The sequence below is a fragment of the Actinobacillus indolicus genome (assembly GCF_004519515.1).
Classification (GTDB): Bacteria; Pseudomonadota; Gammaproteobacteria; order Enterobacterales; family Pasteurellaceae; genus Glaesserella; species Glaesserella indolica_A.
The window spans coordinates 1,351,479-1,409,149 of record NZ_CP038145.1 but is presented as its reverse complement, the minus strand read 5'-3'; the positions used below and the strand labels follow the sequence as shown (position 1 = coordinate 1,409,149).

Annotated in this window: 61 protein-coding genes (2 of these 61 cut by a window edge); 10 read left to right on the top strand and 51 right to left on the bottom strand. The window is 40.0% G+C overall.

From position 1 onward, the window contains the following. Positions 1–555, bottom strand: partial view of a succinate dehydrogenase/fumarate reductase iron-sulfur subunit gene (locus EXH44_RS07000; protein WP_162856827.1) — the 5' portion only. The gene continues 216 nt to the left of window position 1, outside the view; only the first 555 of its 771 coding nucleotides appear in the window; the start codon lies at positions 553–555; its stop codon lies beyond the left edge, outside the window. Between the two features lie 6 nt (positions 556–561). Beyond that, entirely contained in the window at positions 562–2,346 is a 1,785-nt protein-coding gene (gene frdA, locus EXH44_RS06995; protein ID WP_162856826.1) for a fumarate reductase (quinol) flavoprotein subunit, read from the bottom strand. Between the two features lie 322 nt (positions 2,347–2,668). On the opposite strand from frdA, the gene EXH44_RS06990 reads away from it, so the two are divergent. The 5 genes from EXH44_RS06990 (at position 2,669) to EXH44_RS11175 (ending at position 4,992) form a co-directional block, all read left to right on the top strand. Continuing rightward, positions 2,669–3,238: a DUF5358 domain-containing protein gene (locus tag EXH44_RS06990; protein ID WP_162856824.1), complete on the top strand. Its 570-nt coding sequence runs from the start codon at positions 2,669–2,671 to the stop codon at positions 3,236–3,238. Further along, positions 3,238–3,990 (top strand): phosphodiester glycosidase family protein, encoded by a 753-nt coding sequence (locus EXH44_RS06985; protein ID WP_162856823.1) that lies wholly within the window; start codon positions 3,238–3,240, stop codon positions 3,988–3,990. The genes EXH44_RS06990 and EXH44_RS06985 overlap by 1 nt, the downstream gene beginning before the upstream one ends. Positions 3,991–4,064: 74 nt before the next feature. Then, positions 4,065–4,460 (top strand): IS1/IS1595 family N-terminal zinc-binding domain-containing protein, encoded by a 396-nt coding sequence (locus tag EXH44_RS11185; RefSeq protein WP_244238732.1) that lies wholly within the window; start codon positions 4,065–4,067, stop codon positions 4,458–4,460. 20 nt (positions 4,461–4,480) lie between these two features. After that, on the top strand, positions 4,481–4,711 hold the full coding sequence (locus EXH44_RS11180) for a hypothetical protein (RefSeq protein ID WP_425266836.1): 231 nt from the start codon (positions 4,481–4,483) through the stop codon (positions 4,709–4,711). Then, positions 4,702–4,992 carry a hypothetical protein gene (locus EXH44_RS11175; RefSeq protein ID WP_167470219.1) on the top strand — a complete coding sequence of 97 codons (291 nt, stop codon included), beginning with the start codon at positions 4,702–4,704 and terminating at the stop codon, positions 4,990–4,992. Before EXH44_RS11180 ends, EXH44_RS11175 begins: the two co-directional genes overlap by 10 nt. A gap of 170 nt (positions 4,993–5,162) precedes the next feature. Here the strand turns inward: EXH44_RS11175 and EXH44_RS06975 are convergent, their stop codons facing one another. The 16 genes from EXH44_RS06975 to EXH44_RS06900 form a co-directional block, all read right to left on the bottom strand. Then, positions 5,163–6,209, bottom strand: coding sequence for an extracellular solute-binding protein (locus tag EXH44_RS06975; protein WP_162856822.1), 1,047 nt, complete (start codon positions 6,207–6,209; stop codon positions 5,163–5,165). A 196-nt stretch (positions 6,210–6,405) separates the two neighbouring features. After that, entirely contained in the window at positions 6,406–7,029 is a 624-nt protein-coding gene (locus tag EXH44_RS06970; RefSeq protein WP_162856820.1) for an HI_0552 family protein, read from the bottom strand. Between the two features lie 101 nt (positions 7,030–7,130). Continuing rightward, entirely contained in the window at positions 7,131–11,027 is a 3,897-nt protein-coding gene (purL, locus tag EXH44_RS06965) for a phosphoribosylformylglycinamidine synthase (RefSeq protein ID WP_162856818.1), read from the bottom strand. 153 nt (positions 11,028–11,180) lie between these two features. Beyond that, on the bottom strand, positions 11,181–13,247 hold the full coding sequence (locus EXH44_RS06960; protein WP_162856816.1) for a TonB-dependent receptor domain-containing protein: 2,067 nt from the start codon (positions 13,245–13,247) through the stop codon (positions 11,181–11,183). Positions 13,248–14,031: 784 nt separating this feature from the next. Then, positions 14,032–14,868 carry a PTS mannose transporter subunit IID gene (locus EXH44_RS06955; RefSeq protein ID WP_162856815.1) on the bottom strand — a complete coding sequence of 279 codons (837 nt, stop codon included), beginning with the start codon at positions 14,866–14,868 and terminating at the stop codon, positions 14,032–14,034. A gap of 12 nt (positions 14,869–14,880) precedes the next feature. Further along, complete coding sequence (locus EXH44_RS06950; RefSeq protein WP_005821257.1) at positions 14,881–15,681, bottom strand: PTS mannose/fructose/sorbose transporter subunit IIC; 801 nt, start codon at positions 15,679–15,681, stop codon at positions 14,881–14,883. Between the two features lie 10 nt (positions 15,682–15,691). Continuing rightward, a complete protein-coding gene (gene manX, locus EXH44_RS06945) occupies positions 15,692–16,672 on the bottom strand; it encodes a PTS mannose transporter subunit IIAB (protein WP_162856813.1) in 981 nt (326 codons plus the stop codon). Positions 16,673–16,892: 220 nt separating this feature from the next. Further along, positions 16,893–18,170: a phosphate regulon sensor histidine kinase PhoR gene (gene phoR, locus EXH44_RS06940; RefSeq protein ID WP_162856811.1), complete on the bottom strand. Its 1,278-nt coding sequence runs from the start codon at positions 18,168–18,170 to the stop codon at positions 16,893–16,895. Positions 18,171–18,172: 2 nt separating this feature from the next. After that, positions 18,173–18,811, bottom strand: a complete 639-nt coding sequence (gene phoB / locus EXH44_RS06935) for a phosphate regulon transcriptional regulator PhoB (RefSeq protein ID WP_425266862.1) — start codon at positions 18,809–18,811, stop codon at positions 18,173–18,175. 361 nt (positions 18,812–19,172) lie between these two features. After that, entirely contained in the window at positions 19,173–20,309 is a 1,137-nt protein-coding gene (locus EXH44_RS06930) for an IS1595 family transposase (protein WP_162856809.1), read from the bottom strand. A gap of 402 nt (positions 20,310–20,711) precedes the next feature. Continuing rightward, complete coding sequence (locus tag EXH44_RS06925) at positions 20,712–21,878, bottom strand: YadA-like family protein (RefSeq protein ID WP_162856808.1); 1,167 nt, start codon at positions 21,876–21,878, stop codon at positions 20,712–20,714. Between the two features lie 530 nt (positions 21,879–22,408). Then, the gene (locus tag EXH44_RS06920; protein ID WP_078255065.1) at positions 22,409–23,284 is read right to left on the bottom strand and encodes an SDR family oxidoreductase; all 876 of its coding nucleotides are present in this window, start codon (positions 23,282–23,284) and stop codon (positions 22,409–22,411) included. 70 nt (positions 23,285–23,354) lie between these two features. Beyond that, complete coding sequence (locus tag EXH44_RS06915) at positions 23,355–24,056, bottom strand: IS3 family transposase (protein WP_244238759.1); 702 nt, start codon at positions 24,054–24,056, stop codon at positions 23,355–23,357. 121 nt (positions 24,057–24,177) lie between these two features. Beyond that, on the bottom strand, positions 24,178–24,501 hold the full coding sequence (locus EXH44_RS06910; RefSeq protein ID WP_078254176.1) for a transposase: 324 nt from the start codon (positions 24,499–24,501) through the stop codon (positions 24,178–24,180). 50 nt (positions 24,502–24,551) lie between these two features. Continuing rightward, entirely contained in the window at positions 24,552–25,076 is a 525-nt protein-coding gene (locus EXH44_RS06905) for a tetratricopeptide repeat protein (protein WP_162856807.1), read from the bottom strand. A gap of 2 nt (positions 25,077–25,078) precedes the next feature. Then, positions 25,079–25,375: a helix-turn-helix domain-containing protein gene (locus EXH44_RS06900; RefSeq protein ID WP_244238715.1), complete on the bottom strand. Its 297-nt coding sequence runs from the start codon at positions 25,373–25,375 to the stop codon at positions 25,079–25,081. A gap of 129 nt (positions 25,376–25,504) precedes the next feature. Here EXH44_RS06900 and EXH44_RS06895 point away from each other — a divergent pair, with 129 nt between their 5' ends. After that, positions 25,505–26,545: an IS1595 family transposase gene (locus tag EXH44_RS06895; RefSeq protein WP_162856806.1), complete on the top strand. Its 1,041-nt coding sequence runs from the start codon at positions 25,505–25,507 to the stop codon at positions 26,543–26,545. Continuing rightward, complete coding sequence (locus tag EXH44_RS06890) at positions 26,545–26,988, top strand: hypothetical protein (RefSeq protein ID WP_015939981.1); 444 nt, start codon at positions 26,545–26,547, stop codon at positions 26,986–26,988. The genes EXH44_RS06895 and EXH44_RS06890 overlap by 1 nt, the downstream gene beginning before the upstream one ends. Here EXH44_RS06890 and EXH44_RS06885 read toward each other — a convergent pair. From EXH44_RS06885 to EXH44_RS06735, 31 genes are all read right to left on the bottom strand, one after another. Continuing rightward, on the bottom strand, positions 26,972–27,517 hold the full coding sequence (locus EXH44_RS06885) for a hypothetical protein (RefSeq protein WP_162856804.1): 546 nt from the start codon (positions 27,515–27,517) through the stop codon (positions 26,972–26,974). The genes EXH44_RS06890 and EXH44_RS06885 overlap by 17 nt on opposite strands. A gap of 125 nt (positions 27,518–27,642) precedes the next feature. After that, positions 27,643–28,422, bottom strand: coding sequence for a phosphate ABC transporter ATP-binding protein PstB (pstB, locus tag EXH44_RS06880; protein WP_162856803.1), 780 nt, complete (start codon positions 28,420–28,422; stop codon positions 27,643–27,645). Between the two features lie 10 nt (positions 28,423–28,432). Continuing rightward, complete coding sequence (gene pstA / locus EXH44_RS06875) at positions 28,433–29,287, bottom strand: phosphate ABC transporter permease PstA (protein WP_244238714.1); 855 nt, start codon at positions 29,285–29,287, stop codon at positions 28,433–28,435. 1 nt (position 29,288) lies between these two features. Beyond that, positions 29,289–30,239: a phosphate ABC transporter permease subunit PstC gene (pstC, locus tag EXH44_RS06870; RefSeq protein WP_162856802.1), complete on the bottom strand. Its 951-nt coding sequence runs from the start codon at positions 30,237–30,239 to the stop codon at positions 29,289–29,291. Positions 30,240–30,333: 94 nt separating this feature from the next. Beyond that, a complete protein-coding gene (pstS, locus tag EXH44_RS06865; protein WP_244238758.1) occupies positions 30,334–31,350 on the bottom strand; it encodes a phosphate ABC transporter substrate-binding protein PstS in 1,017 nt (338 codons plus the stop codon). Between the two features lie 180 nt (positions 31,351–31,530). Continuing rightward, complete coding sequence (gene mutM, locus EXH44_RS06860) at positions 31,531–32,355, bottom strand: bifunctional DNA-formamidopyrimidine glycosylase/DNA-(apurinic or apyrimidinic site) lyase (RefSeq protein ID WP_162856800.1); 825 nt, start codon at positions 32,353–32,355, stop codon at positions 31,531–31,533. A gap of 68 nt (positions 32,356–32,423) precedes the next feature. Then, complete coding sequence (brnQ, locus tag EXH44_RS06855; protein ID WP_162856799.1) at positions 32,424–33,710, bottom strand: branched-chain amino acid transport system II carrier protein; 1,287 nt, start codon at positions 33,708–33,710, stop codon at positions 32,424–32,426. Positions 33,711–33,824: 114 nt separating this feature from the next. Next, a complete protein-coding gene (gene fabG, locus EXH44_RS06850; protein ID WP_162856798.1) occupies positions 33,825–34,550 on the bottom strand; it encodes a 3-oxoacyl-ACP reductase FabG in 726 nt (241 codons plus the stop codon). A gap of 82 nt (positions 34,551–34,632) precedes the next feature. Continuing rightward, the gene (gene fabD, locus EXH44_RS06845; protein WP_162856797.1) at positions 34,633–35,562 is read right to left on the bottom strand and encodes an ACP S-malonyltransferase; all 930 of its coding nucleotides are present in this window, start codon (positions 35,560–35,562) and stop codon (positions 34,633–34,635) included. 23 nt (positions 35,563–35,585) lie between these two features. Further along, a complete protein-coding gene (locus EXH44_RS06840; RefSeq protein WP_162856796.1) occupies positions 35,586–36,206 on the bottom strand; it encodes a GNAT family N-acetyltransferase in 621 nt (206 codons plus the stop codon). 41 nt (positions 36,207–36,247) lie between these two features. Continuing rightward, positions 36,248–36,994, bottom strand: a complete 747-nt coding sequence (locus EXH44_RS06835) for an epoxyqueuosine reductase QueH (protein WP_162856795.1) — start codon at positions 36,992–36,994, stop codon at positions 36,248–36,250. 208 nt (positions 36,995–37,202) lie between these two features. Next, positions 37,203–38,186, bottom strand: a complete 984-nt coding sequence (gene ispB / locus EXH44_RS06830) for an octaprenyl diphosphate synthase (protein WP_162856794.1) — start codon at positions 38,184–38,186, stop codon at positions 37,203–37,205. A gap of 151 nt (positions 38,187–38,337) precedes the next feature. Next, positions 38,338–39,612 carry an HlyC/CorC family transporter gene (locus EXH44_RS06825; RefSeq protein WP_162856793.1) on the bottom strand — a complete coding sequence of 425 codons (1,275 nt, stop codon included), beginning with the start codon at positions 39,610–39,612 and terminating at the stop codon, positions 38,338–38,340. Positions 39,613–39,705: 93 nt separating this feature from the next. After that, the gene (locus EXH44_RS06820; protein ID WP_162856792.1) at positions 39,706–40,485 is read right to left on the bottom strand and encodes a cytochrome C assembly family protein; all 780 of its coding nucleotides are present in this window, start codon (positions 40,483–40,485) and stop codon (positions 39,706–39,708) included. Between the two features lie 202 nt (positions 40,486–40,687). Continuing rightward, complete coding sequence (gene yggU, locus EXH44_RS06815; RefSeq protein WP_162857541.1) at positions 40,688–40,981, bottom strand: DUF167 family protein YggU; 294 nt, start codon at positions 40,979–40,981, stop codon at positions 40,688–40,690. Next, positions 40,981–41,514 (bottom strand): YggT family protein, encoded by a 534-nt coding sequence (locus tag EXH44_RS06810; protein WP_162856791.1) that lies wholly within the window; start codon positions 41,512–41,514, stop codon positions 40,981–40,983. Before EXH44_RS06810 ends, yggU begins: the two co-directional genes overlap by 1 nt. A gap of 54 nt (positions 41,515–41,568) precedes the next feature. Next, positions 41,569–41,913 carry a YggL family protein gene (locus tag EXH44_RS06805; protein ID WP_135676010.1) on the bottom strand — a complete coding sequence of 115 codons (345 nt, stop codon included), beginning with the start codon at positions 41,911–41,913 and terminating at the stop codon, positions 41,569–41,571. 24 nt (positions 41,914–41,937) lie between these two features. After that, positions 41,938–42,687 (bottom strand): tRNA (guanosine(46)-N7)-methyltransferase TrmB, encoded by a 750-nt coding sequence (gene trmB / locus EXH44_RS06800; protein ID WP_162856790.1) that lies wholly within the window; start codon positions 42,685–42,687, stop codon positions 41,938–41,940. Between the two features lie 15 nt (positions 42,688–42,702). Continuing rightward, on the bottom strand, positions 42,703–43,653 hold the full coding sequence (locus EXH44_RS06795; protein ID WP_162856789.1) for a beta-ketoacyl-ACP synthase III: 951 nt from the start codon (positions 43,651–43,653) through the stop codon (positions 42,703–42,705). 141 nt (positions 43,654–43,794) lie between these two features. Then, complete coding sequence (gene plsX, locus EXH44_RS06790; RefSeq protein ID WP_162856788.1) at positions 43,795–44,817, bottom strand: phosphate acyltransferase PlsX; 1,023 nt, start codon at positions 44,815–44,817, stop codon at positions 43,795–43,797. A 26-nt stretch (positions 44,818–44,843) separates the two neighbouring features. Continuing rightward, positions 44,844–45,005 (bottom strand): 50S ribosomal protein L32, encoded by a 162-nt coding sequence (rpmF, locus tag EXH44_RS06785; RefSeq protein WP_005711065.1) that lies wholly within the window; start codon positions 45,003–45,005, stop codon positions 44,844–44,846. A 20-nt stretch (positions 45,006–45,025) separates the two neighbouring features. Beyond that, positions 45,026–45,550: a 23S rRNA accumulation protein YceD gene (yceD, locus tag EXH44_RS06780; RefSeq protein WP_162856787.1), complete on the bottom strand. Its 525-nt coding sequence runs from the start codon at positions 45,548–45,550 to the stop codon at positions 45,026–45,028. Positions 45,551–45,603: 53 nt separating this feature from the next. Next, positions 45,604–46,845, bottom strand: coding sequence for an NAD(P)/FAD-dependent oxidoreductase (locus EXH44_RS06775; protein ID WP_244238713.1), 1,242 nt, complete (start codon positions 46,843–46,845; stop codon positions 45,604–45,606). A 13-nt stretch (positions 46,846–46,858) separates the two neighbouring features. Further along, positions 46,859–49,144: an MMPL family transporter gene (locus EXH44_RS06770; protein ID WP_162856786.1), complete on the bottom strand. Its 2,286-nt coding sequence runs from the start codon at positions 49,142–49,144 to the stop codon at positions 46,859–46,861. 12 nt (positions 49,145–49,156) lie between these two features. Continuing rightward, positions 49,157–49,741, bottom strand: coding sequence for a LolA family protein (locus EXH44_RS06765; RefSeq protein ID WP_162856785.1), 585 nt, complete (start codon positions 49,739–49,741; stop codon positions 49,157–49,159). Between the two features lie 15 nt (positions 49,742–49,756). Beyond that, entirely contained in the window at positions 49,757–50,197 is a 441-nt protein-coding gene (locus tag EXH44_RS06760) for an acyl-CoA thioesterase (RefSeq protein ID WP_208717198.1), read from the bottom strand. A 46-nt stretch (positions 50,198–50,243) separates the two neighbouring features. Beyond that, a complete protein-coding gene (locus tag EXH44_RS06755; protein WP_162856783.1) occupies positions 50,244–50,669 on the bottom strand; it encodes an excinuclease ABC subunit A in 426 nt (141 codons plus the stop codon). Between the two features lie 34 nt (positions 50,670–50,703). Continuing rightward, positions 50,704–51,624, bottom strand: coding sequence for an LpxL/LpxP family acyltransferase (locus tag EXH44_RS06750; protein ID WP_162856782.1), 921 nt, complete (start codon positions 51,622–51,624; stop codon positions 50,704–50,706). Next, the gene (locus tag EXH44_RS06745; protein ID WP_162856781.1) at positions 51,621–52,352 is read right to left on the bottom strand and encodes a glycosyltransferase family 2 protein; all 732 of its coding nucleotides are present in this window, start codon (positions 52,350–52,352) and stop codon (positions 51,621–51,623) included. The genes EXH44_RS06750 and EXH44_RS06745 overlap by 4 nt, the downstream gene beginning before the upstream one ends. Continuing rightward, a complete protein-coding gene (locus EXH44_RS06740) occupies positions 52,352–53,626 on the bottom strand; it encodes an AMP-binding protein (RefSeq protein WP_162856780.1) in 1,275 nt (424 codons plus the stop codon). The genes EXH44_RS06745 and EXH44_RS06740 overlap by 1 nt, the downstream gene beginning before the upstream one ends. 19 nt (positions 53,627–53,645) lie before the next feature. Next, positions 53,646–54,032: a helix-turn-helix domain-containing protein gene (locus tag EXH44_RS06735; protein ID WP_162856779.1), complete on the bottom strand. Its 387-nt coding sequence runs from the start codon at positions 54,030–54,032 to the stop codon at positions 53,646–53,648. 154 nt (positions 54,033–54,186) lie between these two features. Here EXH44_RS06735 and EXH44_RS06730 point away from each other — a divergent pair, with 154 nt between their 5' ends. Genes EXH44_RS06730 through EXH44_RS06720 form a run of 3 tightly spaced genes read left to right on the top strand, consistent with a single transcriptional unit; the run spans position 54,187 to position 55,790 of the window. Then, positions 54,187–54,804, top strand: coding sequence for a porin family protein (locus tag EXH44_RS06730; RefSeq protein WP_162856778.1), 618 nt, complete (start codon positions 54,187–54,189; stop codon positions 54,802–54,804). 14 nt (positions 54,805–54,818) lie between these two features. Beyond that, positions 54,819–55,331, top strand: a complete 513-nt coding sequence (locus EXH44_RS06725; RefSeq protein WP_162856777.1) for a peptidase associated/transthyretin-like domain-containing protein — start codon at positions 54,819–54,821, stop codon at positions 55,329–55,331. A gap of 9 nt (positions 55,332–55,340) precedes the next feature. Further along, on the top strand, positions 55,341–55,790 hold the full coding sequence (locus tag EXH44_RS06720; protein WP_162856776.1) for a DUF2846 domain-containing protein: 450 nt from the start codon (positions 55,341–55,343) through the stop codon (positions 55,788–55,790). Between the two features lie 27 nt (positions 55,791–55,817). Here the strand turns inward: EXH44_RS06720 and EXH44_RS06715 are convergent, their stop codons facing one another. Next, the gene (locus EXH44_RS06715; RefSeq protein WP_162856775.1) at positions 55,818–56,369 is read right to left on the bottom strand and encodes a COG4648 family protein; all 552 of its coding nucleotides are present in this window, start codon (positions 56,367–56,369) and stop codon (positions 55,818–55,820) included. Beyond that, positions 56,362–57,671, bottom strand: the 3' portion of a protein-coding gene (locus tag EXH44_RS06710) for an ApeI family dehydratase (RefSeq protein ID WP_162856774.1). Its footprint extends 355 nt past the window's final position; only the last 1,310 of its 1,665 coding nucleotides appear in the window; its start codon lies beyond the right edge, outside the window; its stop codon occupies positions 56,362–56,364. Before EXH44_RS06710 ends, EXH44_RS06715 begins: the two co-directional genes overlap by 8 nt.

Here is a 57,671-nt window from a genome sequence, read left to right as displayed (position 1 = left end):
TAATGCAGCAGGGCCAACGAACTCAGGGTTTAAACCAAATTGTGGGCAAGCAGCATAGCATAAGCCACAGTTGATACACATTGAGAAGGTACGATATTTCTCAAGCTGTGCTGGCGTTTGTTTAGTACGGCTTTTCGCAAGCTCTGCTGATGGATGCGGGTTGCCATCAAGCTCAGGCGCTTTATTATCAATAATATATGGTTTGATACTTTCTAAACTTTCGATGAAGTGGCTTAAATCTACGACTAAGTCACGTTCAATCGGGAAGTTTGCAAGCGGTTCAATACGCATATGTCCGCTGTAATCACGTAAGAATGTTTTGCACGCAAGTTTAGGTTTGCCATTTACCATCATGCCACAAGAGCCACAGATCGCCATACGGCAAGACCAACGGTATGAAAGTTCAGGCTCTAGTTCATCTTTAATGTAGCCAAGTGCATCAAGTAACGAAGTTTGGCTATCATAAGGTACTTCATATTTTGTTAAGTACGGTTCGTTATCTTTTTCAGGGTTATAACGAAGCACTTCGACCGTCATTTTGCTTTGGTTAGTCATCTTCTGTTACTCCTTTTTAGCTGCTTTTTCTTGAGCTTCTGCTTCTGCACCATAAACACGTTTAGCTGGTTGTGATTTGGTGATTTTCACATCGCTGTATTTGATAGTTGGTGCACCGTCTGCATTATAGAATGCAAGCGTATGTTTTAAGTAGTTCACATCATCGCGCTCTACATAGTCTAAACGTTGGTGAGCACCACGTGACTCTTTACGTTCTAGTGCAGAAGATGAGATAGATTGTGCAACATCAAGGATATAACCAAGCTCAATTTTGTAGAGCAAGTCTGTATTAAATACGCTTGAGGTATCTTTGACTTTGATACGTTTATAACGTTCTTTTAATTCCGCAATTTTTGCTACGGTTTTTTCCATGCTTTCTTGAGTACGGTAGATACCGCAACCTTCTTCCATGGAATCGCCCATTTCATTACGGATTTGTGACCAAGATTCTTCACCTTCTTGGCGAGCTAATGCATAAACTCGTTCTAAAACGTCTTGTGCTTGAGCATCAATTACCGCTTGATTACGTGGTGTAGCTTCTACTGCACGTTGAGCAGCCATTTCACCAGCCACTTTACCGAATACGACTAACTCAGCAAGAGAGTTAGAACCTAAACGGTTTGCACCATGTAAGCCAGAAGATGCACACTCACCCACAGCAAATAAGCCTTTGATGCAAGTTTCTGCTTTCTGATCCACTTCAATACCACCCATGGTATAGTGAACTACTGGACGAACCGGAATTGGTGCTTTTGCAGGATCAACACCTTCATAAGCTTTTGCTAATTCACAGATAAATGGTAAACGTTCATGTAAGTATTTTTCACCTAAGTGACGAAGATCAAGATGAACAACATCCACACCTTTTGCTGTTTTTAAGGTATTACCTTTACGCCATTCTTGCCAGAATGCTTGAGAAACTTTATCACGCGGACCAAGTTCCATATATTTATTTTCTGGTTTGCCGATTGGTGTTTCTGGTCCTAAACCATAGTCTTGTAAGTAACGATAGCCGTCTTTATTGACTAAGATACCACCTTCACCACGACAGCCTTCAGTCATTAAGATACCTGTATTTGGCAAGCCTGTTGGGTGATATTGAACGAATTCCATATCACGAAGTGGAACTCCATGACGATAAGCCATAGATAAACCGTCACCTGTTACGATACCGCCATTGGTATTGAAACGATAAGCACGGCAACCGCCACCAGTTGCGATAACGACTGCATTTGCATTGATTTGAACGAATGTTCCTTCCATCATGTTCATCGCAACACAGCCACGAGCTTGACCGTCATCTACAAGAATATCGACGACAAAGTGTTCATCAAAACGAATGATTTGCGGATATTTAATTGAGGTTTGGAATAGTGTGTGTAATAAGTGGAAACCCGTTTTATCGGCAGCGAACCAAGTACGCTCGATTTTCATACCACCGAAACGACGTACGTTAACATCGCCATCTTCTTTACGACTCCAAGGACAGCCCCAACGCTCTAATTGCGTCATCTCAACTGGCGAGTGCTCTACGAAATATTCAACGACATCTTGCTCACAAAGCCAGTCACCACCACCTACGGTATCGTGGAAGTGCTTGTCATAAGAGTCGGTTTCTTTAATAACCGCTGCAGCCCCACCTTCTGCGGCAACCGTATGGCTACGCATTGGATAAACTTTGGAAATTAAGGCAATTTTAAGATTCGGATTAGCTTCAGCTGCTGCGATAGCCGCACGTAAACCGCCGCCACCTGCACCCACAATTGCAACATCTACATTGACAGTTTGCACGATTTCCTCCTTGGGAAAGTAAAATATATCAACTTAAAGTAAAGATATTTTGCCACTATTTTTGGTATTTTATAATCCGTTTTTACAATTTATTAACATAAAAAAGGCAGTTTTGTGATCTACCTCAAAAAACAATTTTATCATTTGGAGTGTATTGAGAATCGCTATTATCTATTTCTTTTTTAGCCTACAAAACAATCGAAAAATATCCTTTTTGCTGAATTTACCATATGATTTAACTCATAGAAAAAGGAAATCAATAGCACTTTTATGTGCTTATTGATAAACTTTATTACTATTTTTATAACAAATAAGGTGTGATATGCGTAGCAAATTATTTCTCTCAAGCATGATTCTATCAATTCTTGGCTGTAGTACTTCTGCGCCTCAACAAGATACCTCTTTCCCAGGAGAATTTATTGGTGCCGATTATCTCCTATCAGAGCAAGATGCTGAATATTGGGCTATAGCAAGTCGCCAAGCAGAACAATGCATTTACCCTAATTTAACCAAAATTCAGCAACAACATTTTGGTAAAGAAGAGGCCTATATCCATGCACAATATGTCTTTTTCTATCCACTAGAAAAAATTATTGGTGAAGAGTATGTTAAAATGATCCAAGAAGATGAAAAGTCCATGGGGTATGCACAACTTCAATTTAAAAAATTTAAGCATCTTGAAATAAAACCCTTAAAGGCTACCGAGTGTGAAATTTTACGTACTCAAGCCAAAAATGATCTTGCGGTAGTAAAAGGTCAATATAGCAGTGGAATGGTTGAGGAAAAAAATACCAAAGATGAGAATGTCACCAAAAATGGTGATAAGGTCGCAACAGGAGATAATAAATTCTTCTTTGATATTATAAAATGGGGAGCTGCATTGCTACTATAATGAAGAAATTATTACTTTTTTTAATATTCATACCTACCGTGCAGGCTGAAACACACTCAGCCTGTTTAAAAATTTATACAGAAAGTTCATACATTCATATCGCACAAATTAATCTATCGTGTCCAACGTTAAAAATAATAGGTTCATCTCCTCTAGATAAAGGTACTACCGTTTCTGAATTCGCGCAAAGATACCAAACAGATGTTGCTATCAATGCTAATTTTTTTAAAAAAGATCTTACACCTTTAGGATTAACCATTACAAATGGGATCCATTGGAAAAACACGAAAGACACGCGAACAAGAACATTGTTTGCCTGTGATACAAAAAACCATTGCATCATCGAAAATAAAAATCAGATGAGTAAAATTAATACGAAATGGCAAACTGTAATCTCTGGCTGGCAATATTTTGAACCAAAGTCAGGTCAATTTGAATGTGCAACTAATGATCGAATTGGTTGCTCTCAAGATATTTTCAGTGCCAAACACCCAAGAACCATGATAGGTCTAAATGAAAAGCAAAACTTACTTTATCTAGTGGTGGTAGAAGGCAGGCAACTTGGTTTTCGGGGTATGACATTAACCGAACTGGCTCAACTTGCTCAAAGCCTCGATTTAACCAAAGCCATCAATTTAGACGGAGGGGGAAGCTCAACAATAGTCGTTAAAAATAAACGGCTATCAGCCCTTCCCTTTTTACAAAGTAGTGAACGTGAAGTAGGAAGCCATTTCGGAATAAAAGTGGAGTAATAAAAGGCATAGTAGACAAAATGGTTGCTAAAAAGTGGCTTAAAGCCTTATATTACGGGCTTTAAGCCACTTTTTTGAATTATGAACCCAAAAAATGTCATTTTTGCCACAGTAGCGACATTCGCAAACATGGTATAAGAAATAATATTCAACGCTATAAATGCAATGCCTGTAATAAAACATTTACCCTTAAAAAGAAATTAAATCCAATAAATATTTGGAATGATTATTCAATAGGAAAACAAACCTATAAACAACTTGCCGAAAAATATCATTGTTCAATTAGAACAATTCAAAGATATCTCGAAAAAGCCCCTAAAACAGCATTAAATCCACCACTATCACGTTATTTGAATATTATTGCGGATACCACCTTCTTTGGTCGTGAATTTGGTATTTTAGTCTTGATAGATTCGCTTTCTAAAAAAGTGGTTTACCATCGTGTCATCAAAACGGAAAAAGATGTTTAATAGCATTCAATTCACTTCGTATGAAAGGCTATAAAATTCAATCAATTACCTGTGATGGCAGACGGGGTATATTGAAAGATTTATTGAATACACCGACGCAAATGTGCCATTTTCATATGGTAGCCATTGTGATGAGGGCATTACGAAAAAAGCATCAGTCTATGGCAGGAAAAGAATTAAAAATCATTGCATTGACACTTAAACAGAGTTCTAAAAAAGACTTCTATTTACGATTACATCATTGGTATTAAAACATAAAGCGTTTTTAGAAGAACGGTCAGATAAACCGAATGAAAAAGGCTATTATCCTTATAAACATAGAAATGTAAGAAGTGCTTATCATAGTTTTAAACGTTATATGGATTATTTATTTACCTATGAAAAGTATGGCGATTTAAATATCGAAAAAACGACAAATAGACTTGAAAACTTATTTGGACAACTAAAGGAAAAATTATCGCATCATGCAGGATTAACGAAAAGGCATAAGATTATGTTTATAAAGGATTTTTTAAATAAAAAGAGTTGCTAAGAATAATTAAAAATATTCATTAGCAACCACTTTGTCATATAGGCATAGTTTTTACGAAATTAGCAACCATTTTGTCTACTATGCCTAATAAAAATTTGCAAAAAAATTAAAAAATCTTACCGCTTGTAAAATAAAAATGGCATAAATCTTCATTTATGCCATGGTTTAACTTATTTCGCTGTTTTTAATTCTTGGTAATACTTTTCATAAAGTTCAACGGCATCACCAACATCGAGTTGCCAAGGGCTTTTTTCGATCACCTCAGAGCGAATAAAGACCGCAGGATCATCGACTAAATCTTTTGGTAATTGTGCCAATGCCACTTTATTTGCTGTTGGATAACTAATCACTTCAGTCAATTTTGCCGCCACAGGTGCAGAAAGCATATAGTTAATCAGCTTGTAAGCCCCTTCCGGATTTTGTGATGTGACTGGAATTGCTAAGTTATCAATCCAAAGCGGTGTACCTTCTTTCGGATATACCATATTGATTTTCGCCCCTTCATTTTTCGCAATGCGAACAGAGCCGTTCCAAAGTGTTCCCACTTCGACTTCGCCTGAAATAAACGAACTTGACGGATTATCGGAATTAAACGCCAACACATTCGGGCGTAACTTCAATAACTCTTCATAAGCCGCTTTCAAAATCGCAGGATCTTGCGTGTTCGGATCTTGCCCCATTTTTAACAATGCAATGTTAAAGGCTTCACGTGGATCATCTAACAACTGCAATTTATCTTTAAACTCAGGCTTCCATAAATCTGCCCACGACTGAAAATTCGCAGGATCTTGGGTTTCAGTATTATATGCAATCCCCGTTGCACCAAAGAGCTGTGGTACAGAGTACTTGTTACCTTTATCAAAAGGACGATCGAGCATTTGTGGATCTAACTCACTTAATACAGGCAGTTTGCTGTGGTCTAACTCTTTTAACATCCCTTCACGCGCCATTTTTGAGACAAAATAGCTTGTTGGCGCAATCACATCATAACTTTGGTTCTTACCCATTGTTTTTAGCTTGGCATACATTGTTTCGTTCGATTCAAGGCTGGAAACAATTACCTTAATCCCCGTTTGCTTGGTAAAATCATCGAGCAAACCTTCAGGTACATATTCAGACCAAGTATAGAGGTAAACTGTATCGCCTTCTTTTGCCATTACTGAATGACTTGCAAAAGCCAGAGTTGCTGCAGATAAAACCACCGCCCATTTTTTCATATTTTTGTTCTCCAAATGTAAAGAGAAATCGTCCTTTTATATCGACCAATGTCGTATAAAAACTTACCCATTCAGGCGATGCGGATTGTAGGCTAATTGGGGGGGAATGCAAGAAAATTTAGTGGTAATAAGGACAAATTACAAGCGGTAGGATCTGTTGGATAATTTACAAATATGACCGCTTGATTGTTAAATCTTAATTTGTAGAATGACAAGCCTCATAAAGTGGTAATAATTCTCGAATAGTCTGGCAAATAAATTCAACTACGTCTATGTTATCTAATTTTTCTTTCTCTATATTTTTCCCAATACAGAAAAAGTCCTCTTCATTTTCTAAAATAAGTGAATCTAAAGAAATCGCTTTTACTTTAGGAAAATCAGCATATTCACTTTCCGTTCCTCGCCAAATATTAAAATCGCTATATTTTTCTTTATCTAAAAGCGATAGCCATTGATTATATTGGTTAACATTAATTTGTGAGCGATCTGCTCTGTAACAATGCCAATCTAAGCTAACGGATAAACGTCGACGATTTAAGATCACAGATAAAATGGCAGCCGAATTTTGATGAAATTCATATTTATAATAAGCAAAGAAATGCGCCCGAACTTGCCAACCATTACACCATTTTTCAATATGTGGTTCAGCAAATGGAAAACCTAATTTCTGATAAACATCAAGGTTTAGTTTTTTCCATATTTCCCAATGTTTTTTATACTCAGATTTAATCTGAGGAATATCTTCAGGACAATATTTCTTCATCTGAGAAAATTGAAAGAAAGGAATATCAAAGAGTGAGCAGGATTCTGATGTGAGCATATAAAGCGTGTATCTAGATAAATCAATAGATAATAATTATAGCGAGGTGATATTAAAATGGCATAGTTTTTACCTATGCCATTTTATTTTTTTATTTAGTATTACTTCAACGCCACCCTTGCATTCCTAAAAATCCGCATCCACGCCCCGTCTTCCGTCCAGTCTTCCGGATACCAAGAGTTGCTCACTGTTCGGTAAACACGTTCAGGGTGTGGCATCATAATGGCAACACGCCCGTCCACGTTAGAAATGGCGGTAATACCGTTTACCGAGCCGTTCGGGTTGGCCGGGTAAACCTCGGTCGGGTTGCCATTGTAGTCGATATATTGAGCGATAACCAAGTTCTGTTTTTGTAAATTTTCAAGCTGATCTGACCGCTTAAATTCCACCTGCCCTTCGCCGTGGGAAACGGCAATCGGCATATGCGAGCCAGCCATTCCGCTGAACCAGAGTGAGTTGGTGTCGTTGATTTTTACCAGTCCCACACGGGCTTCAAAGCGTTCGGATTTGTTACGCACGAAGCGTGGCCAGTTCTCTGTACCTGGAATGATTTCCGCCAAGTTTGAAACCATTTGACAACCGTTACATACACCTAATACAAGGGTGTTCGGGTTGGCGAAGAATTGGCTGAATTGATCACGCAACATTGGATTGAATAGGATCGATTTCGCCCAGCCGCCGCCTGCACCAAGTACATCGCCGTAAGAGAAGCCTCCGCACGCCACTAGAGCATTGAAGTCGGCGAGATTACGTCTGCCAGCCATTAAGTCGCTCATATGCACATCAATCGCATTGAAGCCTGCACGGTCGAAGGCGGCTGCCATTTCGTAATGGCTGTTTACGCCTTGTTCACGCAAGATTGCTACGGTCGGTTTGACACCACGGTTGATAAACGGTGCGGCAATATCTTCATTGACATCATAGGTTAAGAATGCAGATAAGCCTTTGTTATTTGGGTCTTTTTTGGTTTCAAATTCTTGATCAGCACATTCAGTGTTGTCACGCAAACGTTGCATTTGGTGCGTAAGTTCCGCCCAAATTCCACGCAATTCAGAGCGTTTTTCGCTGAGTAATTTGCGTGTGCCACTGGTGATTTCAAACAGATCGCCTTCCGTTGCCGAGCCGATGTCTTTGGTGATGTGTAACAAGTTGTGGGCTTTCAATACATCACGCACCGCATTTAAGTCGCTCTCTTTGATTTGAATAACGGCACCGAGTTCTTCGTTGAATAACACGGCTAAATCGTTGTCGCCTAATGCGGTAATGTGAGCCGATACACCACAGTTTCCAGCAAACGCCATTTCCGCAAGGGTAGTGATTAAACCACCGTCTGAACGGTCGTGGTAAGCGAGTAATTTATCATCAGCCACTAAGACTTGCATTGCGTTGAAGAAGTTTTTCAAGGTTTCCACATTTACTACGTCAGCTGGTTTGTCGCCAAGTTGTTTGTAAACCTGTGCTAACGCCGTTGCACCTAAGCGGTTTTTGCCTTCGCCTAAATCGAGTAACAATAAGCGTGTTGCACCTTTATCGGTACGAAGTTGTGGGGTAACGGTTTTACGCACATCTTCCACACGTGCGAAAGCCGAAATGACGAGAGAAAGTGGAGCGGTAACCGCTTTTTGCTCGCCGTTCTCTTCCCAAGTGGTACGCATTGACATTGAGTCCTTGCCTACTGGAATGGTAATGCCGAGTGCAGGGCAAAGCTCTTCGCCCACCGCTTTCACCGCTTCATATAATCCTGCGTCCTCGCCTGCGTGACCTGCTGCTGACATCCAGTTTGCCGAGAGTTTAATGCGTTTAATATCGCCAATATTGGTTGCCGCAATGTTGGTAATGCTTTCCGCCACCGCCAAGCGAGCAGATGCTCCGAAGTCAAGCAAGGCAACCGGCGCACGTTCGCCCATTGCCATTGCTTCGCCGTGATAGCTGTCTAAACTTGCGGTGGTTACGGCACAATCGGCAACAGGAATTTGCCACGGGCCGACCATCTGATCACGAGCCACCATCGCCGTGACCGAGCGGTCGCCGATGGTAATTAAGAAGGTTTTTTCCGCCACCACAGGCAAGCGTAACACTCGGTGGAAGGCTTCTTTAAGCTGAATGTCTTCCTGTGCAAGCGGTGGGTTTTGAACAGTTTTTGACGAAACCTGACGGTGCATTTTCGGGGTTTTGCCGAGTAGCACGTTCATCGGTAAATCAATCGGATTGTTGTCAAAATGATCATCGTGCAGGGTTAAATGTTTCTCTTCCGTCGCTTCGCCGATCACTGCATAAGGCGCACGCTCACGTTGGCAAAGTGCTTCAAATAATGGTAATTTGTCGGCTGCAACCGCTAATACATAACGCTCTTGCGACTCGTTACACCAAATTTCAAGCGGTGACATTCCTTTTTCATCACACAAAATTTTGCGTAAATCGAACTTACCACCACGATCGCCGTCGTGAACTAACTCCGGCATTGCGTTCGATAAACCGCCTGCGCCCACATCGTGAATAAATAAAATCGGGTTTTCATCACCTAACTGCCAGCAACGGTCGATCACTTCTTGGCAACGGCGTTCCATTTCTGGATTTTCACGCTGAACGGAAGCAAAATCTAAATCTTCTTTAGATTTTCCTGACGCCATTGAAGACGCCGCACCGCCGCCTAAACCGATATTCATCGCAGGGCCGCCAAGCACAATTAACTTCGCCCCAACAGGAATTTCGCCTTTTTGAACATGTTCGGCACGAATATTACCGATACCGCCGGCGAGCATAATCGGTTTGTGATAACCACGCACTTCTTCACCGCCAAAGCTGTTTACTTTTTCTTCATAAGTACGGAAATAGCCAAGCAACGCAGGACGACCAAATTCGTTGTTAAACGCCGCCCCACCAAGCGGGCCTTCGATCATAATATCTAACGCAGAAGCAATACGGTTTGGCTTAGAAAGCGGATTTTCCCACGGCTGTTCAAAGTTTGGGATCACTAAGTTAGACACCGAGAAGCCTGTCAAACCTGCTTTGGGTTTTGCACCACGCCCTGTCGCCCCTTCATCACGGATTTCACCGCCTGAGCCTGTCGCTGCCCCTGGGAATGGCGAAATAGCTGTTGGGTGGTTGTGGGTTTCTACTTTCATTAAAATATGGGCATCTTCTTGATGATAGCGATATTGCCCGTCCTGGTCTGGGAAGAAGCGACCTACGGTTGAACCTTCCATTACCGCCGCATTATCTTTATAGGCTGAAAGCACATAATCCGGGGTTTTCTCGAAGGTGTTTTTAATCATTTTGAACAGCGATTTGTCTTGTTTTTCGCCATCAATCGTCCAGTCTGCGTTGAAAATTTTGTGGCGGCAATGCTCTGAGTTCGCCTGTGCGAACATATAAAGCTCAATGTCGTGCGGATTGCGGTTTAACGCCGTAAAATTTTCCACCAAATAATCAATTTCATCTTCTGCTAACGCCAAACCTAACTCCACGTTTGCCACTTCTAAGGCTTTGCGACCACCGCTTAAAATATCTACGGTCGTAAACGGCTTTGGCTCGTGTTGGGCGAACAGTTGGCTCGCTTGGTTTTCATCGGTTAAAACAGTTTCTAACATACGGTCGTGCAACAAGCCTTTTAGGGTTGCTAACTCTGTTTCATTCAACGCTTGTTCAAATTCAAAATAGTACGCCAAACCACGCTCAATACGGTTTACCGCTTCTAGTCCACAGTTATGGGCAATATCTGTCGCTTTTGACGACCACGAAGAGATCGTGCCAACTCGAGGAGTTACAATCAAACAAAAGCCCGTTGGCTCGTGTTCCGCAAGGGTTGGACCATAGTGCAACAGCTCTTGGATTTTTTGTGTTTCATCCGCTACAAGCGGTCGGTTTAGCTCAACAAAATGCAAATACTCGGCATAGACCGATTTAACAGGCAGTTGATGTTGCTCGAATTTTTGTTGAAGTTGGTTTAAACGAAAGTCAGATAAGGCAGGTGAGCCACGAAAGGTTTGTACAGTCATTGGGCGGTTCCGTTAATGATAGAAAACAAAATTAAGGGCATTATAACGGATTGCGCAAACGTTTGCTATAAGTAAAAAGACGATCAAAAAGGATAAAAATAACGCCCGATAAATCGAGCGTTATTGATAAGGGTGAACATTAAATTGAAAAAATTAGAAGGTGTAGTTAACTGCTACACGGTATTCACGACCAACACCAGGAAGAGTACTACGTTGCCAATGTGGAATATAGCTCTTGTTACCAATGTTATTAATCGCAAAGTTTAGGTTCATTTTATCTGTACCTAGTGGTTTCCAGTTTACTGTTAAGTCAGTAATACCGTAGCCAGCTTTACCTGTTGTGCTTGGGGTAACCACCGCATTAGCTAAAATGAAAGTATCTTTGGCATCTAAGCCTTCAACTTGACGATGATGAACTGCAACTTCAACATTTGGTTGCTCGAAACGATAGCCTAAAGTTCCTGTCCAAGTACGGCCTGTACGAACAGCGTATTCAGGATTTGCGCTTAAGTTATCGCCATAGAATCTAGGTTTGCTATACGCCACGCCTAAACGGCCAAAGAAGCCGTTATAATTTACAAATGTCGCTAGCTCGTAACCGCTATTTTTGATTTTTCCGGCATTAATAATGTCAGAGGCACATTGAAGATTAGTTCCATCACATAAATGATTGTTACGCCCTGTTGATGTGCCTAATGCATCTTTAATATTTTGCCAGAAGTAGCTACCTTCTACACCCCAAACGCCATTATCATAGTTGAAGCCAATCTCTGTATTACGTGCTTTTTCGGCTTTGGTACCGTTTGCAATAGATACGACACCACGAGCGCCGTGAGCCATTAATGCATCATGCATACGAGGGCTACGGGTTGCATAGTTATGGCTTGCGCTCAAGGTCAGGTTATCAATTGGTTGATAAATCAAACCAACACTTGGATTTACTGCACCATCACTGACTTTTTTGCCGTCCATTGCTTTAAATTGGAAGTGATCGTAACGAACACCCGTTGTTAAAACGACATCTTTAATGAAGGTAATCGCTTCTGCATAAACACCGACATCACGTTTTTCTTGATTTACCACACCCGCACGCAAAATTTTGTTTGGTTTGACTTCTTGTTCACGATAATTTACACCGTATTTTAATAGCACATTTTCGTGTAATTCAGAGTCGAAGTTAATATTTGCGCCAACGGTTTCTACTTTAGTTTTGGTTGAACCTTGATTGCGAGTACCGCCCGCATAACCATTTTTCGAATCGTCAGCAGACCAACGACCGTGTTCTAAAAGATAGACATTAGCTGTTACTTCTTTCACAAATCCTAAATCTTTACCTGTCCACTCCAAGTTGGTATTGGTTACGGTCATTTTACGTTCTGAAGGTGCTTGGCGAGCATCTGTTAAACGGCTACCTGCGGAATTATCTACAGAAAACTCTTCACGAACTGTACGATCACCTTTGTATTGATCTTTTAAATGGCTTAATACAAAACGATGATTTCCTACGTTAGCCCCAACTTTGAATAAATAGCTGAGTTTGTCTAAAGCACTGTATGGCACACGACTTGAGCCATCTTTACCATTTTTATAATTTTTACCGCCTTTGTAGTCATCTTCATTTACGCCGTTTACCGCAGCAACAAAGTCAAAGGTATCATTTTTACCAAAGGTAGATAAACCATAGTTATAACCATCATTACTGTTATAACCCGCATTGACTTTTGCGCCAAAATTTTTGTTACTACTGTTTTTGAGTAAATCTTCAGCATCAATCGTTTTAGCCACAATCGCACCGTTTGTTTGGCCGATACCGGCAGAAGCACTCCCCGCCCCTTTTTGTACCGAAACAATTTTTACCAATGCAGGATCAAGCATATGACGGCCTTGGTGATAGTGAATTTGGCTGTCTGAATAGGCATTATCCACTTTCACATCAACCGAATTTTGCCCCATACCACGAACATATAAGTATTGAGAAGTTCCGTTACCACCACCTAAACCAATCGCAGGCTCATTTTTGAGTAATCCACGCAAATCTGTTTCAACACTTTCGTCTTTTTTCTGTGTCGTCACAACATTACTTTTTACCTTTAAGCCTTGATGCTCAGTAACATTAATGGTATCAAGAGCCATAGTTTCGTTATTTTCTGCGAATGCTGAACCTGCATACAATGCACCCAACACCATAGCGGATACAGGGAGTAGTTTGAATTTTTTCATATGTTTTTCTTCCTTAGATAAATACTTCTCATACATGTTTATTTTGAAAACAATTCTCAATAACAAACATGTAAAATATTTACATACCAAAAGGAAATTGTCAATTATTCTCATTATTATTTTTTCATTGTAAGATTCTTGTAAAATCTTACCGCTTGTTATTCAATCAGTTTGATCTACATCAATTGATAAAGCATTTTTTATTCAAAGATGATAAAGTTTTTGTAGAATTGACTTTTTTGATAATTATTTCAAGTATTAAAATAAATTGCTTTTTATTCGGAGAGCAATTATGAGTCTATTTCAACAAACAACCAGATCCTGAGATTCCATTGAATCAACCATTTCGTTAATTAGAAACCATTATCTAAATAATCTGCACACTAAGGAGTGGGGCTTGCTCTCAACTGATTTGTGTGCAGATTTTTTTTATAGCTATATACTCCATCTATCAAGCAACAAGTCATTAATACTATACGGAATATCAACAAAACCATTCTTTAGTTATTCGCTTTCTTTATGATTTCCTACTAATGAATAGAGCAATAAGAAACTAACTTACTATCAATACTTAAAGGGGATTATTTTAAAAGGTGGGTTTTAACAAGATTTGCTATTAGTATATCTACTGAATATAGTCCTATTAACAATCTCGTTTTCTAAAAAGTTATATCTTGTTTTTTATCTATTAATCCAAGCTATTATCACTCTGGAACTTTCTTATAAGTATAAAAAAGCCCTAAATCATGATGATTTAAGGCCTTTCTCTACTTAACAAACTAGACTATGTCAAAATACCCGTCCACGCACCGAAGATACCGATAACGAAGAAGCCGATGATAATCCAAAGTGCATTCACACGGTTACGTAATAACCACATACATGCAAAGGTTAAGAGTAACGGTAATAAACCTGGCATTAAGCTATCTAAGATAGATTGAACGGTGGTAATTTCCGTTGTGCCGTCTTGTTTTTGAATGGTAGAAACCACAAGCGGTACATTAATGCTTGTCCATTTCTGAACCAACGCTCCCATAATAAACAAGCCGAGAATTGACGCACCTTCGGTTAATTTTTGTAATAAACCGCCACTCATATCTTGTACAACGTTTAAGCCTTTTTTGTAGCCGTAAACCACGCCGTAGTAACGGGTTGCTAAACGCACAAGGTTAAATAATACGAAGAACAGTAATGGACCTAATAAGCTACCTGTTAAGGCAACGCCTGCACCTAATGCTGCGAATACTGGGCGTGCTGTTCCCCAATAAATCGGGTCACCCACACCAGCAAGAGGCCCCATCAAACCAACTTTGATCCCGTTGATTGCCGCATCATCAATAGGTTTGCCATTCGCACGTTCTTCTTCCATTGCGATGGTTACCCCTAATACAGGAGCCGCTACGAATGGTTGAGTATTGAAGAACTCAAGGTGACGTTTGATCGCATCTTTACGCTCTTGTGAGTTTGGATCCGGATATAAACGTTTGATGACCGGTACCATTGAGTAGGCAAAACCTAACGCCTGCATACGCTCGAAGTTCCAAGAACCTTGGAAGAGATTAGAACGGCGTACCACCGCATTCAAATCGCTCTGTGTTACTTTTTTGATTTCAGTTGTCATAGTCTTACTTCCTTAGTCTAATCTGTTATCAAGGTCGTTATTTGTTGCTTGCACTTGCACCACTTGTTTACTTTGGTTGTATTTCGGGTGAAGTTGGATATAAATAATCGCTGTGATAGTACCTAAAACCCCTAATGCTACAAGGTTGAAATCGGTAAATGCTGCAATCACAAAACCCGCATAGAAAAATGGCATTAAGTGACCTGCACGCATCATATTGATAACCATCGCATAACCTACAACCGCAATAAAGCCACCGGCAATTTTAAGACCTGTTGTTACAACTGGTGGAATGGCTGCTAACATAGATTGAACAGTATCCGTACCAGCTGTCATCGCAACGATTAACGCTGGGATTGCAATACGCATTGCTTGAAGTAATAACGCTGAACGGTGAATCCAATCCAGTTTATTTAAATCGCCAGTTTCAACGGCTTTGTCTGCTGCGTGTTGGAAACCAACTGTAATCGCACGTACAACGTAAGTTAAAACTTGACCTGCCGCAGCAAGTGGAATAGCTAGCGCAATCGCAGTTGGAATATCTTGTCCACCCACGATAACTAAGATGGTTGAAACTACTGACGCTAATGCCGCATCTGGTGCTAATGCCGCACCGATATTCATCCAACCTAACGCCAATAATTCTAATGAACCACCAACAATGATCCCCGTTTTCATATCGCCTAATACGATACCGATTAAGGTACAAGCAATTAACGGACGGTGAGTTTGCCACTCATCAAGGATTGATCCCATACCTGAAATACAGGCAACAAGGAATACTAAGATAATTTGTAATGTAGAAATTTCCATAATAATTTCCTTAGATTAAGTTATTTTTCTTGAGTAAATCCATCATATATTGACGGCTATCGTTCGATACTTTACGCACATCAAGCTCAATGCCCTTCGCATCTAACGCCTTGAATGCCTCAATATCTTTATCATCAACAGCAACGGCGCTGGTAATCATTTTCTTACCATCACGATACGCCATACCACCGATATTGATCGATTTGAACTCAACGCCTGCTTCCATTAAACGAACCACATCTGTCGGGTTAGTGAAAAGTAACATCATGCGTTCGTTCGCATATTCAGGGTTGTTGTAAACACGGATCATTTTATCCACAGGCACAACGTGAGCCGTTACTCCTGGTGGTGCAACACTTTTCAGCATCGTTGAACGCACGCTGTCTTTTGCCACATCATCGTTTACCACCACAATACGGCTAACACGGCTCTCTTTCGTCCAACGAGTCGCCACTTGACCGTGAATTAAACGGTCGTCAATACGCGCCAGACCAATCACTAAGTTACCTTCTTGATTGACTTGAGCTACTTGTGATTGTGCGGGTGCTTGAGCAGCAGGTGCTGGTTGTGCCGCTGGTGTTTCTTCTTTTTCTTGATAGCGTAACGCACGTACGCCTAAACGTCCTGTTTCAAGAGCGACTTCCACTAATTCTGATAAAGATGGACCATCATCACGAGCCATAAAGGTTTCAACAAGCATCGGCACGTTTACACCTGTGACGATGTCCATATTGTCTTTACCTTCAGATACACGGTTTGCCGCATTAAACGGACTACCGCCCCAAGTATCAACAAGGAATAGCACCTGATCGCAATGTGCGAGTTCATTCGCTAATTTCTCTTGATATTTACCCATAATAGTTTCGGCATTTTCACCTGGCACAAAGTCGATAGTGGCTACATCGCTTTGTTCCCCGATTAACATCTCTGTGGTTTTGAGAAGCTGTTCTGCGGCGACACCGTGGGTTGCTATGATAATAGCAATACTCATTGGTTGCTCCTTATGTGAGGAATTTATAGAAACGGATGAATTTATTATCAATAAATTAAATTTTTCGGAGTGAATTCTAAAGAAAGGGGATGTTTGAGCAACCTAATTTAATCAAAAACGTGATCTACATCTCATTTTATTCAAATTCTTGTTCTATTTTTAAACTTATTTTTTTCTTTAAATAAAATAATTAACCAAAATATAACAAAAGTCTCCTATTTTAGGAGACAAGACGGTCCTGTTTAATCACAAAACGGAAGCAGCTTCCTTTCCCTACTTCACTTTGAATTTCGAGAAAACTACCATGTTGCTCAAGAGCGTGTTTTACGATCGCAAGACCTAGACCGCTTCCCCCTGTTTGATTACTACGAGACTCATCAACACGATAAAAACGCTCAGTTAAATGTGGAATATGTTGAGGAGCAATACCCTTTCCATTATCGCAGACAATAAATTCCGCACCTTGCTCGCAATATTGCCAACGAACGGTAATCAAAGCATCTTGCCCAGCATGTTTTATCGCATTGTAAATTAAGTTCGACACAGCACTTTGTAGTTGGTTTTCATCACCAAATACCTTGATATTTGGGGTAATTTCAAATTGAATTTGTTGCTCGTTCGTTAAGACCATCGTACTTCGCTGAATAGACTCAAGCATCTCTGACATGTCGACATCGATGTGATCTTCACCCGTCGATCCTTCAATTTTGGCCAATAGGTTAAGTTGTTGCAACAAATTCGCCATTCGCTGACTCTGTTCCGACATCGATTTAATGGCTTTTTCCTGAAAAGGATCTAAATCTGAGCCGCTTTGTAACAACTCAAGATACCCTTGCAATACTGTCAACGGTGTTCTCAACTCATGATTCATATTGCTTAAAAAGGTTTGACGAGAATGAAGCAAACGAATCATTTGTGTCACATCACGTACAATCAACAAATTTAGCTCCTCATCATAAGGCGTAATATTAATTTCTAAATAACGTTGATTATGCGTTAATTGTACTAAAGGACGCTTATGATGAGATTGACGCATATAATTTTTAAACTCATCATAAAAAATGACGTTATAGATATTTTTATGGAGTTTTTTATCCCAATAAAAATCTAAGATTTGTTGTGCCATGTTATTACACCAATAAATATCCCCATTATGTTGCAAAATAAGGATACCATCGGGTAAATACTGCACGTCTTTGTTTAATTTTGATAGTAAACGCAAAGTTTTAATCTTCTCTTTTCGATCTCGTTTTTTATAGTAAGCGACGGTTTGGGAAACATACTCCCAAGCACTACGTGCTTTTTTTGTTCCATCTCGTTCAGGTTCAAGAAGTTTTAGTAAGCTATTTTCGTTGTAGTGATGCCAAATCAATAAAACGACCAAACTACAGATGAACCAAAATCCAAAATCTTTAGCAAATAAACTAAAAAAGAATGAGACAGAAACCGCAATGACAATTTCCACAATAAAGTGGGTCAGCGAGAGATTTAGCTTCATTATCACTCCTGAAAATGGTTTGAAAATCGATAACCAGACCCACGTACTGTTTGAACATAACGATCAAATTGATAAGGCTCCAAGTTTTTGCGTAAACGACGAATATAGGAATCCACGGTTCTATCTTCTACATAAATGTCATTACCCCAGATAAAATCGAGCAACTGCTCACGGGTATAAACCTTTTCAGGATGTGTCATAAAAAAGTGAAGAAGTTTATATTCTGTCGCACTTAGATTAATTTCAGTTTGTTGGAAATAGACTCGTTGAGCTTGTTGATCAAGCTGTAAATCGTCAATGTTGATAATATGATTAGATTCATAACTGCGACGCCAAACGGCCTCAATACGAGCAAGCAGTACTTTGGGCGAAAACGGCTTTGAAATATAATCATCTGCGCCTTCATTTAAACAGGTAATGCAATCTTCTTCGGCACTACGTGCCGTGAGCATAATAATGGGAATCTTCGCTGTCTCTTCTTGTTTTTTTAGATATTGAATAAATTGAATCCCAGATCGCCCTGGTAGCATCCAATCCAGTAAAATTAACTTTGGTTTTTCTGCCAGCTTATTTACCGCACTTTGATAGTCCTCTGCTTCGAGAACATGATAATTATGTTGCATTAAAAAAAGGGCAATCATCTCTCGAATTGCCCGTTCATCTTCAACCACTAAAACCGTTTCGCCCATACAGTCTCCTTATTTTCTTTATGACAAGGAAGGACGTTTCAAGCGGTAAGATTATCTTTATTTTTTGCAAAAAACCGGTATTATGTAGCAGTTGCACAAAACCCAAAACGCAATCTTAACCGCAATAAAATTTACGATGCTCTTAACTCCAGAAACAGGGTTAAGGGCATTTCTTTTACCTAATTCTAGCTGATTTTCTCACTGATTACACAACATTTCCTTATTATAGACGTAACTCACCCGCTCAACCTTGTTTTAGGTAAGCTTTTCAAACGTATTTTATGCTGTTTAATGAAAAAATGCCCGTGATGAACTACGCTGCAAGTAAACGTTCTTCGTAAGCCATACGTTCGTTTAATGCTTTAAAATAGCTTTGAGAAATTTCTTCAGGGCTAAATGCGGTCATACCAATAAGCTCTTGCGTGCGATGATTCCCTTGCCAATAACCCACCCATTCCCTTAATGGTAACACCCATAAGCAACGTTTCAGAACATCATTAAACAGCTCACCGTTAGACTTCTGACGATTGTCTGACATATATCCCACTTGATTTGCATAATGTAGGACATACTTGTTATCGCACTTGTGATGTACGCCACGATGTAAATCTCGAAAGCGGGCATTAAAGGATTCAGCGAGATTGTTGTTGATACCTTTCGCACTGTAACATTCTTTATGATTAACACTCCAACGTGAGTAATGAAAATCTAAGTCATAATACGCCCCATTTTCATCACACATAATGTCGCTACCTTGTTTCACGAATCGGTGATTTAATGCCAAAATTGTTTTGGCATTTTCAGTATAGTCCATAGCGACAATCGTTCTATTTGAACCCCATAATGTTTCATCATTAGATGCCCGTTGATTTAAGCTGATGATACAACGTTTAGTCGGTCTGAATTTTGGAAATTTTCGTCCTTGTTTGTCGGCTTTTTGTTGCTGTTTATAGCGATTTTTAGCGAAGTTAGTGTTGCGTAATGTAAAATTAACCCAAGCACCATCTTCGTGGATTTCACCTTGCAAGGGGCTTAAATCACGGGTTTTAAATAGCACTTCACGCAATTTATGACAAAGGACAAAAGCGGTCTTATAGTTCACATTCAAATGACGACTCATTGTTATTGCCGAAATTCCTTTGACTTCATTCACAAAGAGCGAAATAGCTAACAAAATATCGACTAAGGGCAATTTATGAAAAGCAAATGCCGTGTTCGTCGTAATATAGAAGTTTCGTTTGCAATGTTTACACGTCCAACGTTTACGAGATTGAAGAAAATAAGCATGGTGGCGTATGCCACAAAACGGGCAACAAACATCATTGATATCATCGGGATTGCCCCAACGATGGGCTTTTAACATCTGAAAGGCTTGTTCGTCGGTTAAACGACAAATTTGTTTAATTGAAAGCTGTTTGGATTGGGATGAAAGTAAGTAATGTTGAGCCATAAAGTGTTCCTTGTTATCACAAGGACTTCAAAGCGAGTAATCATCTTGTTTCAGGCACGCTAAATCGCCCATTTAGATAACCTAAATCGGCTCAAAGCGTGATAAATGTGCTTTGAATTCCTGTAGTACAAGAGACTCACGTCAATCTCTTTAAGCTCATTGGCTTACTTATCTGATGGCTCATGAGAGCAATCAAATACGCATTATCCGCATATTATAGAAATAATACATTTTCTCATTTGAGTGCATTACTCAAATGGGACAGTGCGATAATAAAAAAATTATGGGAATATCGTCAATAGGGGATAGGTATTTTTGATAAAAAAAGACGGCTTATTGCTAAGCCGTCAAAAATGATGAACCAAATATTATTTTTATTATGAACCAAATTTTTCTACAGAATTACCATTGATATCCAATGCCTGTTCCAATAGTAAAGTCGCCTCTTGTATTTGCACTTGAATTAAGTTTAAAGACTAACTTCCCATTATCACTTGCTCTTGAATAACCAACAGCAATCGCATTTTCATTTTTATAGTGTCCTGTTGCAGCAGACACCATTGATTTCCCATGAATATAAACCTGTGGTAATGATGCAGTCGCAACTGCTCCCGCAATACCCGCACGTGCGTCTTTATTCACACGATCGATTTTACCATCAAGGTTATCAACACGACGATTTAGGCTTTGTACGTTATCACCAAGTTGTGCAATGTTATTCGCATTGTTAATCACTTGTTGATTCGTTGCATACAATTGCGAACCATTCACCGCATCGGTTGATGTTGGGCTGATTTCCGCAGGGGCAACGTTCGTCACTTTCTTACCGCCCGCATTTACGCCTGCGGTAGAGATTGATACATTGCCAGTAGTGACAGAATTTACTTTCACATCATCTGCCAATTTCACTTGTGTTGCACCTGTTGAGGTTGTCACCGTACTGATGTTTTTGTTGTCGCCAGTTACAGTAAGTGTGTCGCCAAGTTTATGCTCTACCACTTTGCCATCGTCTGTTGCGACTTTGATACCGCCCTTAACCGCTAGGTCATAATTAACTGCACCTGTCGTTGCATTTACAACCGATTTCACCACTGAAATTGTGCCATCAGTTGAGGTGACGGTTGAGTGACTGTTATCCACGTAGTCTTTATTTACAGCGTCACCCGCTTCAACTGGACTTGCCACGTTGGTAATGCGATTACCTTCCATATTCACAATGCCGTCACCAAGCGAAACTTTGGTATCACCATTTGCAATAGATGTAATGTTGGTTAAATCACCTGTCGCAGACACCGTGTAGATAGATTGACCGTTAGCACCTTTTTCTTCCGACACTTTTGTGACGATCCACTCACAGCACACCTTTACATCTTTCCGATTCATGCAATAAACTTCACTCAATCTTTCGTCCATGCGGGAAAGTGTATCTCCGTCTTTTTCGCATAAATCATAGTTCAGATGTGTACGCTCTGTATCAATATTTTTGTTGGAATGGTTTTCTGTTTTTCGGTCTAAGTGAATTGACAAGCCTTGCATATTTCCTTTAGTGAATTTCTGAACGTGCGCCATCTCGTACACCTCCATTTGAGAAGAGAATAACACATCAGGCGAGAGGAGCCAAAACCATTTGGTATAACACGGTATACCAGAATTCTTCTGGACGTGCTCTGCGAGGCGAAAAGCAAGGGAGCAAAAACCGCTCCCCCAAATTCAAAAGCAAAAGAAAAGATCATGGGCTTTGCCCAAACCCACGAGGGAAAAGTTTCCCCTCGACCCCCTCCAAAAAGCTCCCCCAACCCCCTCACTTTTTGAGGGGGCTCCCTCGCCGGTTGGCAGGTCAAAAGGTGTTGCCTTTTGACGAGCCAAGAGGGTTCGGGTGTAGCAAAATTGTCAACTCCTTAAATTCCTTTCGCTGTCGCTTCAGTCAGACATTTACCGTTGACAATTGCCACGTATTTTCTTCTGCAGAAAGTTTCACTTTTAGCCGAAGAAAATAAAAAGAGGTGGCAAATTTGCCACCTCTTAAAAATTTTCTGATCTTCAACAATCGCGCCCATTTGCGGAATACTTAAAAATAATCTCAATACTTTTTTGTTCTTCTATTCCTCGATTATTCCATATCCTTCTGGTGCAGGAATCCCATGTTCCGCAGAACGACTAACTGATTCCCACTCTTTCCATGTAAATATACGTTTTTCTGTATTTTCAACAGCTAAATCATAAACAAGGCTTCCCAGAATCAATCGGAGAGGCGGATTCTCACTATTAACCAGTTTCATTATAGCTTCGGCAGCCAACTTAGGATCACTATCAACCGATTCGGTTGAATTTTGTTGAGCCAACTTCTCACGTAATGAATCATACTCTTTTTTCTGTAGGGTAAAACTCATTTTTAAGTATAAATTCGTCCAGTAACCTCCGGGTTCTACAATAGATACCTTTACACCAAAATGTGCGGCCTCTTGTGCTAAAGCCTCGCTAAATCCTTCTAAAGCAAATTTACTAGCACTATAGATTCCAGACATTGGACCAGTAATCAGTCCTCCAATACTAGATATCTGTATAATATGACCTGATCCTTGCGTCCGCAAGTACGGCATAACTGCTTGACTAACCCATACTGCACCGAAGAAATTAGGTTCCATTTGACTTCTAACTTCATCTTCACTAAATTCTTCAATCATTCCCATTACCATGTTTCCTGCATTGTTAATGACAATATCGAGCCTTCCAAAATGTTTAATGGCAGTTTCCACTGTAGCCGAAACAGCACTTCTATCAGTAACATCAAGACTTAAAGGAAGTAACATTCCTTCAAACTGGTATTTTAACTCATTCAGTTTTTCAATATTTCTAGCAACACCAACAACCTTATCACCTGATTCTAATGCTTTTTTAGTGAATTCGTATCCTAGCCCACTGCTCGCCCCAGTAATAAACCATACTCGTGTATTTTGTACGTTACTAAATGTCATAAATAATTTCCTCCATTAATCATGTAATATTTAGGTAGCATTTTATACCTAATATATTTGTAGTGGTCAACTAATTCAACAGTCCCTGATAAGTTGATTTTGCTGTAACTGGTGCCAGACCTTGATTGTATTGATGTGGACGAATGTGGTTATAATACATCACATAGTCTTTGACATCCTTCATTGCACTTTCAACATCACGATAACCGCCTTTTGGCATCCACTCATGTTTAAAACTACGAAACCATCGCTCCATTGGGGCATTATCCCAACAATTACCTCGGCGACTCATGCTTTGGACTAGCTTGTGTCTGTTTACACAAGCTGTAAACTTGTCACTGCCATAAATACTGCCTTGATCGGAGTGAAAGATCATGTTTGGTGTGTGTTTGATGTTTAGCATGGCATGGTTTAATGCATCAATCACTAAATTTGCATCATGATGATTACTAAGCTTCCAACCCACCACTTGACGATTGGATAAATTAATAACCACTGCCAAATAATGCCACACGCCTTTAACCTTCAGATAGGTTGTATCACCACAAAGCACCGTTATATGAGGCTTAGGACTAAACTGTCGCGCCAGAATATTATCAAATATTTGGCCATTGTCTTTGTCTTGATAACGCCATTTTTGCGGTTGTTTGCTAAATAAGCCTTGCTGCTTCATAAGCTTACGCACTAAATACAAGCCAACTGTGATACCTTTTGCTTGCAATCGTGCTTTGATACTGCGTTTACCTGCCGAGCCTCTGCTTTCGTCAAAAATGGCTTTTATGTGAGTGGCGATACCAACATGCTTAGCTGGTTTATTAGCCTGTTGAACTGGGCATAGTAAGCACTTTCACTGACGCCAAATAACTTACATAAACGCTTGATGCCATGCGATTTTAATGTCTTGATTGCTTGGTATTTTTGCTCTCGAGAGATATTAAAATCGCTGTAGCCTTTTTTAGAATCAGCTTGTCCTCTTCTAGTACTCTGATTCTATCTTCTAGCTCACGAATACGTTGTTGATCAGGACTGATTGGTTTTGAGCCTGCAAGTACATAGCCTTGATGTTCTGCTTTGACTTGGCTTAACCAGCGTCTAAATGATGTTTCACCAACATCCAATTCCTGACAAGCCTGGGATATGCTGTAGCCTTTGTCTGTGACTAATTTTACCGCTTCTAATTTAAACTCTGCACTAAAGCTTCGTCTTGGTCGTCTCATGGTTTATCCTCATTTTTATGATATTGTACCACTTATTGAGGACTGCGGGATTAGTGTACCACTACAAGATTCCAACCTGTTGCATAATCTCCGATAAGCAATAAAAGCATCGCTTTATTTATCGTAGCAATAGCATATTCTTGAGGAAAAGGCTCAAGATATTTCATAGCATCATTGCAATCTCTTAAAGCAAGATTAAATAACCCGAGTAATGTTGCATTACCACTTCTTAAAGCAAAATTAATAGGATCTAACCTTTCTTTTAAGAATGTCTTATCATTTATTAGAATATCAAAGAAAATCTTATAATAATGAGTATGCTTTTCGCCTTGATATTTCTCTTCAAATTCGGTTTGAGTTAATAATGGAACATAATCTTGATTATAATATTCAAGTTCTTTTTTCTCTAAATAAGCAGAAATGCGATTATCATACTTAGCTAAGGCATTACAACCTAATTCTTGAAATAGTAAAGCTCTTTGGCGATAAATTTGAGGATCTTGTGAATTAAAGGATAAAGAGCGATCAATTTCTACTAAGCTTTTTAGTTTATCTAAAAGTAATATATTTTTCATAACTATGGTTGGAGCTCATCTAAAATAACATTGCAAGTTGATTGAATGATTCTCTTACCTGATTGAGTTGTTGCTCGATATTTCTCTAATAAGCTTAATTCATCAGCATTGATAGTTGATTTACCTATAAGACTCATAAACATCTCGCCTTGACCTAGTATGAGCCAATTTAAACTAACTCCCAATGTATTAGCTATTTTTATAGCTGCATCAATACTTAATTCTCTTTCTGCTCTTAAATAACTTTGTACAGAGCGGTAAGGGATTTCTGTTTGGTCTGAGAAGGCTTTAATTGTCATATTTGACACTTCGAGCAGATGATTTAAACGTTTTATTATGCACATTATAACATACTCTATTGACTTTTGTTGCACTTTATGACATAATCCAAATATAATATATGCACAGTATAACATAAGAGTAAATAAATGGCATCTCACTTCCTATTAACCAACAAAGCCCGCACGCTTTCGCCTATTAAGATAGCTACGCTATCTGATGATAAGGCGTTTTCGTTGTTGTGCGAATTAAGGTGGGGGAGTGAAACAGTTGTTACCTGTCCGAAATGTGGTTGTCGTCATCAGGCATATTTTATTGCCTCTCGCAAGCAGTGGCGTTGCAAAGTGAATAGTTGTCGGCATACCTTTTCGGTAACATCTGGCACAATCTTTGCAAATCACAAGTTGCCTATCCAAACCTACTTATATGCCATCGCCTTATTTGTGAATGCGGTTAAAGGGATTTCTGCGTTACAAATGGCACGGGATTTAAACATTGAGTATAAAAGTGCTTATGTGTTACTACATAAGATTCGTAAAGCTCTACTTGAGCAACGAGAATTTGCCACCTTTTCAGGCGAAGTCGATATAGATGGCACATATATTCACCCTGCACCTCGTAAAGCAAATAAGAAGATTGACCGTATAGATTACCGTTTAAAGGAAAATCAAAATCCCGACAAACGTTGTATTTTAGTTGCTCGTGAGCATTATACCGCAGAAGAAAAGGCGAAAAACCCATTATATCGTGGGGCAAAAAGTACGCAGGTTGCCGTTACGTTCGGGGAAACACAATCGACAGTCAAACGCTTTGCGGACAAATTTGTTGAGCGAGGCACACGTATCAATACCGATGAAAGTCATGCGTATGATGTGCTTATGCCATTTTACGATTTATGCACGGTAAATCACAAGGAAGAATATCGTAGTGATTTAGGGGTCACAAACAATCAGGCGGAAAGTTATTTTGCCCGATTCAAACGGATGTACTACGGACAAATGCATAAGATGAGCAACGCCTATTTACTCAATTATGCAAATGAAGTGGCTTACCGTGAAGATAATCGTCGGGTATCAAATGGTTCACAGTTCCGTGACATTTTAGAAAAGTGCCTTACCACACACAATGAAACCGAATGGAATCATTATTGGCAACGTGAAACTGTATATCAAGAGGTGATTTTTCACTAATGGCAAAACAAGTGTATTTAAACCAAATTGAGAAAAAACTGACCGAGTTACAACGAGAACGAAAACAAGTATTACAACACTTAGTCTTGGTGGATGAAAAGATTGCAACACTTCATCAAGCCATTGACATTATGCAAGCCAAATCCCGTTTGGAAGAACATAATACGCCCTTATACTGTTATCGCACATATAAACCTCGTTTTAAGCTCAAACTGCGGACAACCTTGCTCAGCATACTAAAAGCCGAGCCAAATCGTTATTTTGGTGTGACTGAACTTACCTTTCTGCTATTAAAAGCCGATAACCAACCTGAATCGGCTTTCACGGAAGGGCATACTGTATCGGTACGAGGCGCATTAAAGCATTGGTTAGAAAAAGGTATGGTAGAGCGAGAGCAACGCACAACAATTCATGTCCGTTGGAAGTTTAAGCGTCCATCGTAACTTTATACGCCCCCATATTGATTAACCAACGAGACTCGTTTGTTTTCCTCCAATCATCTTCCACAAGTTGATTTAATACCGATTCGGGCACATCGTTATCCCCTTCACGAAAAACTAATCCCCGTTGATGTAATTTGCGTAAAGCATAGTATAAACTGGTGTGAAAGCTATGATGTGGAAAATCAAGCCTTACTTTTACCCCATCCTTTTCTAACATCTTATCTAAAATGAAATCTATCGTCAGCCACCGTGTTTGATTTTCCCTTAGCACTTCCCCTAATAACTGCATATAATTGCGTTTGAAAGGGTACATAATGTTTTCATACAAAATATCAACCGTAGGACTTTCTGAGCCAAACCAGTTTTGTTTTGATTCTAGGTAAACAATGGTCTGTTTTAGGGCGTAGATTATCTTCTTGTTTTCAGATAATTGGGTTTTAAGTTCTACATTTTGACGATTAAGGGCTTCTATCTCATCGCTGAGATAGTCATAACACATGGCTCTGCGTTTTTCTTTTGCTTTACTCATAAAAAAATCCTGATAAAGTAGAATGATTTATCAGGATTTTAATTTATCAAGCGGATGAAATCTTTGTGCAACTGCTACATAATACCGCAAAAAACAGATGAAATCTCACCGCTTGTTTGTCCCTGTTAGCCCATTCGACCTTTAATGTAATCTTCGGTTTTTTGATTTTTAGGTTTATCGAAGATTTTTTTCGTTTCATCAAATTCGATTAATTCGCCAAGGTACATATAAGCCGTATAATCAGAACAACGTGCAGCTTGCTGCATATTGTGAGTAACAATAGCGACAGTATAGTCTTGTTTTAGCTCACTGATCAATTCTTCAATTTTCATTGTTGAAATTGGGTCAAGTGCAGAACAAGGTTCGTCAAGTAACAATACCTCAGGTTTTACCGCAATCCCACGGGCAATACATAAACGCTGTTGTTGACCACCAGAAAGGCTATCGCCACTTTGATGCAATTTATTTTTCACTTCATTCCATAATGCTGCTTTGGTTAATGCCCATTCAACACGCTCATCCATTTCTGCCTTGCTTAATTTCTCAAATAGACGAATACCAAACGCAATATTGTCATAAATCGACATTGGGAAAGGGGTCGGTTTTTGGAACACCATTCCGACCTTTGCACGAATAATCGAAATATCCGTATGAGAGGTGAGCAGATTCTCGCCCTCTAAGTTGATTTCCCCTGTCGCATGTTGTGCTGGATAAAGTTCAAACATGCGGTTTAAGGTTCTTAATAATGTCGATTTACCACAACCAGATGGGCCGATAAAGGCCGTCACTTTATTTTTTGCAATGCGTAAATTAATGTTCTTTAACGCATGGAAATCGCCATAGTAGAAATTTAAATTATTGATTTCGATCTTCGTTTCACTCTTTGGAACAACTGGATGATTCATTCTTTTATCCTTATTTTTGTTTTGGTTGGAAATATAAACGGGTAATTAAGTTGAGTACGAGGACAAATAACGTAATTAAGGTTGCACCCGCCCAAGCTAATGTATTCCAGTCTTGGAATGGACTTGCTGCATATTGATAAATTACAACCGGTAAGTTCGCCATCGGACCGTTCATATCCCATGAGGTAAATTGGTTAGACAATGCGGTGAAGAGCAATGGTGCAGTTTCACCCGCAATACGAGCTACAGAAAGTAATACCCCTGTGATAATACCTGGTTTTGCCGCACGATAACAAATCATCGTAATCATACGCCATTGTGGACAACCTAATGCAATCGCAGCTTCACGCAAGTTATTTGGTATAAGGCTTAACATACTGTCTGTGGTACGCACAATCACAGGAATTGCAATCATCGCTAACGCTAATCCACCAGCCCAGCCTGAGTAATGTTTTACTTGAGCAACATAGATGGAGTAAATAAATAAGCCGATGATGATTGACGGTGCTGAAAGTAAAATATCATTTAAAAAACGCACCATGGAAGCCAATTTACTATAGCGACCATACTCTGCAAGGTAAGTCCCCGCAAGGATACTCACAGGTGTTGCAATCGCCATGGCAACCAATAGCATCAAGCTTGAACCAATAATGGCATTGAGCAATCCCCCCTGTTCATTGGGAGCTGGCGTTTCTGCCATAAAAAGCTTAAGAGAAAGGGAAGGAATGCCTTTAGTCACTAATGTCAGAATAATCCAACACAGCCAAAATAAACCGAAAATAACCGACAACCCAGATAAACCGAGCATAATTTTATTTTTGAATTTTCGGCAATGAAAACGTCTATTTTGATAGCGTGCTAACATACTATTTTCTCCCTTCGTGTTTGCTCATACGGGCAATCAATAAACGCGAGCAAGCTAAAACTAATGTCGTAATGAGGAAAAGAATTAAGCCTAATTCCATTAAGGCAGATTTTTGTAACCCACCAGCCTCATTAAATTCATTTGCAATCGCAGAAGCAATTGAAGAAGAAGGTGAGAAAATGGATTCAGGTAATTGGAAAGCGTTACCAATGACGAAGGTCACTGCCATGGTTTCGCCTAAAGCACGTCCAAGTCCTAGCATAATACTGCCGATCACCCCCGCTTTGGTATAAGGCAGAATAACTTTCCAAACCACTTCCCAGGTTGTCCCCCCTAAGCCATAGGCAGACTCTTTTAACATCGCTGGTACCACTTGGAACATATCTCTCATGACCGAAGCTATAAACGGAATAACCATAATGGCAAGCACTAAACCTGCGGTAAATAAACCAATACCAAATGGTGCCCCTGCAAATAACATTCCTACAAAAGGCAATTCACCAAGATACTCAATTAAGTGAGGTTGAACAAACTCTTGGAATAATGGTACAAAGACAAACAAGCCCCACATACCATAAATAATCGACGGAATGGCTGCCAGTAATTCAATCGCAAGGCTAACCGGTCGTCTTAACCATTCAGGAGCTAGCTCTGATAGAAAAACCGCAATGCCTAATGAAATAGGTACCGCAATAGATAGGGCGATAAAAGAGGAAATCAAAGTACCAATAATTGGCACAATAGCACCATAATTTTCTTGCACAGGATCCCAATCATTCGTCCATAAGAATTGAAGGCCAAACTGTTTAATTGAATCCCAACTGCCCACAATCAATGAGACTAAAATAGCTGATAACGCTAAAAAAACGCCTACTGCAAAAAAACGAGTTGTGTTTTTAAATAGCGTTTCAAGAAACGGGTGATTCAAACATTTTTTATCTACTTTATGCATATTTTTATCTTCTTTTATTCAATCCTTGACATATAAACAACAGGATTTTCGACAGAGAGGGAATTGCAAATTTTCCCTCTCATCTTACCGCTTGTTACTGGATTGCTTTACCGTCTTTATCTTTGACTTCGCTTGCCCATTGCGCTTTGATTTGGCTTACAACTTCAGCTGGGAGTGGTACATAATCTAACTCAGAAGCAGCATCTTGCCCTTTACTAAATGCCCAATCAAAGAACTGGAACACGCCTTTAGTTGCCTCTACATTATCAGCAACTTTGTGCATTAAGATAAAACTTGCAGCAGTCACAGGCCATGAATCTTTACCATCTTCATTGGTAAGTACTACGCCCATACCTGGTTTTTCATTCCATTTCGCATTTGCTGCGGCAGACATAAAGCTCTCTTTTGATGGTTGAACAAACTCTCCTGCTTTATTTTGTAATGAAGCCCAAACAAGGTTATTCTGTTTGGCATAGGCATATTCAACATAACCAATTGAGTGTTTTAACTGTTTTACATACGCAGAAACACCTTCATTACCTTTACCACCTTGACCTGTAGGCCATTTCACAGACTTACCTTCGCCCACTTTTTCTTTCCAAGTTGGTGAAACTTTAGAGAGATAATTTGTCCAGCCAAATGTGGTACCTGAACCATCAGAACGGTGAACTACAATGATCGTTTTATCTGGTAGCGGTAAATTTGCATTTAGCGCTACGATTACAGGATCATTCCATTTTTTGATTTGCCCTAAGAAAATATTGGCTAAGACCTCACCTGATAGTTTTAATTGACCGGCTTGAATTTCTGGAATATTAATGACGGGAACAGTGCCACCGATAATGGCAGGGAATTGGAGAAGTTTATTTTGTTCAAGTTGCTCTGCTTTCATTGGGTCATCAGAAGCACCGAAATCGATGGTCTTTGCAATAATTTGTTGCTGACCACCACCTGAACCGATAGATTGATAATTGACTTTATTGCCTGTTTCTTTTTCATATAGCGATGCCCATTTCGCATAAATTGGATAAGGGAAAGAAGCACCTGCACCTGTAATCGTTTGTGCGTTTGCACTTAAAGAAGTTGCACCTAATGCAATGGCAAATACCATAAACTGCTTTAATGATTTAACTAACATAGATTTCTCCTATTTGTGTAGTCTGTTTACTACGGCGAGCAGTTTAGGAAAAAAATATGACAGTTTGATGACAGAAATGTAAAGATGGAAATTGAGGAAAAATAAATCTGAATAGCGATAAGGACATCCAGCCCTTATCGAAAATTGAAATGGTTACTTAGGAAGTTGTTGGCATTTAGGACAAAAATAAGTATTACGCTGGCCGATCACTTTCGCCTCAATGAGCGAGCCACAATCATTGCACTCCTCACCTTTTCGTCCATAAACTTGCAACACCTGAGCAAAATAGCCTGGTTTACCATCTGGCTGAATAAAATCCTTCAGGGTTGTTCCACCTTGAATAATCGCTTTCGCTAAAACATCTTTTATCACAGAAACTAAACGCTCACACTGTTTTGACGTCAAGTTTTGCGCAGCTAACTCTGGATGAATTCCCGCCATAAATAACGATTCACAGGCATAAATATTTCCTACCCCAACGACAATCGCATTATTCATAATAAAGTTTTTAACTGCGACGGTTTTATTGCGACTTTTTTCCCATAAGTACCCGCTTGTAAACGCATCAGAAAGAGGTTCTGGCCCTAAGTTTACTAACAACTCACATCGTTCCGCTTTCTCCGCCCAGATCCATGCGCCAAATTTTCTTGGGTCGTTATAACGCAAAATCACGCCATTTTCAGTCACCAAATCCACATGGTCATGTTTGCCTATCTCTTTATTCTCTTTGACTGATAAAATACCCAACGATCCAGACATGCCTAAATGAACTAAAATATCACCCTTATCCGTCTGAATAATTAAATACTTAGCACGGCGGTAAATCTCAATTATCGTCGCCCCTTGCATAGTAGAAAGCTCTGAACTCACCGCCCAACGTAATTTCAGCTGACGAACAACAATCTCTTTAATCTTCTGCCTTACAAGGTAAGGTGAGATACCTCTCACACTTGTTTCGACTTCGGGTAATTCTGGCATGATACATCCTTAAAAAGTCACAAAATAGGCGTGAACTACTCGCTCACGCCCATACTACAAGCGGTCAGTTACGCCTGTTTTTTTGCAAAAAGATAACCAATGAAACAGCCAATAAAAGCAAAAGGCAACCATTCCATTGAATAGGCTTTAAGTGGAAGATGATTCATAAACGCTAAACCCGCCACAGACATAATCGCAACAATCGTGACTAAAATAATCGCCAAACGTTGCGCTAACACAGGCAGTGGCATAAAGAGGTTAATCAATAACACGATCAATGCCGTCATTGCAATCGGGTAAAGTACCAATAACACAGGTACGGCTTTACTGATTACCGCATTTAAACCTTGGTTGGCTAAACCAAAACCAATTAATGTGAAAATAACCGCATAGACTTTATAAGAGATTTTTGGGAAAACGCTATTAAAATAAGCCGATGTGGATACAATTAATCCAACTGCGGTCGTTAAACAAGCAAGGGTAACGATGATCCCTAGCACCGTTCTTCCTAACTCACCAAATGCCTGTGTTGTTGTTTCATTTAAAATGAAAGTTCCTAAATGTTGGCCTTTCGTCACAATAGCCGTAGCATTTTCTGCACTTAATGGGATTTTATAGCCAATCCAACCGATTGAAATATAAATGACCGCTAAAGAGATTGCAGCGATTAATGCAGCATAAGTCGTCTGTTTAACCAAAGATACTTCTGCCTCTTTATCGCTTTTCGCTTTAATTGCATTAATCACCAATACGGAAAACGCAAAAGCAGCGAGCGCATCCATCGTTTGATAGCCTTCTAAAAACCCTGTAAAAAATGGCATTTCTAAAAAGCTCACTTCTGCATTTTCTACCCCTGAAAATAACATGAGTGCTCTAATCACCAACGCAATGATAGTAATTAATAACGCAGGAGTAAGAATTGCACCGATTCGGTCAACCATTTTGGTTGGGTTTAAGCTTAACCAAAGCGCTAATCCAAAATAGAGGGAGGTAAAAATAAAGAGCGAAGTCGAACTCGGCTCACCTAAGAATGGTACAACCACCATATCATAAGCCGTTGCCCCCGTACGAGGAATGGCAAAGAACGGTCCAATGGTTAAATAAATCGCTGAAAGAAGTAACAACGAAATAATCGGGCTAATATGTTCTAACGCTTTTTTATACCCCCCTTCATAATAAGATGCCACAATGGTAGAAATTAATGGCAATCCAACCCCTGTCAATGTAAACCCTAGAATGGCAGTCCAGAAATCTGCTCCGCTATCAAAGCCTAGTTTTGGAGGGAAAATTAAATTCCCCGCACCAAAAAAGACAGCAAAAAGCATAAAGCCAACCACAAAGGTATTTTTGTTCATCAATGACCTCCTCTCAAATAAGAACACTATCCAAAAAAATAAAAATAACTAAAAAAGAAAAAACCGAATCCCACAATCTGTAAAATTCGGCTAAAAACAGACCGCTTGTTGCGGTTAATTCATGTATAAACCACCGTTGACATGGATGGTTTCGCCGTTGATATATGCCGCATCATCAGAAGCTAAGAATGCCACCGCTTTTGCGATGTCTTGTGGTGAGCCAAGTTTACCTGCTGGAATTTGGCTTAAGATCACATTTTTTTGATCTTCGGTAAGTTCGTCCGTCATATCCGTTGCGATAAAACCTGGAGCAACCACGTTTACAGTTACGCCACGAGAAGCCACTTCTTTCGCTAGTGATTTAGAAAAACCGACAAGACCCGCTTTTGCCGCACAGTAGTTGGTTTGACCTGGATTACCCATTGAGCCGACCACCGAACCAATAGAAATAATACGACCGCCTTTTTTCATCATCGGGCGCAATACAGCTTTAGATAAACGGTAAATTGAGGTTAAGTTGGTTTGAATAATATCGAACCAATCATCTTCTTTCATACGCATTAATAAACCGTCACGGGTAATCCCTGCGTTATTAACGAGAATATCAATGTCGCCAAACTGTTCTTTGATTTGCGCAAGTACTTGCTCAATAGATTCAGCATCAGCCACGTTTAACACTAAGCCTTTGCCTTTGTCGCCTAAGTAAGCTGAGATTGCCTCAGCCCCTTTTTCTGATGTTGCCGTGCCAATCACAAATGCACCTTTAGATACTAATTCTTCAGCGATTGCACGCCCAATTCCACGAGTTGCCCCTGTGACTAATGCGATTTTGTTTTGCATATATTTTTCCCTTTGTAGGTCGGGCATTTATGCCCAATGTTTATTTATTGATGATTGTCGGGCATAAATGCCCGACCTACGATTAAATTGCATCAAACGATGCGACATCATTCACCGCTTTTGCCGATAACTCTTTCACAATACGGCTCGCCAAGCCTGTTAAGACTTTATTCGGACCAATTTCATATAAGGTTGTTACACCCTCTTGTGCCATTTTTTCGACCGTTTCTGTCCAGCGCACAGGGCTGTAAAGCTGACGAACTAACGCATCACGGATCTTATTCGCATCGGTTTCAACGGCTACATCTACATTGTTAATCACAGGAACAAGCGGTGCGTTTAATGAAATATTTTGCAATGCTACAGCTAATTTTTCTGCTGCTGGCCTCATTAATGCACAGTGTGAAGGCACGCTCACCGCCAATGGTAACGCACGTTTTGCTCCTGCTTCTTTACATAATTCGCCTGCACGCTCCGCTGCCGCTTTCGTGCCGGCAATAACCACTTGACCTGGTGAGTTAAAGTTTACCGCAGAAACCACTTCGCCCACTTCACTTGCTGCTTGTTCGCACGCTTTGATAATCGCTTCATTATCTAAACCGATAATCGCAAACATCGCCCCTGTACCTGCTGGCACAGCACTTTGCATCGCTTGGCCACGCAATTCCACTAATTTAATCGCATCTTGGAAATCCAACACGCCAGCACAAACCAACGCCGAATATTCACCCAAGCTGTGTCCTGCCATTACCGCAGGTTTTTGCTCAGGGAATTTTTCTTGCCAAATACGGTATAACGCAACAGAAGCCGCCAATAACGCAGGTTGGGTGCGTTCAGTTTTACCCAAATCTTCTGCTGTGCCGTTTTGGACTAAATCCCATAAATCATAACCAAGCACATCGCTTGCTTGTTTGAAAGTTTGTTCTACCACAGGGTAAACAGGTGCAAGATCAGCAAGCATACCAACCGCTTGTGAGCCTTGTCCTGGGAATACCATTGCAAATTTAGACATTGTTTGTTCCTCTTAATATAAATTTAAATCGTTGCTTTAACCATTCTTGAATACTGCCCAATCACATACCAACCGAGTGCTTCATAAAGTGGTTTACCTTGTGCGCTGGCACACAGAAGCCCGACCGTCACACCGTTTTCTACCACATAGTTGGTCAGTAATTTCATGACTTGGGTAGCGAGCCCTTGGCGGCGATAATTTTCGTTAGTTTCAATCAAATCAACCACCGCATAGCCGTTTTGATAGGCAACTTGCCCTCTGCTTGCTAATGTTTGTTGATGATAGATTTTTACCACGAAACGGTTTTCAGATTTTTCCGTTTGAATTGCAAATTTTTCTGCCAAACTAACCGCTTGCATCTGAAGGTGGTTGTTTATCATCATAAAGTTAAACAAGCGATGAACCCAACCTTTAGGTACAGAAAACCCTTCTTTTAAACCACTGACACAGAAATAATCTTTATCGGATAAATAAGCCTCTGCTTCAGTCATTCCTTCTGGACTATATAGCAATAGCTCTTGTTCACGCTTACCGTCTTTAACTTCTTCAAATAAATAACCGTTTTTAATCACTTTTGCAGGGGGAATTTGGCGAGAAACTGCCCAAATCGGAACCCAGTTATCCCAAAATGTTTTTAAATCCATATTTCCTCCAATGCAACATTATGATATTTCAGGGAAATTTCTTAATCCGGCGAATAATACAATTTACCTATTTCAATGCGTTGTCGTCCCGTTTCTAAACGCCATTTATTTGAATCACGCAACGAATAGACACAGCCACAATATTCTTGTTGGTAGAAACGTTCACGCTTGCTGATTTCGATCATCCGTTGTGAACCGCCGTTTTTACGCCAGTTATAATCCCAATAAACCACATCATCATAAGCGGCTGCCGCACGGTGTCCGCAACCGTTGATTTGGTTCATATCTTTCCAACGGGAAATACCTAAACAGCTGGTAAAAACAGGGTAGCCGTTTTCGTGGGCATATTTTGCGGTTTTTTCAAAACGCATATCAAAGCACATTGTGCAACGAATACCACGTTCTGGCTCCCACTCCATTCCTTCTGCCTTTTTGAACCACTCTTTGCGGTCGTTTTCATAATCGTCATCGACATCAATAAACGGAATACCGTGTTTTTCAGCAAAGCGAATGTTCTCTTCTTTGCGTAGCAGATACTCTTTTAATGGGTGAATGTTTGGGTTGTAGAAGTAGATCGCAAATTCGATCCCTGAAGCGTGAATAGCTTCCATTACTTCACCTGAACAAGGGGCACAGCAAGAGTGTAGTAAAAGTTTGTTGTGTCCGTTTGGCAGTTCTAATTTTTCACGCACAAAAGGAGCGTTCGGATCTTTGCCTTTACGAGTCAATTTGCGTTTTTGTTGTAACGCTTCTTTGTGGGCTTGGGGTTGGTTGGTTTGTTCTGTCATTTATATTTTCTTATCACAATATATAACCCCTTCTGAACCGCCTGAGCGTGTTTAAATTTGTAGGAACATTTTTCTCTGAGCCAACGAAGTTGGCGAATTTAAAATGTTCCGTTAAGCAAATTTAAACTAAGCGAAGATAAGCGGTGAAGTAGGGTCGCCTTTCTTTTGGTTACTTTTCTTTGGCGAAGCAAAGAAAAGTAACATTTACTTAATAACTCCGATCCACCGACAAATATGCCAATGAAATCAACGCTTGTTTATATTCGCTTTCTGGCAAAATAGCTATCGCATCAACGGCTTTCTGGGCTTCCTGTTTGGCACGTTCCATTGTGTAATCTAAAGATTTATGCTCTGCCATAATCGCCAAAATTTCGTCTAAGGCTTCACGTTTTCCGCCTTGCTCAATCGCTTCACGAATTAACGCTGCTTGTTGCGGATTACTGCTTCGCATTGCGTGTAACAATGGCAAGGTTGGTTTACCTTCGGCTAAATCATCACCGATATTTTTGCCTAATTGTTCAGCATTCGCACTGTAATCTAGAATGTCATCAACCAGTTGGAACGCCGTACCGAGATAGCGACCATAATCACGCATCGCAATCACAGTCGCTTGGTCTGCACCTGATACAATCGCAGAGCATTGACTTGCCGCTTCAAACAGGCGAGCGGTTTTACTGTAAATCACCTGCATATAATTCGCTTCGGTGGTTTCAGGATCATTGACATTCATCAACTGCTGAACTTCGCCTTCAGCAATCACATTGGTTGCATCAGACATCACTTGTAACACATCAAGAGAACGCAAACTTGCCATCATTTGGAACGCTCGGGTATAGATAAAATCGCCCACAAGCACACTTGCCGCATTACCAAAACGGGCATTTGCCGTTTCACGTCCACGACGCATATCCGACTCATCAACCACATCATCGTGTAGCAAGGTTGCCGTATGAATAAACTCAACAAAAGCCGCACAGGTAATATGTTCTTGACCTTTATAGCCAATCGCATTTGCAGTTAACACCGCAATGAGCGGACGAATACGCTTGCCACCACCGCTGATAATGTAGTGTCCAAGCTGATTAATTAATACAACATCTGAATTGAGCTGAGCAAGGATAGCCTGATCGACTGCCTGCATATCTGCTTGAGCAAGATTAGATATTTGTTCTATTGAAAGTTGCGTTGTCATGAGCGAGCTCTTTTCGTTACAAAATAAGGCAAGATTTTACCCTAATGCCTCCGTTGTATCAAAAAAAGAATGTAAAAAGCGAGCTGTTCCGATCAGAAAAATAAAAAAATGAGCGTATAAGGTTCATTACACGCTCATTTTTGTTTATGAATCAATCATCTTGTTCTAAATTAAGTGGCTCTACTCTCGCCAACTTCACCATATTATCCGACACTTCTAAAACGGTGACCTTCAGATTTAGCAAGGTAAATTGCGTATCTTCATCGGGAATTTTTTCCAGATGTTCTAAAATCAAGCCGTTAAAGGTACGTACTTCATCAATAGGAAGATTCCAATCGAATAACTTATTCAAATCTCGTAAGTTTGCAGAGCCTTCAATCAATACCGAGCCATCGGATTGTGGTTTCACTTCATCTTCTAAAGCCGGTGCAGTTGATGTGGTAAATTCGCCGACAATCTCTTCTAAAATATCTTCAAGGGTAATTAAGCCTTTAATATCGCCATACTCATCTACCACTAACCCGATACGTTCTTTGTTGTTTTTGAAATTCATCAACTGGGTATTTAATGGCGTACCTTCAGGGATAAAATAAACCGCATCTACCGCACGCATCAGTTGCTCTTTGGTAAATTCATTACGTTCTAACATTAAGCGAAACGCTTCACGGACACGCAACATACCCAAAATATTTTTATCCATATTGCCTTTATAAATCACAACACGGTTGTGGGCAGCACCAGTCAGCTGGCGCATGATAGACTTCCAGTCATCATCAATATCAATACCGCCGATGTCATTACGTGGTACCATAATGTCATCTACGGTCACTTTTTCCATATCTAAAATGGACACGAGCATTTCTTGGTGAGCAGTTGGAATGAATTTCCCTGCTTCAAGCACGACACTACGCAGTTCTTCTGAACTTAGTCCTGCTTTTTCTGATTTACGAATACGCAACAGTTTCATCAAACCATTAATGATTAGGTTCATAAAGAACACTAACGGCATTAATAATTTTTGTAATGGCATAAGAAGATAACTGACCGTAAAGCCAACTTTTTCAGGATACAGTGCGGCAATAGTCTTAGGTAAAATCTCAGAGAAAACCAACATCACAAAGGTCAGTAAACCCGTTGCAATCGCCACGCCTGCTTCACCTGATAACTGCATACCGATCATAGTAGCAATCGCAGAAGCGGCGATGTTTACCAAATTATTACAAATTAAGATAAGGCTTAATAAAACATCCGTGCGAGATAGCAGTTTTTCAGCAAGTTTCGCCCCTTTATGCCCTTTTTCTGCAAGGTGACGCATACGGTAGCGGTTGAGTGACATTAGCCCTGTTTCAGAGCTAGAGAAGAAAGCGGAAAGAATTAACAGAATCGCTAAAGAAATAAATAAACTACTCAGGGGGATCGTATCCAAAGTAAAAGTCCTATGTTAGTGAATCAACAAGCGGTAAGATTTGAGCGTTTATTTGCAAATTTTTAAGAGAATCTTACCGCTTCCACGAGTGTATTACACAACTCGACTACCGAAATAAGCGATAGTAAGTAACATCATACCTGAAATTGAGTAAATAAGCACCCGATTTCCACGCCAGCGTAATTTCCATTGCCCTAATAATAAGATGTTATACACAATCCACGCAATGAAAGAGAAGATCGCTTTATGAATATGCTCTGGCGCAAAAAAGTTATGCAGATAAATCATCCCTGTCACTAACCCAATAGTTAACAAGCCTTGTGCAACAAGGGTGAGCGTAAAGAAATGGCGTTCAACGGTCATTAATGGCGGTAGCACAGGGGAAAATGCCATTTTCTTACTTTTCAAGTTTTTATCTAACCATTTCAACTGCATCGCATAGAGTAAGGCGATAAAAAATAGGGCGTAAGAAGTAATCGCAATACTTAAATGGAACATCAAGCCAAGATTTTCGGACAGTTGCTTGATAAAACTTCCTTCTACAAAGGTAGATAAAGCAACGGTAACAATACCTAATGAATAGATAATAGAAAGCGGAAACCAAACGGTTTTCCAACGTGTAAGAGCAAAGGTAGCGACAGCACTGATGATAACACTGATTAAAGAAGCCACATTAGCCACAGTAAAGTTTTGCCCGTTGCTGACAATGAGATGTTGAGAGATATTGATGATATGGAAGATCACCGCCACAATCCCCAAGATTAAAACCGCTTTGATGTTCGGCTTTTTCTCCGCATCAATATGAGCAAGGGTTGGCATAATCCATAATAATGCGCCTAGATAGGCGATAATCGTGAATACCGCAAATAACATTTCAATTTCTCTCTCAATTAAGAATGGTTTTCAATAGGTGTAAATTAGCAGTTTTAACACATTTTTTCTATGGGAAATGTAAAACTTATACCATTTATGCCTAGCACGACATAGCCGTACTAGGTTAAGCATAGTTCAGTCCCTTTGGGACTGTATAACTAGCTTTCGATATCACTATGGAGTAAATACCTATTATCGACTACTAAATTAACTTTTCAATTTCAGTAGGAATTTGTTTGGGTTCTGGCACAAAAATTTGCTTATGGCGTTGTAGTTCGCCCTTTTCCAACACAATACTGCTTTTCGGGACTTTAAATAGCTTACTCAAGTACTTTAGCAAGTGAGCATTTGCCTGTCCATCAACAGGGGGAGCGGTAATCGCAATTTTGAGTTCGTTATCGTGTAAACCGACAATTTGATCTCGGCTTGCTTTCGGCTGTAAAAAAATCCGCAAGCGGATACCTTGCGGATTTTCACAAAATTCGACCGCTTGCATTACGCCACAGCCCATAATTGTCCAAAGACTTGGTAAAACAGCCCATTAAGGAAGATTAACGCAAAACCTAAAACCATCACAGAAAAGTCCAACATACCCGTTTTTGGTAAAATTTTACGGATAATACCGAGTACAGGCTCTGTAATTTGAGCAACGGTATAATCTAACGGATGATTTCCCTGTGTGACCCAGCTCATTAAGGCACGGATTAAGGTTGTAAAAAAGAGAATCTGCCCAAAGGTTTTGACAACACTTAATAAGCCGATAAGCACAGCTCTTGGTACATCCACACCGAATAACACAAATTGTAACGCAACGATTCCTGCAGCAAGTAAAAGTGCAGCAAAGTTGATGCCTTTTACCGTTGGGATCAGCTTACTTAACGGATTTAACACAGGGTTGGTTAAACGCATCAATGTTTGTGAAATCGGCATATAAGGATCGACACGACAGAATTGTAGCCACGTACGTAGTACTAATAAAAAGCTAAATAAGCCGACAATGATCTGAATAAAAGGGGCTAAGAATTCCATTTATTTCTCCAAAATTCCTCTCTCCCTCAAGCAGGAGAGAGAGCAGGCAATATATTATTCAGAGATAGGTAAATCCCACCAAATATCAAACAAATCACTCACTTCGATTTCAACTAAGCCATTAGCTTCTAACCATTTTTGCACTAATTGACGGTGAGATTCATCACATTTACCTAATTTTTCTAAGCAAATTAAACCTTCCCAATGCAAATAGCCACTGCCTTCATAAGCTAAACCATTTGGGCGGATCACTTCATCAATAAAACGATCAACGGTTGCATCAATTTGATCAATACCTGTGCCTTCAGCAAATTGGAATTTCACTAAAAAGCCTAATTCTTGGAACTCTGCTAAGTGCATTTTTTTACGCTGTCTGCGATTACGAATTGGTTGAGCCATTTTCTTTCTCCTATTTGAGTAACATTATTTCTTAATAAAATATAAATCCCACACGCCGTGTCCCAACTTATGCCCACGTTCTTCAAACTTCGTTAAAGGGCGAAAATCAGGGCGTGGAATAAAATCGTTGGTTTCTGACGTATTTTGCAATGAAGCGTCAAATTGACGTAATACTTCTAGCATATGCTCAGCGTAGTTTTCCCAATCCGTTGCAAAATGGATAAAACCATTCGGCGACAGTTTGGTTAATACACGAGTAATAAATTCAGGCTGAACAATACGGCGTTTATGGTGTTTTGCTTTTTGCCACGGATCAGGGAAATAGAGCTGTAATCCACCTAATGAAGCATCAGCAATACTATCACGCAAAATCTCTGTCGCATCGTGGCAGATCACTCGCAAGTTTTTCACGCCTTTTTCCAACGCATAAGCAATACAAGCACCAACCCCAGGGGTATGAACTTCAATCCCAATGTAGTTGCGATCAGGATTTTGCTCTGCCATTTCCACGAGTGAGCGCCCCATACCAAAGCCAATTTCCAGCACAACAGGATTGCTGTTGCCAAAAATCGCTTCAAAATCAAAAGGCGTATTTTGGTAATCTAAACCGAGATTTTCCCAGTTATTATTCATCATATCACGCTGATAATCGCTCAAACGCCCCGTACGCAGTACAAAACTACGCACTTTACGAAGATAGCGACCATCTGCAGTAAATTCAGCACGTTCAACGGTTTTACGTTTTTTATCGGCAAAAGTAATTTTTTCAGACATCTTAAGGTTCACCGATTAAAATCTAACAAGGGCAGAACCCCAAGTCCAACCGCCACCAAAGGCTTCAAGAAGCAATAGTTGCCCACGTTTGATACGCCCGTCACGCACCGCTTCATCTAATGCAACAGGAATGGTTGCGGCACTGGTGTTGCCATAACGATCTAGAGTGATCACTACTTGATCCATCGACATATCAAGTTTTTCAGCCGTTGCACTAATAATACGTAAGTTCGCTTGGTGTGGAACAAGCCAATCTAATTCGGATTTGTCCAACTGATTTGCAGATAATGTCTCTTCAACCACATCAGAAAGCTGTTTTACTGCAAGCTTAAAGGTAGCATTACCTTGCATAAAAATAAAACCTGATCTCTCATCGCCACGCTGAGAATAAGGTAACATCAGCATTTCATTTTTCTCAGGGGATGCGTGTAGATGTGTTGAAATAATGCCTTTTTCTTCACTCGCATCCAAAATAACAGCGCCCGCCCCGTCACCGAATAAAATCACCGTTCCACGATCTGTTTCATCTAAATTACGCGAGTTAAGATCTGAACCGATCACTAAGGCTTTTTTCACTTGCCCTGAACGGACAAACTGATCTGCAACACTTAAAGCGTACACAAATCCCGTACAAGCTGCAGCCACATCAAAAGAGATAGCATCATCAATGCCTAATAACCCTTGAATTTGGCAAGCCGCACTTGGATAAGCGTGGGAATTACTGGTTGTTCCCACCACAATTAAATCAATCTCTTGCGGATCGATATTCGCCTGTTCCAAACATTTTTTTGCCGCTTCAAACCCCATTGTTGCAACGGTTTCATCGGCTGCTGCAATGCGACGTTCTTTGATGCCAGAACGAGTGACAATCCACTCATCTGAGGTTTCCACCATTTTTTCTAAATCAGCATTTGTGCGAACTTGAGCTGGCATATAGCTCCCAGTTGCTAAAATTTTGCTATACATATTCTTATCTCAATTTTCTAAAATTGGGGCGTATTATACCGATAAACCCTTATTCCACCAAATATTCCCGATAAAAAGACAAGCGGTCATTTGTAAAAAATGGTTTGCAAATGACCGCTTGTTAACACTCGTTTATTACAATTATTGTTTTTGTAATCGAGAAGCTATCTTTTGGGGAACTTGCCCTGTCACCTGTTGCACCGCATAATCTATCGCATAGAAAAACGCTCGCTCGCTTGCGCCACCATGACTTTTTACAACCACAGACGATAAGCCGAGCAGTGTTGCACCGTTATGGCGATCAGGGTTGATCTGTTGTAGTTTTTTATAGTAACGATAAAAGATTAAGCGTAATAAATAACGCTTTGTATTACGGCAAAGATGTGAATCTTCCGTTGGTTTTTTAAAGAGTGAAAGGATATTTTTTGCTGCCCCTTCAAGGGTTTTAAGCGCAATATTACCGCTAAAACCATCGCAGACAATCACATCAGCAAGGTGATTCATTAGCTTATCCCCTTCTAAAAAACCGATGTAATTCAGGTGATTACGTTGTTTTAGCTGTTGGTGAGTATCTCGAATTTGTTGTGTTCCTTTATGATCTTCCGTGCCAATATTGAGCAATGCTAAACGTGGATAGACCAAGTCCAACATCACTTCTGCAAACACATTACCCATTTCAGCAAACTGAAGCAATAATTCACAATCAGCTTCGACATTTGCACCAAGATCTAACATCACACTTGAGTTGCCGTTAATTGTGGGAATCAAAGATGTTAATGCAGGACGATCAATATTTGGCAAAGGTTCAATCAGCTGTTTTGCCAGCCCCATTAGTACGCCTGTATTTCCGCCACTCACACAGCCTTGAGCCTTTCCATTTGCTACTGCTTCAATTGCCAAACGCATTGAACTACCTTTACTTTGGCGAATCGCTTGCATAAAAGGCAAGTCTGCATCGATCTCTTTTGCTGTATGAACTAATTCGATACGTTGTTGAATATCAGGGGAAAGTTTATTGAGATAGGAGGAAATTTCAGCTTGGTCGCCGAACAAGATACAGTTGAGCATTGGGTGTTGAGCCAACGCAAGTGATAATGCGGGGATAGTAATACGGGGACCAAAGTCCCCGCCCATCGCATCTAACGCAAGAGTTAGATGAGTCAATTTAAACCTCTACGAGATTCTATTGATTATTTGATTTTACGACCACGGTAGTAACCGTCAGCAGTTACGTGGTGACGTAAGTGGGTTTCGCCACGTGCATCTACAGATACTGCAGCTGTGGTTAACGCATCGTGTGAACGACGCATATCACGACGTGAACGAGATTTCTTATTTTGTTGAACAGCCATTGGCTATACTCCTACTAGATCTAGTTTTTCTTTAAATTAGCTAATATTGCGAAAGGATTTGGTTTCTTTGCCAGTTCTTCTGGTAGTTCGCCAAAAACCAATTCGCTTTCGGACACTTCACAGTGTTCATCGGTATGCATTGGTACTAGAGGTAATGACAGAATGAATTCGTCTTCTATCATCTCTAGCAGATTTATTTCACCAAAAGAATCAACTTCAATCGGCTCATAAATCTCGGGCAAATTGTCCGCCTGCTCTAAATTAGATACAGGGCTGAAACAAAATGTGCAGTCGAGTGTTTGCGAAAACGGATTACCACAACGTTGACAGTCTAGCTCCACATCAACTTTTGCAGTGCCTTTAATCACTGTGAGTTTTTGCGGATCAACATATAACGATAAAGTAACTTGTGCATCGCCCAGCACTTGACCAACAGATTCACCCAAACGGCTAAGTAGGCTCGCAGAAATGTAGCCTTCGTAGTCCATTCGACGCTGTGCGTCTTTATATGGGTCAATAGTTAGGGGTAGTTTTACCTTTTGCATAGGGTGCGAATATTACAGATTTTGAAGCAACTAGTCAAAGAGAAAATCTGATTTTATGCATCTTGCGTCGCAACACCGCACAATTCTGCTAATGCTTTTAAGCGAGCATCTGATTTTGCCACAAATGGATTTTTTTCGTCCCAAGCATAACCAGCCAAAATAGAAGATAACATTTGGCGGATTTCTGGTTGTGGATTTCTTGCATAAATCACATCTTGGAAAATAGTGCTATACCAACCGTTCACATAAGTACGGAATGCATTAACGCCCACCATTAATGGCTGTGCAAATTCTGTTTGCCAATCTACCTGCTCGCCTTTTAATTGACGTGGAATTAAACGGCTGGCAAGACGGGCTGAATGTAGTGCAATAGTCACGCCTGATGAGAACACGGGATCTAAAAATTCTGCCGCATTGCCTAATAAAGCAAAATGTTTGCCGTGTAGGGCTTTTACATTAGCGGAATAGCCTTGAATATTGCGATATGGGAATTCATTGTCCCAATTTGCATTAACTAAAATGCGTTTTAGCATTGGACATTCCAACGCAAATTTTTTCAACACGGTTTCGCTATCGCCAGCAAGGGTTTCTGGCAAACCGACGACACCAATAGAGCAACGGTTATCGGCAAATGGAATTGTCCATAGCCAAACATCACGGTGTTCAGGGTGAGTGGTAATTAGAATTTTATTACGATCAAAAGCAGGATCAGTAATGTTATCATCAATATGGGTAAAGTGAGCAATACGTGCAGGAAGGTGTGATGGCGTTTCTAAATCTAATAAACGTGGTAATACACGTCCATAGCCACTAGCGTCTAACACAAATTTTGCACGAAGTTGGTATTCTTCACCTTGCTCCGTACGCACATTTAATACAGCATCGTCGCCTGAATTATCTAACGCTAATACTTCGTGACCAAAACGGACTTCAACGCCTTTTTTCGCCGTTTCATCAATCAAAATCTTATCGAAGATACCACGACGAACTTGATAGGTTGTTCCCGGGCCTGCGGTAAATTTATCGGTAAAGTCAAAAAAGGTATTACGATTTCCCCAAGTAAATGCTGCACCGTTTTTGAATTGGAAACTTGGCTCTGTGTGAACAGCATCAACCAGTTCTGCCTCTGACAAAATATCCATACAGTATGGCAATAAACTTTCTCCAATTACAAAACGAGGGAAATGCTGCTTTTCTAACACACAAACATTTAAGCCCTGTTTTTTAAGTAATGAGGCCGAAACAGAACCTGATGGCCCTGCGCCAATGATAACCACATCAAATTGACTCATCATCTTTCTCCAATATTTAACGTAATAGTTTAAAGGTACTTAGCACACTAAATAAAATGCCAATACTGACGCTGATTCCAAAAGAGGCTACAGCCGGGGTAGAACTGAGGCTTAATAGCAAAAATGAAATCAAGGTTGTACTTGCTGCCAATAAAATAGCCACTCGCTTGCTGTGTAATGGTTCAGGAGCGGTTTGCATATAGGCCGTATAATCAATGCCAATGGCTGAAACCAATAGCAATCCAAACATCGTAAACAGACTAATTGGCATTGCAAGCCACCCAAATGCCGCAACGGTACTGACAATGGCAAAAAGTGGAATTAGTAACATTTTTCCCGTCTGTTTTAAGCCAAAGTATTTCCACAGTAGCAAACCAGCAATGACAAAAGAGAGTAATTTCAACCATGCCGTTTGATCTCGTGTTTGTTCAAAGGCTTGGTTTAAATGGTAGCGTTTATCCTGCCAAAAAATCTCTTGATTATCTGCAAGAGCTTGCAAGGCGGATAGATCTCGAATACCTGATACTTTAACCAAAGCAACAACCTGTTTCGGTACGATTTCACCAAGATACAAGCTCTGCCACCCTTGCCCCAACTGCATACTTAGAGCCTGTTTTAAACTCACAAACGGTCGGTTTGGTAAGTTATGTTGCGATTGAGTAATAGGCTCGGTCGGAACACCGATCTCTTGTAAAATGGCATAATCCTGTGGCGTTAATCGCAAGGCTAACTGGCTTGCAAATTGTTTCTGCTCTGTTTCCGACATTATCCATTGGCTCAAGGATTGAAACTGCGTCAGCTTACCCTGTTCCACCAAACCTTCTAGCTGTTTAGTCAAACTTTTATCTACATTGAGCAATTTTCCATCGTTTTCTGCCACAATTAAAAAATATTGGCTACCTAAATCAATCCCTGTAATTTCACTGATTTGTTTGGCTTGAGAAAGCAACTCTGCTGGCATTGCTACCCATTGACGAATATCATCTTTCCATTCACTTTTCGCCACACCGATTGCAATCCATAAACCTAACAGTAGCAAAATTATTTTTTCTAACCCATTAGGCAACGCTATTTGCAAATTTTTGCCCCACTCTGACCGCTTGCGAGGTTGGTAACGCTGAAATTGAGGTGGAAGAAAAAGGATTGTGGCAAGAATGGCACAAATTAATGCCACACTGGAAAAAAGTGCGGTCTGTTTTAGTACGGGCAAAATCGTAAAGCCTAACACGCCATAGCCCAATAAGGTAACAGCAAGACTAATTACAAAGGTAAAACGTAATTTTGCCATGGCTTGCTCGCCTTGCCATTTCTCTGCAAATAGCGAAGAGGAAAGCCAATGCAGTGGAAAATCAATCAGCACCCCAATCAAACTTGTGCCAATCACTAAGGTTAAAATATGAATTTGCCCGAAAGCTAAAATGGTCGCTACTACGCCCGACAACATTCCGATTCCGATAGGTAAAAAAAGCCACAGAACCTTGAATGTCCGAAAAACGGCAAGTAATAGCAGTAGTGTAAGACTGACACCTAATAGACTCATTAAGGTACTTTCTTGTTCCGCTTGCTGTTTAGTGGCATTGGCAAATAAGGCAGATCCTGTTGCTAACCATTTTGCATTTTGGTTGGTCGCTATCTGTTCACTTTGCTGAGTCAGATCGGCAAGAGCTTGTTGCGGATTGATTAAATCATTTTCCGCCAGTTCACCGCGTAATAGCACCCAAGTGATGTCTGCCGTTGGAATATAAAGCATTCCATTCTCTACATTCCATTGCACTGCACTTTGTATTTGCGATTGGGCAAGCACAAAACGCCCAAGCCCAAGCCAGTCTTGCTCTAAAGGCAATAAATGGGTTTGAGCGAAAGGATTAACAATCTGTTCTGCATATTGTTGGAAATATTCTTCTGGTTTTTCAAGTAGTTGGGTACGAATTTTTGGAGGCAATACAGCTAAACTGAGTTGCTGAATTTCGGTTCGTAGCCGGGGTAAATCAGGCTGAATTTTACTATTAACCTGTTGAAAAAGTGTGCTTTGCTGCCATCGCTTGCTGATTTGTTGAGCAATCTTAAACGCCTGCTCTGGTTCAGAATGTCCTACAAGCCCAATAATTTGGCGATTAAGTTGCCGTTCTTGAAATTTATCCGCCTCTATTTGTAGAGCAGACCAATGCTGTTCCTGTGGAAGTAGTGCTTGTAGATCCGTTTGTAACCAATGCCCTGACCGTAGCTGGATACCAAATAAAACACAGACGCCAACTAAAAACAGCAGAAAAAGCGTGCGACAAGTGGTCAGATGGATACACATTTTTGCAAATTCCTAGTGTAAGGCTTTGCTCACTGAGGCTGAAAGCGGTTGATTTTGTTGAATTTTTTCAAAGCGAATTAAAGTCCTATCGCCTTGTGTTTCATTGAGTTCAATCTGTTTTACTACCTCATCGCCACCAATCACAATATGCGTAAAGATTTGTTTCATCAATAAGCTGTTTGGGGTTAGGGTTAATATCCAGTTTTTCGCATCGCCCGATAAAGCGAGATCAAATTGGCTTGAAAGGGCGGAAATATCCCCTGACAGCAAGCCTAAAAAGAGATTGATTTGCTCCGATTGCCCTAATTTTTGATTATTCACCCATTGTGAACCGTTCCAGTGGCTAATCTCCTCTTTTTTTACGCGTAACTGGCTGGCAAAAGGTTTTTGCATTTGCCATAACAGCCCTTGATTTTTGACTAACACAAATTGCCCTGTGCTGGTGATTGGTTTTGACATCGCTTTTAAAAAACGTTGTTGGGTAAAATCACCTTGTAAGTTATTAGGTTTTTGCAATTGAGTAATAAGATCTTGCTGAGAAAATGCAAAAACTAACGGGGAAAATAGCAGAAAAGCAAACGTAATCAGTTTTTTCATAAAATGTTTCTTAAATTATAGACAAGGCATAAACCCGTGATAATTTTCCAATGTATCGCGCCAAGATTGCGGTGTCTGCAACTGCATTTCACCCGTTTTTAAATCTACAGCAACTTGAGTGGTACTGCCTGTGGTTAATTTTTGATTGGTTTGGCAATCTACAATCGTATAATCAATACGCAGACAACTTTCATATTCCACAACCGCTAAATTCACCCGAATTTTTTGGCGAAAACGAGCTGGTTTTACATATTTTAAATTCAGTTGCACAATCGGCCAGCTATAACCTTTTTCACCCATCACATCATAGGTGTAATGAATTTCTTCCAGAAATGCACAGCGTGCCATTTCCAGATATTTAACGTAGTTGCCGTGCCACATAATATTCATCGGATCCACATCGAAAAAAGGGATCTCATATTCTGAGGCGTGGCGTGCGTAAATGTGTTTTTTTATTCTCATTGCTTAAATGAAGTAGGGTGAGCATAGCCCACCCAAAAGATTATTTAACAATATCGCCTTTTAGGGCTACGCCAGCAATGCTACGGCCTGCGTGACATTCATATTTTGTTGTACTACTGTACTCTTTTTTCTTGTAGTAACTGACTAAGTTACCCACTTTTGTGCCACCCTCTTTTTGTGCACGTTCTTGGAAACGCTTCACCGCAGATAGGAATGCCCATTGGCAAGCTTCTAAATCCGTTTTATTTAACGCATTAGTTTTTGGATTGGTGACTGCGCCTTTTACTAAAGTTTTACCAGGTGCTGGTTTACCAAAATAAAGTTTAATTTTTGGATCTAACACTTCTTTAGCTTGAGGTGAATTTAACGCTTCACTGATTGAAAGATAGTGTGTGGTATCACGTGGCGCACAAGCAGCGACAACTAATGCAGTTAAAGCGATAGTTAAAGATTTTGCTAATTTCATAAAAGCTCCTATTTAAGTAAGAAATAATTGGGCGTTATTCGTTCCAAAAATTATAAAAATTAAACCATAATAATGGATTTTTTGCACACTCTTTTGCTAATAAATTGGCGTATTTTTGCATCGCACTTTGAATGTTTTGGTCACGCACTTGCCGTCTGCCTTGAATGGCGGAAGAAAAACGACGAAGTTGCAAGCGGTATTTTCCCTGCTCTTTTATACAAAACACCGTATTAATCGGGGTTTTTAGTAGTGATGCCAATAACCAAGCTCCTTGAGGAAACTGGGCAGACTTGCCTAAAAAATTAACGGATTCCGTTTTATCTCCCCGAATTGGTATTCGATCTGCCGCAATGGCAATCCATTCGCCTCGTTCAATTCGTTCTGCTAAGGCAAGCATTTTTTGAGCATCTAAATCTTCCACCTGAATTAGAGAAAGATCGTCTGCGCCCGCCTCCACTAAGGCTTTATTAAATTCTTCTGCGTGGCGATTATGTACTAAGACATTTAAATGAAAATTTGGGTGATGTCCACTTCCTACTAATGCTCGACAAATCTCAATATTGCCAAAATGGGAACAGACGAGTATTTGCCCTCTTTCCGCAGGATTATCCATATCGGCATAAAGATTATCCGCATCATCAACAATCAAATCTTGATAACGAATTTTCCGTTGCCACACCGCAAAGCGATCAGTAATTGCTTCGCCAAAGCTAAGAAATTGTTTAAAAACGGCATAACGGGGTAATTGCACTTCAGGGTGGCTTTGTTGCAAATAGTGCTGATAACGCTGAATGTGGATTCTCATCTTTTTGGAGGTCAGAAAAAAATAGAGAACCACCCAAAAGGTCACAAAACGAATACCGCCAAGAGGAAAATGTTTCACAATCAAACGGGTTAACGTGAGAAAAAAGCGATTGCCTCGTTCATTCTGCTTTGCCCAATGTTGCTGGCTCATACGCTTTTCCCTGTTAATATTCGCCCAAGCATACCAAAAAACAACCGAGCGTGCATTTTGCTAATTAACCAATTATCTGCCCAGCCACGAAAATGAGAAACTCCCCCTTGTTCATATTTTACCGGCGTATCAACCCAGATCATTGGGATTTTCCGCCAATGGCAACGCACTAAAACTTCGACATCAAAGTCCATTCGTTCGCCGATACGTTCTTCATTGAAAACTTGAACAGCGGATGATAATGGATACAACCGAAAACCGCACATTCCATCAGGAATATCAAAAGAAAGAGTATTCACCGTCAGCCAAAAATTAGTGATCTTACGCCCATATAAACGGGATTTTGGTGCATCATCGCCATAAATCGGTTTTCCACAAATGATAGCTGTTGGGTGTTGTTTGGCTAACGCCACCATTTTTAATATATCGGATAATTGATGTTGCCCATCGGCATCCACTTGAACGGCGTGCGTGTATCCTTGCTCCAGTGCTTGTTGAAACCCAACTTTAACCGCCATCCCTTTGCCACCATTCTTTTCACAAAAAACAACGTTCACCTGTTCATTTTGAGCTAGTTGTTTCAAAATGGAATGATGCTCAACGGCAGAACCGTCATCGACAATCAGTACGGGCAAGCCTTGAGCTAAAATTTGTTCTACTACATTGGTAATGGTTTTGGAATGGTTGTAATGGGGAATCACAACAACGGGCTTAAATTCAACTTGCATCAACACACCTCATTTTCAGTCGTCAAACAGATTTTCTCAAAATCTGAACGGCTAATTTTCGATTGACTATTGCGAGGTAATTTATCACAAAAACGCCAAAAACGGGGCAAGGCAAATTTCTCTTGTGTAAGAGATAACGCGTTTTTTAAGGTAGAGATAACCGCTTTACGCCCTAACCGCCTAAATGCCTCTATTCCTTCTGCAGATAATGCCACCCAAGCCAAAGGACGAGGTTGCTGAATATGTAAGGCAATATAACAATCGCTCACCCAAGCGTGTTTGAGTAAGTCTTGTTCAATATTGACCAACGACACACGTTTATCGCCTAGTTTGACAATACGATCAATTCGCCCTAATAACTTAAATCCCTGCTCGCTGATCTCAACAGCATCGGCGGTTTGCTCTCTCCCTTTAATCCAATCAGACTGCACCCACAAGGCACCTTGCTCATTGAGTCCAATTTGGCTATTTGGCATCGCTTGCCATAATTGTTCATCTAAACGGCGAGCGATCACCCCTGTTTCAGTACTGCCATAAATTTCCACCACAGGGCAAGCCAATTTTGCCCTTAATGCTTTTGCTGTCAATTCAGGTAATGCACCACCAGAGGAAATGATACCTTCGATCTTGCAATGACCAAGTTCTACGTTGTCTAAATTAAGATGGGTTAATAAAGCAGGGCTACTGATCCAAATACAGCGATAATGACGACTTTCCGCAATCAAATATTCAGGATAATGTAACTGCACTGTGCCTAACTGCCACCCCATTTCAAGCGGTAAAAACACACGGAAGGTTAATCCATATAAATGTTGTACACTAACACTGCCAATCAGATGAATATCCGCTGAACGTTCAAAAGGTAACACTTGGCTTAAAGTTTCAACTTCTCGCCACATTTGTTGGGCGTTTTTTTTGATAATTTTTGCCTCACCACTACTGCCAGAAGTCTTTAACCAGATTTCAGTGGGATTTTGTTTATCAACAAGCGGTAAGATTTTCTCAATTTTTTGCAAATTACCATAGGAAGAAAAATGTTCCTCCTGAAAGAAAAAATCGGCATTTTCACTAACCCATTGCTGATTTTCTTCAAGCAGATTCGGGGGCAATAACACCCGCACTTTTGCATTTAAACAAGCCAACAACACACAAGCAAACTGACTGGCATCTTCTAACCACAATCCTACCGCTTGTATGTTATCTTGTTGTAATTGCTGGGAAATTTGTTGTGAGCGAGAAATGAAATTGTTATTTTGGTCAAAATGATTGAACATAGATATAAATTCCATTCAATTATTTTTGTTTTAATAAAGCAATAATCTCTTTTAAGGACTCAATTTCATTATCTTTTTGAGAAATAATTTTATCTTTATACTCTAGTTCTAGTTTTAATTTTTCATTTTCGTAAATTAAACTATCATTATTGCCATAATAATTAGAACTAGACTGGCTATTTTCGCTAATTAAAAAACAAATATTTTTATCCGTAGTATTTAATAATTCGACAATATCTACATTAAATATCTGTGCAATTTGCTGTAATTTATCTAAATATAATTTGGTTTCTCCACGCTCAATTTTAGAATAACCGCTGGGTGACATATTTAACTTCTCTGCCATATCCTCTTGAGATAACTTGTGGATCTCTCTCATTGCCCTAATTGTATCGTGCGTACTCATTTAAACACTCCACTGATAGTGCTATTTCTCACCATTTTGGACAGTGTCCTGTCTTGTTTGTATATGGATAAAAATAACGGTTTTAGTAACATTTCTGATGTGCTCTCGCACATATATTGCTATGTTATTCTCACATATTTATGAGGTTTTATCTATGAAAAAAACAATGCTTGCAACTGCGTTGCTACTTGGCTTAGTCGGAACATCAAATGCTAACGAGAATTTTACAGGATGGTATGTTGGTGGTGAATTAAGCTCAACTAAACATAGTTTTTCTGTGCCTTACTCTGAGTTAGGATATTCAAGTATTAATGGCAAGTTCTCAACCAATGGCTCTCGTGCATTTGGAATTGGTGTATTTGGCGGTTATGGTTTTGATTTTTTAGGTGATTTTGTTGGACAAGCGGAGCTTAAATTAAGAACTGGCGGTTCTTCTACGAAAAATGAACTGGGTGAAACTGTTTCAAAAGAAGTTTTACATCTCAGTCTTGCTTATTTACAAGGCTATCGAATCAATAACATTATGCCTTACATTAAAATAGGTGTAGGTGGTAGCTCTTTTGACATGAACGAAGATGCGATTCCAATGACAAGTGACCGAACATTGGTTAATAGCGGAGCACTTGGCTTTGGCTATGGTGTTGGGGTGAAATATGCATTTAATCCAAATTTAGAAGCTGGCGTAGAATATTACAAAGCCAGTTTAAGTGGTGAAAACAGCCTTAAATTCAAAACAGATACATTTTCTCTCGGTGTAAATTACCGTTTCTAATTGAGGATAACCCTATGAAAGCATTTGCAAAATTAGCGATATTCGTGCTTGCCACGACAATGATGACTGGTTGCGCTACTATCGTGAGTGACAGTAAATATCCAGTCGAAATTCAATCTTCACCAGAAGGTTCGACATTCACAATTAAAGATAGAGATGGCAAAGTGGTTTCTACAGGAACAACACCAAAAACTGTAATATTAGAAGCAGGAGCTGGCTATTTCAAAAAGGCAATTTACGATATTATTTTTGAGAAAAAAGGTTATGCGCCAAAAACTGTAACACTTACCGCAGATATTGATGGCTGGTATTGGGGGAATTTTGCCTTTGGAGGACCATTAGGTTTATTAATCATCGATCCAATCAATGGTTCAATGTATAAACTTCCACCACAAGTAGAGGGTGAACTTATTCCGACCAGCTCACCATCAGCACCAAAAGGAAAAACGAAAAAACGTAAATTGACCGTCATATCCATTGAACATTTAGATGAAAAACAAAAAGCATCATTGATTGCGCTTAACTAGGAGAGCAAAATGAAAAAATTTCTTTCTTCTCTTTTATTGATTGGCACACTAATTTTAACAGGCTGTGCAAAAACAACGATGGAATCTGATACGAAAAGTGAGGAGGCAAAAAAATTCATCAACCCTTCTAAAGCGCAATCCGGGCTTTATATTTATCGTGATCAAGGTTTTTTTGGGGCTGCACTGAAAAAAAGCCTTTATGTTGATGATAAATTTATTGGAGAGTCTGCTCCAAACGTTTTTTTCCACAAAATAGTCAAAGCTGGAAAACATAAAATTTCAACAGAGTCGGAATTTGGTACTAATGATCTCAACATTACTACTGAAGGCGGGAAAAACTACTTTATTCGTCAATATATCAGAATGGGAGTATTTGTTGGAGGAGCAAATTTAGAACAAGTTTCTGAAGAAAAAGGGAAAGCAGCAATTCAGAAATTGAAGCTAGCCAAAACACAATAATCTTTTATAAGGTGGGTATTCCCCACCTTATTTTTTCATCACCCATTGCCGAACCAACCATTCACCGCCCATCAATAAACCAATAAAAATATACGAAACGATCCCTGTATAAATTGCCCAATACTCAAATTGTTCCCACAAAATAAGAGTGGCTGTGATAATTGCATTAAGGATAAAAAACAAACACCATACTTGAGTTACTTTGCGAGTATAAATAATGCCTTTTTGGGGTAAATCTGGGGTTTGCAGGCGAGCGAGGCGTTCGACAATGGATTGAGAACTCCATAGACTACTGCCAAAAATAGCTAACATCATTAAGCTGATGATCACGGGATACCAATACATTGTTTCTACGGATCGAGTAATGCCTATTGTGACTAAAATAAGCGACATGACCATTGCAAAAAAACGCTGAAATCCCACCGCTTGTAAGGATTTTATGCCCCATAAAATCGCCATAATGTAAGGCAAATACAACAAAATAGCGGGGTTATCTTGTGGGGCAAACAGCCAAATGAGTGGGTAAGCAATGCTTACCCCTGTGAGTAAAATGGTGGTGAGTTGTTTTAAACTATTCATCGCCAAATACAAATAATCCACTACCACACATTTCACCTTCGGTTTTCAGCTGAAATCCCATACGATTTTTTGTTTCTTCCCATTTTAATGTTAGTTCAAATTCATCATTTGGGCGGAGAAATTTCTGATATTTGAGGTTATCAATGCGTAAAATTGTCTTTTCTTGACCAAAATAACGAACCAGTTGATCTTGCACCCACTGCAATTCAATTACACCAGGGACTAAAGGGAAATTTGCAAAATGCCCTTTAAAAAAATGCAGATCAAGCGGGACTTTTCCGCGTAGAATTTGTACATTTTCTTGGTTTTCTTGGGTTAGCCAAATAGGATCAACAATCTCATTTAAACAGATCTGTTCAAATTCAAGACGACTGATTTTGGATTGGCTGTTGCGAGGCAGTTTATCGGTAAATCGCCAAAAACGAGGGGTTGCCGATTTTTCTTGGCTTTGGGATAAATGTGTTTTGAGTTGTTCAATCACATACTTTCTTCCGTGATCTCGGAATGCCTGAATGCCTAGTTCATTCAATCCTGCCCAAGTCGCAAGGCGTTGATGTTCAGGGTGTTTGCCGATGTAGCAATCATCAATCCAGTCGTGTTTCATTAACGCCTGTTCAACACTGACAAGAGATGTCCGTTTATCACCAATTTTTACAATGCGGTCAATGCGTCCTAACAATTCAAAGCCATTAGGGTGAATTTCAACGGCATCTGCGGTCTGTTGGCGATCTTTTGCCCATTTTGCCTCTAACCACAAAGCGCCCTCTTCATCTGTTCCTACTTGGCTGTAAGGTAAGGTTTGCCATAAGCCAGTATCTTGACGAATAGCTATTGGACCTGTTTCCGTACTGCCGTAAATTTCCACCACAGGCTGGTGAAGTTGTTGGCGAATTTGGTTAGACACATCAGGATCTAATGCCCCACCTGACGAGATAATTCCCACTACTTTCGGTAACTGTGGTTTATGCCAATCCATACGACTTAACATTGCAGGGCTACTGACTAGTACAGTTTGAGATGATTTCTGGCTTTCCGCCATAATACATTCAGGGAAAAACTGCTGCTTACGCCCAATTACCCAACCTTGTACGAGCGACATCATAATATGTACCGTCAAGCCGTAAATATGTTGAATACTCACACTGCTGATCGCCGTAATTTCATTGCCAGCAGAAAACGGCAACGCATTTGCCAGCACTTCGGCACTGAGCCACATTTCTTCGGCAGTTTTGACAATGGTTTTCGCCTCTCCTGTGCTACCTGAAGTTTTAAGCCATAGTTCTGTTTGGTTATGGCGATCAA

Coding starts and splice junctions, on each gene's coding strand:
- EXH44_RS06910 (WP_078254176.1), bottom strand. CDS start 24,501: ATGAGACGACCAAGACGAAGCTTTAGTGCAGAGTTTAAATTAGAAGCG.
- yggU (WP_162857541.1), bottom strand. CDS start 40,981: ATGCAAGCGGTCGAATTTTGTGAAAATCCGCAAGGTATCCGCTTGCGG.
- EXH44_RS06795 (WP_162856789.1), bottom strand. CDS start 43,653: ATGTATAGCAAAATTTTAGCAACTGGGAGCTATATGCCAGCTCAAGTT.
- EXH44_RS06755 (WP_162856783.1), bottom strand. CDS start 50,669: ATGAAATTAGCAAAATCTTTAACTATCGCTTTAACTGCATTAGTTGTC.
- fabD (WP_162856797.1), bottom strand. CDS start 35,562: ATGTCTAAATTTGCAATGGTATTCCCAGGACAAGGCTCACAAGCGGTT.
- phoR (WP_162856811.1), bottom strand. CDS start 18,170: ATGAAGCTAAATCTCTCGCTGACCCACTTTATTGTGGAAATTGTCATT.
- EXH44_RS06835 (WP_162856795.1), bottom strand. CDS start 36,994: ATGACAGAACAAACCAACCAACCCCAAGCCCACAAAGAAGCGTTACAA.
- EXH44_RS06720 (WP_162856776.1), top strand. CDS start 55,341: ATGAAAAAATTTCTTTCTTCTCTTTTATTGATTGGCACACTAATTTTA.
- purL (WP_162856818.1), bottom strand. CDS start 11,027: ATGACTGTACAAACCTTTCGTGGCTCACCTGCCTTATCTGACTTTCGT.
- EXH44_RS06955 (WP_162856815.1), bottom strand. CDS start 14,868: ATGACAACTGAAATCAAAAAAGTAACACAGAGCGATTTGAATGCGGTG.
- EXH44_RS06745 (WP_162856781.1), bottom strand. CDS start 52,352: ATGCAAGTTGAATTTAAGCCCGTTGTTGTGATTCCCCATTACAACCAT.
- EXH44_RS06930 (WP_162856809.1), bottom strand. CDS start 20,309: ATGGCTCAACATTACTTACTTTCATCCCAATCCAAACAGCTTTCAATT.
- EXH44_RS06715 (WP_162856775.1), bottom strand. CDS start 56,369: ATGAATAGTTTAAAACAACTCACCACCATTTTACTCACAGGGGTAAGC.
- EXH44_RS06990 (WP_162856824.1), top strand. CDS start 2,669: ATGCGTAGCAAATTATTTCTCTCAAGCATGATTCTATCAATTCTTGGC.
- EXH44_RS06970 (WP_162856820.1), bottom strand. CDS start 7,029: ATGCTCACATCAGAATCCTGCTCACTCTTTGATATTCCTTTCTTTCAA.
- yceD (WP_162856787.1), bottom strand. CDS start 45,550: ATGCAAAAGGTAAAACTACCCCTAACTATTGACCCATATAAAGACGCA.
- pstS (WP_244238758.1), bottom strand. CDS start 31,350: ATGGTATTTGCCATTGCATTAGGTGCAACTTCTTTAAGTGCAAACGCA.
- EXH44_RS06885 (WP_162856804.1), bottom strand. CDS start 27,517: ATGAGTAAAGCAAAAGAAAAACGCAGAGCCATGTGTTATGACTATCTC.
- EXH44_RS06905 (WP_162856807.1), bottom strand. CDS start 25,076: ATGAAAAATATATTACTTTTAGATAAACTAAAAAGCTTAGTAGAAATT.
- trmB (WP_162856790.1), bottom strand. CDS start 42,687: ATGTCTGAAAAAATTACTTTTGCCGATAAAAAACGTAAAACCGTTGAA.
- rpmF (WP_005711065.1), bottom strand. CDS start 45,005: ATGGCTGTTCAACAAAATAAGAAATCTCGTTCACGTCGTGATATGCGT.
- EXH44_RS06740 (WP_162856780.1), bottom strand. CDS start 53,626: ATGTTCAATCATTTTGACCAAAATAACAATTTCATTTCTCGCTCACAA.
- EXH44_RS06925 (WP_162856808.1), bottom strand. CDS start 21,878: ATGGCGCACGTTCAGAAATTCACTAAAGGAAATATGCAAGGCTTGTCA.
- mutM (WP_162856800.1), bottom strand. CDS start 32,355: ATGCCAGAATTACCCGAAGTCGAAACAAGTGTGAGAGGTATCTCACCT.
- EXH44_RS06960 (WP_162856816.1), bottom strand. CDS start 13,247: ATGAAAAAATTCAAACTACTCCCTGTATCCGCTATGGTGTTGGGTGCA.
- EXH44_RS06725 (WP_162856777.1), top strand. CDS start 54,819: ATGAAAGCATTTGCAAAATTAGCGATATTCGTGCTTGCCACGACAATG.
- phoB (WP_425266862.1), bottom strand. CDS start 18,811: ATGATTGCCCTTTTTTTAATGCAACATAATTATCATGTTCTCGAAGCA.
- EXH44_RS06900 (WP_244238715.1), bottom strand. CDS start 25,375: ATGACAATTAAAGCCTTCTCAGACCAAACAGAAATCCCTTACCGCTCT.
- EXH44_RS06950 (WP_005821257.1), bottom strand. CDS start 15,681: ATGGAAATTTCTACATTACAAATTATCTTAGTATTCCTTGTTGCCTGT.
- fabG (WP_162856798.1), bottom strand. CDS start 34,550: ATGCAAAACAAAATCGCATTAGTCACAGGGGCAACTCGTGGAATTGGG.
- EXH44_RS06775 (WP_244238713.1), bottom strand. CDS start 46,845: ATGATGAGTCAATTTGATGTGGTTATCATTGGCGCAGGGCCATCAGGT.
- pstC (WP_162856802.1), bottom strand. CDS start 30,239: ATGCATAAAGTAGATAAAAAATGTTTGAATCACCCGTTTCTTGAAACG.
- EXH44_RS06770 (WP_162856786.1), bottom strand. CDS start 49,144: ATGTGTATCCATCTGACCACTTGTCGCACGCTTTTTCTGCTGTTTTTA.
- EXH44_RS06810 (WP_162856791.1), bottom strand. CDS start 41,514: ATGGAATTCTTAGCCCCTTTTATTCAGATCATTGTCGGCTTATTTAGC.
- EXH44_RS06820 (WP_162856792.1), bottom strand. CDS start 40,485: ATGTTATTTGCGGTATTCACGATTATCGCCTATCTAGGCGCATTATTA.
- EXH44_RS06765 (WP_162856785.1), bottom strand. CDS start 49,741: ATGAAAAAACTGATTACGTTTGCTTTTCTGCTATTTTCCCCGTTAGTT.
- EXH44_RS06890 (WP_015939981.1), top strand. CDS start 26,545: ATGGCAAAACAAGTGTATTTAAACCAAATTGAGAAAAAACTGACCGAG.
- pstB (WP_162856803.1), bottom strand. CDS start 28,422: ATGAATCATCCAGTTGTTCCAAAGAGTGAAACGAAGATCGAAATCAAT.
- EXH44_RS06730 (WP_162856778.1), top strand. CDS start 54,187: ATGAAAAAAACAATGCTTGCAACTGCGTTGCTACTTGGCTTAGTCGGA.
- pstA (WP_244238714.1), bottom strand. CDS start 29,287: ATGTTAGCACGCTATCAAAATAGACGTTTTCATTGCCGAAAATTCAAA.
- ispB (WP_162856794.1), bottom strand. CDS start 38,186: ATGACAACGCAACTTTCAATAGAACAAATATCTAATCTTGCTCAAGCA.
- EXH44_RS11180 (WP_425266836.1), top strand. CDS start 4,481: ATGAAAGGCTATAAAATTCAATCAATTACCTGTGATGGCAGACGGGGT.
- EXH44_RS06805 (WP_135676010.1), bottom strand. CDS start 41,913: ATGGCTCAACCAATTCGTAATCGCAGACAGCGTAAAAAAATGCACTTA.
- EXH44_RS06920 (WP_078255065.1), bottom strand. CDS start 23,284: ATGACATTTAGTAACGTACAAAATACACGAGTATGGTTTATTACTGGG.
- EXH44_RS06750 (WP_162856782.1), bottom strand. CDS start 51,624: ATGAGCCAGCAACATTGGGCAAAGCAGAATGAACGAGGCAATCGCTTT.
- EXH44_RS06840 (WP_162856796.1), bottom strand. CDS start 36,206: ATGGATTTAAAAACATTTTGGGATAACTGGGTTCCGATTTGGGCAGTT.
- manX (WP_162856813.1), bottom strand. CDS start 16,672: ATGAGTATTGCTATTATCATAGCAACCCACGGTGTCGCCGCAGAACAG.
- EXH44_RS06985 (WP_162856823.1), top strand. CDS start 3,238: ATGAAGAAATTATTACTTTTTTTAATATTCATACCTACCGTGCAGGCT.
- EXH44_RS06895 (WP_162856806.1), top strand. CDS start 25,505: ATGGCATCTCACTTCCTATTAACCAACAAAGCCCGCACGCTTTCGCCT.
- EXH44_RS06735 (WP_162856779.1), bottom strand. CDS start 54,032: ATGAGTACGCACGATACAATTAGGGCAATGAGAGAGATCCACAAGTTA.
- EXH44_RS06975 (WP_162856822.1), bottom strand. CDS start 6,209: ATGAAAAAATGGGCGGTGGTTTTATCTGCAGCAACTCTGGCTTTTGCA.
- brnQ (WP_162856799.1), bottom strand. CDS start 33,710: ATGAACAAAAATACCTTTGTGGTTGGCTTTATGCTTTTTGCTGTCTTT.